Origin of the sequence: Desemzia sp. FAM 23990 (assembly GCF_045528485.1) — a bacterium.
Classification (GTDB): domain Bacteria; phylum Bacillota; class Bacilli; order Lactobacillales; family Carnobacteriaceae; genus Desemzia.
Genome location: NZ_JBGQQW010000006.1, coordinates 57,672 through 115,342, shown reverse-complemented (window position 1 = coordinate 115,342; position 57,671 = coordinate 57,672). Strand labels below are relative to the sequence as shown.

Genomic DNA, 57,671 nt, shown 5'->3' with positions numbered 1-57,671 from the left:
TCTTAAAAAGACTTGAAGTAAAGGAAAGCGGGTTAAAAAGAGCATCACTAGACCTGTTAAAAATAACACTTAACAAGATTAGCGATGCTATCCATTCAAGTTTTAAAAACTGGTATGGTTAAAAAAGGATGACCCAAGTCCTTTCTTTAGAAATTACATATGGATAGGCATACCTAAAGCTAACTCAGATGCATCCATAATAGACTCGGCAAGTGAAGGGTGAGCATGAATCGTCAACGAGATATCATCAGCATTCATGCCGTTTTTAATTGCAAAGCCTACTTCACTGATAATGTCGGGAGCCCCAACACCAACAATCTGTGCTCCCACAAGAGTATGATCGTTATCTTCATCAGTAATTAAACGAACAAAACCTTCTGTTTGGTTCAAAGATAATGCACGGCCATTTCCTGCAAGAGGAAATTTGCTGATTTTTAAGTTTCGATCAGATTTTTTAGCTTCAGTAGCTGACATCCCTACAGTGGCCATCTCAGGTTCTGTATAAACCGCGATAGGAAGAACTTCTTCTTCTAAAGCAGGATTTTGACCTGAAATTACTTCTGCAACAACTTTTCCTTCATAACTTGCTTTGTGAGCAAATGCAGGACCAGGAGCTACGTCTCCGATAGCATAAATTCCGCTAACTGAAGTTTGTAACGTTTCGCTGACTTTGATACGACCGTTTTCGTGCATTTCAACGCCGACACTTTCTAAGTTCAAACCTTTCGTATAAGGTTTTCTTCCAGCAGATACAAGCGCAACACTTGCTGTAACAGATTCTTCTTTACCATTTTTTTCATAAGTGATCGTCACATCATCAGCTGATTCGGTAGTTCTTTTGATGTTTGCGTTTGTAATGATTTCAATACCTTTACTAGCATAATTTTTTTCAACCATTTTAGACATGTCTTCATCAAAGAAATGTACAACGTGAGACTCTTTTTCTAAAATGGTTACTTTTACACCTAAGTTGCTGAAAGCTCCAGCTAATTGTGTTCCAACATAACCGCCACCAATAATCACAAGTGATTCAGGTGCTTTTCTCAGAGCCATTCCTCCAGTTGTATCTACGACTTTATCGCCAAAAGGAACTTCATCTAATGCGATGGCAGTTGTACCTGTAGAAATAACAGCGTTTGTGAATTCAATTTCTTCTGTACCGTCTGCTTTTTCAACAATCAAATGATTGCTGTCTTTAAAACTTGCAGTACCTCTGATGATTTCCACCTTGTTTTTTCTTAATAAAGCTTCTACTCCACCAGTCAAACGTTTTACAACTGTATTTTCTTTCCAGTCTTGTGTTTTTTCTAAATCAATCTGAGCACTTTCTGTTTGTACACCAAATATCTCAGAATTTGTTGCATTGTGAAATGCATGCGCAGCGGTAATGAGTGCTTTTGAAGGAATACACCCTACATTCAAACAAGTTCCACCAATGTATTGTTTTTCAATAATGGTGACTTTTTGCCCCAACTGTGCCGCTCGTATCGCGGATACGTATCCTCCTGGACCGGAGCCAATAATGACAGTTTCCTTTTTGCTCATAATAAATCACTCTTTTCTTATTGTTTTATATTTCACACAACTATTCTCCCATATAGTAATTTACTCTAAATTTGACTAAAAAACAAAGGATAGTTCTTATTTCTTAAAAATAGATGAGGGACGCTATACATGACACGCCCGGAATGTTATAATATAGTGATGGATATTAGGGGACGAAAAAGAGAAAGAGGCGAATAATATGGTTGAAAGTTTGAACATAGTGATCATCACTGGTATGAGCGGAGCGGGGAAAACCGTAGCTATGCAAAGTTTTGAAGATATGGGTTATTTTTGTGTGGACAACATGCCACCCAGTCTACTGCCAAAATTTTGGGAGTTAGTGAAGGAATCAGGCAAACTAAACAAAATTGCACTTGTTATTGATTTAAGATCGAGTGCTTTTTTCGACGAATTAGTTCCAGCTCTAGAAAGTTTAGACAATACTTCTTTTATCACCACAAAAGTGTTGTACTTAGATGCTAATGATACTCAGTTAGTGTCTAGATACAAAGAAACTCGGAGAACTCACCCATTAGCTAATGGCGGACGAGTAATGGATGGTATAAAAAGAGAAAGAGACATGCTTGAAGCTATAAAAGGAAGAGCACAGTTAGTGATTGATACATCCGAGTTGACACCACGTCAACTCAGAACTAAGATCCTAAACGAATTTCACACAGCAGAAACAACAACTTTTCGTGTAGAGATGGTTTCTTTTGGATTCAAGTACGGTTTACCAATTGATGCAGATGTCGTGATGGATGTTCGATTCTTACCGAACCCTCATTATATCAATGATTTGCGTCCACTGACCGGAAAAGATAAAGCAGTATATGATTATGTAATGCAACAACCGGAAACTGAAGTCTTTTACCGTAAATTTACAGATTTACTAGAATATGTATTGCCAGGTTATAAAAAAGAAGGTAAAAGCAGCGTGACGATCGCGATTGGCTGTACAGGCGGAAAACACCGTTCTGTGGCCTTGACAGAACGTATAGCAGCAAAAATACAGTCAGATGGGTACCCAGTTCATATTACACATCGCGATTATGAAAAGACCAAGGAGTCAGTGAATCGATCATGATGAATGAAAAAACAAACAAGAAGAAAAATAGAAAGCCGAAAATAGTCGTTATCGGTGGTGGAACTGGACTTCCGGTTGTACTGGCAGGGCTTAGGGCAAAAAATTCAGACGTAACTGCAATCGTTACAGTGGCAGATGATGGAGGGAGCAGCGGCGACTTGCGCCGACAAGTAAATGCTGTTCCTCCTGGAGACATTCGAAACGTATTAGTGTCTCTTTCAGATATCCCAGCGATGCAAAAAGAAATTTTTCAATACCGTTTTGCTGTGAATGACCAATCGCTAGCTGGACATTCTATCGGGAATCTCATCATTTCAGCTATGGCTGAAATGAAAGGCAATATTTATGAAGCCATTCAAGTATTAGGAAAAATGATGATGATTGATGGGCATGTTTATCCAGCAGCTGAAGAGCCTTTAGAATTGCATGCTGTATTTGAAGATGGAACTCAAGAGAGTGGCGAATCTTCAATTGCAAAGCACCGCAAACTCATTGATCATGTGTATGTGACAAAGCTGGACGGGTCGAGAGAAGTAAAAGCAGCTCGCAAAGTAGTTTCAGCTATCATGGACGCAGATATGGTTGTTTTAGGACCAGGAAGTTTGTACACCAGTATTTTACCGAATCTGATGATTCCTGAGATAGGAAAAGCAGTGGTCGAAACACAAGCAAATGTGGTTTACATTTGCAATATCATGACTCAGCTTGGTGAAACAGAAAATTTTTCGGATGCCAATCATATTGAAGTGTTGCATCGTCATATGAACCAAAAATTTATTGATACAGTTTTAGTCAATATTGGAGAAGTGCCTGAAAATTATATCGATACTGAAAAATATGATGAGTATTTAGTGCAGGTAGATCATAATTTTAATGGTTTGAAAAAAGAAGTACCCATGATTATTTCAAATAACTTTTTAGAACTGAGAGACAATGGAGTGTTTCACGATAAAGATAAAGTTGTGGAAGAACTCTTTAAAATATCCTTTGACATCCAATATTACGGAAAAAAATACGAAACTAATTTAGATACGTTATAAAAAGATAACAGCGAAAGGAGGGGAAGGGTTTGTCATTTGCCTCAGAGGTAAAAAAGGAACTCACGCAGTTGGAAGTTCACAGAGAGCATGCAAAAGCTGAGTTGGCAGCATTGATTCGGATGAATGGGAGCATCAGTTTAGTTGAAAAGAAGTTTATTTTAAATGTTCAATCTGAAAACGCAGCTATTGCGAGACGGATTTATGTTCTGTTGAAAGATCATTTTGAAGTCGAGAGTGAACTATTAGTGAGACGTAAAATGAAACTGAAAAAAAACAATGTTTATATTGTGCGTTTAAAACAAGGGACCAAAAAGGTTTTAGCAGATTTATCGATCATGGATGGGATGTTGTATCAAGGACATGTCAGTAAAGAGATTTCAGAGAACAATCAAAAAACGAAATCTTATTTAAGAGGAGCCTTTTTAGCAGGCGGTTCAGTGAATAATCCCGAAACTAGTCGGTATCATTTAGAGATTTATTCGAATTATGAAGAACACAATGATGATATTTGTTCGATGATGAATAAATTCGGGCTGAATGCTCGGACGATTAGTAGAAGAAACGGTTATATCACGTACTTAAAAGAAGCTGAAAAAATCGCTGATTTCTTGGCACTGATTGGTGCTACGAATGCCATGCTGAAGTTTGAAGATATTCGTATTGTTCGAGATATGCGTAATTCTGTGAATCGTTTAGTCAATTGCGAAAATGCCAATATGAATAAAACGATTGATGCTGCCAGCAAACAAATAGAAAACATTCGTTTCTTGGAAGAAGTGGTAGGCTTGGAAAGTCTTCCGGAAAAGTTAAAAGAGATTGCGATCGTGCGTGTGGAAAATCCAGATGTGACTCTAAAAGAACTGGGTGATTTAGTACCTAGTGGAAAAATCAGCAAATCGGGTATCAACCATCGTTTACGAAAGCTAAATGAAATGGCCGAAAGTTATCGAAGCAAAAGCCAGATAGGTGTAAGCAACTAAAGAAAAGAGCTAGTAGAAGAAATCAGTCCTTCTGCTAGCTTTTTAAATTTTTTCATTTTGTGTAGAGACGGCTGTTTTTTAAACGCCCTGCTCCACGCTCTATGCGTATCTTTTTCTGTTTGTGGAGGATGGTATGGAGAGGGACTCTCGATATTTGGTTACCGTTCTTCTGGAGATGGTAATTCCTTCTTCAGCTAGTGCACTGGAAATCTTTTGATCAGACAAGGGTTTTAATTTATTTTCTTCCGCAATCATGTTTTTGATTTTAGATTTTACTTCTTCAGAAGAAATAGCTTGTTCTGTCAGGTCGTTATTTAGTGAAGATGAAGATTGCTTTAATCCTGTAGTAAAGAAGGACCTCATTTCATAAACGCCGAAATCCGTCTGAAAATATTTGTCATTTATGGAGCGGCTTACTGTTGACTCATGGATATCCAACACTTGAGCGATCTCTTTCAGGGTCATTGGAGTTAAAGGATGAGACTCTTTAAAAAAGAACTCTTTTTGTTTTTCAACTATGGCTGCACCCACGCGCACAATGGTCTCTTCTCTTTGTTGCAGACTACGTTGTATCCACTCGTATTCTGCATATTTTTCATTAATAAACTTCCTAACATCGTTGTCTTCAACCAGCAACATGTCTTGGTAATATTCTTTCTGGAATTTGATGATGGGTAAGCCAGTTTTAGCAGAAACAACAGAGAGTTGGTCATCTAATTGTCTTACGATAACATCGGGACGAATAAATTGATTTTCTTGGTTGCTGTAAGAAGAACCAGGATGTGCGGTTAAGGTTTGAACATAATCGGATATTTCTTGAATAGTCAACAAAGGCACAGTATATTGTTTAGCCAATTTTCCCCATTTATGAGAACTGAATAAATCAAAAGATTCTTCCAATATAAGGTAAGCCATATTTGGAGCTTCATTATCACGTTCGGTTTGCAGCATCAAACATTCTTGTAGAGATCTAGCTCCGACACCAGCTGGCTCGAGTTGCTGCAACAATGTCAGAGCATCAATCAGTTGAATTTCTTCAGCACCAGTTTTTTCTATAGCGTCATCTAGCGAAATAGTCAGATAGCCATTTTCATCTAAGTAGCTCGCCAGCCACAATACAAGTTCTCTTAGATATGTATCTCTCATAGTCAAGTTGATTTGGTCAATGACAGAAGTAAATAAAGAGGTTTGTCTGTCTGCTGCTTGATCAATTGGATTATAGTTCGTAGGAGCTGATGAAGTATTGTAGGAAAGACTATGTTGTCTTTCAGTTGGGGAAGATTGTTTTACTTTGACTTCAATCAAAGGATTCCCCAAAGCTTTTTGCTTTAAGAACAAAACCAACTCTTCTTGATTCATGTTCAGCATTTGAATTGACTGTTGCAATTGTTGAGTCATAGCTAACTTTTGGCTTTGTTTTTGCTGTTGTGTATAAGTTTGTTCAAAACTCATGGTTATCCTCCTTGGAACGGTTTCATCTATTTATTAATGATACCATATTCTGCAAAGAGCATTAATGACTGTAAAAAATTTAATCTTTCTTTGTGACGAATATTTGAAAAGAGAGTCTTTCACAGAAACGGAAGAAGGAGAGAAAGCTGCTTGTTAGAATAAAGATTTTATAACAGACGCTGATTATAAGATATGGTAAAATAACTATGCTATTGTTTTCAGGAAGAAACATGTAAGGGAACGAAACTGCCATGTAATGGAGTTTTTGACGAAAGACATTTTACTCAGCATTGAAAAGTGTCTTTTGCCTTATCTTGTGAAACGTTACAAAATTATTTATTAAGGGGAGATACAGTGTTTGAAATATTAAAAAAATTATCGTGGTTTTTTAAACTGAGGTGGAAAAGTTATACATTTGGCATCATTGCTTTGATGATTTGTGCGCTTTTATCGGCTATCACACCATTGATTATCGGAAACATCATTGATCAAATGATCGCCAATACATTGACTTGGGAAAATCTAGCTATTCAATCTGGACTAATTCTTATTTTTGCGATTACCATGTATGTTTTGCGGTATGGATGGAGGACAGCTCTTTTTGGAAATTCAACTTTGCTGGAATCCATTATGCGTAATCGCTTGTTTTCTCATTTTACTAAGATGGACAGCCAGTTCTTCAATGAATACCGTACTGGAGATTTAATGGCTCATGCGACGAATGACTTAGCAGCTCTTCGCTTTGTTGCTGGTGGAGGAATCTTATCGATTACAGACTCCATTTCCGTAGGGAGTGTCACGTTGTTCAGTATGTTCTTTTTAGTCGACTGGCAATTGACGTTGACCACTATCTTACCGTTCCCTTTATTGATCTTTGCTGCTCGTCACCTTGGGAAAGCTATCAATAAGCGTTACCGAAAATCATTGGAATCTTTTTCTCAAATGAACAACCAAGTACAAGAGAGTGTTGGCGGTATGAAAGTCATCAAGACATTTGGTGAAGAAGAACATCATTACGCTGATTTTATAAAAGATACGGATAATGTGGTAGCGAAAAACAAAGAGGTTTATAAAGTGGATTCTGCGTATACTCCGGTAATCGAAGGTATCACTGGGTTAACCTATGTGTTGACGTTATTTTTTGGAACTTATTTTATTTCTATCGGCAGAATCACTATTGGAGAACTGATCGCTTATTTTAGTTATTTATCTATGATGGCGTGGCCTTTGCTGGCCGTTGGTCGTGTAGCCAACACTTTAGAACGTGGGGACGCTAGCTATAATCGTGTAACAACCTTGCTTTCTTACGCTTCTCATTTGGAAAAAACGAAAGATCCGATCCCATCTCCTGTAACGGGAGACATCGATTTTGATATACAAGAGTTTACCTATCCGGAAGGGAAAAGTCCCGTTTTAAAAGGAACGAAATTTCATTTGGATAGTGGAAATACATTAGGGGTTGTAGGCCATACGGGTGCAGGAAAAAGTACGTTGTTCAAATTACTGATGCGAGACTATGATCAGTATCAAGGTCAAATCACGTACAATCAGGCGGATTTAAAAAAATATCGTTTAGATGCTGTTGCAAACGGAATTGGTTATGTACCTCAAGATACGTTCTTATTTTCAACCACTATTCGAGAAAATATTCGCTTTGTAAATCCTGGTCTGTCTCAAGAAGAGGTGGAGTATTTTGCTCAACTGGCAGATATCCATGAAGATATCACTCAATTTCCAGAAGGATACGATACAAAAGTTGGAGAACGCGGAGTTTCTCTATCTGGTGGACAAAAGCAACGGATAGCTATCGCACGCGCTTTAGCTACAAAGGCTGAATTTTTGATTTTGGACGATGCTTTATCGGCAGTAGATGCACAAACCGAATCACAAATTTTAGCCAATTTACGTGCGATCCGAAAAAATGAATCGACTATTATTGCTACCCACCGAATCAGTTCTATTATGCACGCGGATGAAATCATTGTTTTGGATAAAGGACAAATCGTAGAACGCGGTAAACATGCCGAATTATTACAAAATGAGGGTTGGTACCGCAGAATGTATGAAGAACAACAACTGCAACAAAAAGTGGAAGAAGGAGGGGAATAAACTAGTGGAACAAAAGAAAAATTTTACGATACGAGAACAAATCCATATTTTAGCTGGTTTATTCTCATTTACAAAACCTTTTTGGCTGCCGTTCTTAGCTGCTATCATTGGAATGGTCATTGTTTCCAGTATAAATGCTTACTTGCCTGTAGTGATTCAACGCTACATTGATGAATACTTAGCTGTAGATCAAGTAGCTCTTGATGCGACTATTCGTATTACGCTATTTTACTTTAGTTTTGTAATAGTGAAAATGATTGTGGTATATGCAAAAGATTATTGTTTTAAGATAGCATCCGAGAAAACAGTTGCGAGTATGCGAAACCAAATTTATCATAAAGTGGTTCATTTAGGGATGCGTTATTTTGACCAAATTCCGAATGGTTCAGTAGTTTCGCGAGTCACCAATGATACAGAGACCATTAAAGAATTTTGGAATGTATTCTTGACTTTTTTAGACGGCTTTTTAAATGCCATAACCATTGGTGTAGCGATGTTTAGTCTAAATGCTCGTTTAGCATGGGTATTTATGGCCTTTGTACCGATCGTGATTGTATTGATTTATATTTACCAAAAATACAGTACATTGATCTATGGCCGAATGCGAGAAGCTTTGAGTCGATTGAACGCCAAATTGAGTGAATCCATTATGGGAATGACTATTATTCAGCATTTTAATCAAGAAGAACGAGTAAAAAATGAATTTGATGATGTAAATCAACAATATGTAGCCGCGAGAAACAATATGTTTAAAATGAATGCTTTGTTATTGATGCCGGCCATTAATTTGATTGAAGCTATTGCATTGTTTGTTGTATTGTGGATCTTTGGATTGCGTCATTTGCAAGGTATAGCAGTAGATATTGGGATTGTTTATGCATTTACGTCATATGCTAAATCGTTCTTCCATCCTATTGGAAATATGCTGGATAGTTTAAGTATTTTTCAAGATGGATTAGTTTCAGGAGCACGGGTAGTCAGTTTATTAGATCGTGATGATATGGCCCCCAGTGCAGAAGAGGACGCAACTGGCAGGGTTACCGAAGGGAAAATTGCTATTCAGGATCTATCCTTTTCTTATGACCAAGAAAAAGAAGTTCTCCAAGATATCTCAATTTCGGCAGAACCTGGTCAAACTATTGCTTTAGTCGGACAAACTGGTTCAGGAAAGAGTTCTATCATTAATGTGCTGATGCGTTTTTATGAATACGCTAAAGGTGATGTGCTGATAGATGGACAATCCATCCGGGATATTCCGATTGAAAAATTACGTGAACAAATGGGATTGGTTTTACAAGATAGTTTTATGTTTTATGGCGATATTGCTGACAATATCCGGCTGCATGGGAATTATTCTGATGAAGAGATCCGTCAAGCCGCTGAGTTTGTAAATGCAGACAGCTTTATTGAAGAACTCGATGGTGGTTACCACGCAAAAGTTATTGAAGGTGGAGCTACATTCTCAACAGGTGAAAAACAATTGATCAGTTTTGCCCGTACCATTTTGCGAAACCCTAAAATATTGATTTTAGATGAAGCTACCGCAAATATCGATACCGAAACAGAAAAGAAAATCCAAAAAGGGTTAGAAAATATGCGTCGCGGCCGTACAACCATTATTATTGCCCATCGCTTATCGACAATTCGAGATGCAGATAAAATCTATGTGTTACGACATGGAGAAATTATTGAAGAAGGAAATCATGAATCATTGATTGATCAACAAGGGGTTTATCATGATATGTACCAACTTCAAACTTTCCAAGAAAATAATTAGACTGTTTAATCTACTTTGAGTCGCTTTCTATTTATAGAGAGCGGCTTTTTCTCTATGGTACTCAGAGTTGAAATTAGAATTAAAGAAACTTGTTTGAGCGAAATATGAGCCTATTTGCAAATTTTGGCTTGTGTTTTAGGCTGATATTAGATAATATTAAGTAGTTGTCATCCTGTCTCCTTAGTGTAATGGATATCACGTAAGATTCCGGTTCTTGAGATGGGGGTTCGATTCCCTCAGGAGACATTAAAAAGAGCGTGGAGCAACGAGTCTAAAGAAGAGCGTGGAGCAACACGTCTAGAGAGTACGAATTAATCCGCTCTAATATACATTGATAAAGGGGTCAGGGTTTTATCCTGGCTCCTTTTACCTGTATAATCAAAAACAGATATAAAAAAAGTGAGAAATAAGACAAAAAGACAATAAAAAGTTTGACCTTTATTGACCAAAAGAGTAAAATAAGGGTAGAAACTCATTGAAACTGATTCTTTAGAATGAGTATGATACAATCATTAGGAAACAAATTAGAGGAGGAATACTTCATGAACTTAGTACCTACAGTTATTGAACAATCATCAAGAGGTGAACGCGCCTACGATATTTACTCACGTTTATTAAAAGACCGTATTATCATGTTAAGCGGACAAATTGATGACGATGTAGCTAATTCAGTTATTGCACAATTGCTCTTTTTAGATGCACAAGACCCAGAGAAAGATATCTATATTTACATCAACTCTCCTGGTGGTAGTGTGACAGCCGGCTTTGCTATTTATGACACGATGAACTTTATTAAATCTGATGTTCAAACGATTGCAATGGGAATGGCTGCTTCAATGGGAAGTTTCCTATTAACAGCTGGAGCAAAAGGCAAACGTTTTGCATTGCCGAATGCAGAAATTATGATTCACCAACCATTAGGCGGAGCACAAGGACAAGCAACTGAAATTGAAATTGCTGCTCGCCACATCTTAAAAACACGTGAACGTTTAAATAAAATTTTATCTGACAGAACTGGACAACCCATTGAAGTTATTGAACGTGATACAGATCGTGATAACTATATGTCTGCAGAAGATGCAAAAGCATATGGTCTGATCGATGAAGTAATGGAAAATAACGCAGAACTACCAGGTAAATAGATTAGTGAACAAAGGAGACCTTTTCCATTAAATTGGAGAGTGGTCTCCTTTTCCATTGTAAAAAGAATGTTTTTCATTTGCTCGGATTCCAAGTATACTATTAAGTATCACTAATAGGAGGTAATATGATGGATATTAGCAAGATCAAAGCAGATAAAGTCAATACAACTTATGGATTTAAAATTGGTAAAGAAAGTGCACCAGTTAAAGTGATCGAATTTATTAATTTGCGTTGCCCGTACTGCAAAAAATGGTATGTTGATTCTAAAGATGTATTGACTGACTATGTGCACGAAGGAAAAGTCCAACGCATCATTAAATTATTTGATAAAGAAAAACCCAGTTTGAAAAAAGGGAATGTCGTTCATCATTATCTGGACTACAAAAATCCGGAAGATGCATTGATTGAAATAGATTACTTTCTTGCTCATCAAGATGAATGGGGAAATCTAGCCGATTTAGATCAAGTGGCAGAATATGTGGTTGAAAAACGCGGATTGACTCACCAACCTAATGAAATTGAAATCAATGGCATCATTCAGGAAGCTGACGATGCTAATGTAGTATTTGTTCCATCCGTATTCATTGGAGACCATGTCTTCGATGAGCATATCACTCCTGTGGAATTAAAAGAGTTGATTGATTTAGAATACGCCAAAAAGAACTCTTGAAACTCAGCCGTAAATAAGTAACACATTTGTCAAAAAGGACTGAGAAACGGTTCTTTTTACACTCCTGGACATAAAGAATGAAGTGGTAAAAACCGCTTCTTTATGTCTAAGGTTTGTCAAAAGGACTACCCATATCGAATTAACTCAGTAATGAGAGATTCTTGAATTAATAGGTTGCATGTTGTCCCAAGAATTGGTAGAATACAACTGTAAGAGATAAAACAGACGGGGGAAGTTCTGTAAAATGTAGAATGAAGAGCATGATTTAAAATCAAATGTCTTTATGCATTTTAATCTCTTTGTTTTTTTTGATATAGAGGGTCGCTAAACGGCTGACGTGGACGAAAAACGACCCACTTAGAAAGAGGTGGCTCATGGAAGAGGTTTTGTCTGTTATAGAAAAAGTAGCTCCTGACGTAATAGACACTCTAAAAGAGAGACACCGAATTTTGAGGAATATCTATTTGTTAGGACCAATCGGAAGACGAGTGCTCGCTGACAAAATAAGTATATCTGAAAGAAGTTTACGTACGGAAGTGGAAGTGTTGAAAAAACAACGTCTTTTACTTTCTACAAAATCAGGAATGTTGCTTACTCCTTATGGAGAAGAAACGTATCGATCACTAGATCACTTAATGGGACAAAAATTAGGCATGCGCGATAAGGAAAAAAATCTAGCGATTTACTTCCAAATTGAGCAATGCGTTATTGTGTCAGGTGACCTTGACAGTCAGTCAAAGGTTATTGCTGATTTGAGTAGAGCGACTTTTGAAACATTGGATTTTCTATTACCAGAAGGCAAAAATATTATTGCCGTGATGGGTGGAACAACAATGGCGGCAGTAGCCAACCGCATTGATGAAAGTCTTTCTAAAAATCGAGAATTGTTTTTTGTGCCTGCGAGAGGCGGGCTGGGAGAGTCTGTAGATATACAAGCAAACTCAATCAGTGCAAGACTTGCTGAAGTCACAGGAGGCAAAAATCAAGCTCTGTATGTACCAGAACAAGTCGGCAAAGAAACGTATGAGTTTTTATTGCAAGAACCCAGCGTGAAGAAGACGTTAGATTTGATAAAACTGGCAAATTGTGTAATCTATAGTATAGGAGACGCAGGACATATGGCAAAGCGACGAGGACTTGATGATGAGACACTCGCGCTTCTTAAAGAAAAAGCAGCAGTTGCTGAATCTTTCGGAGAATTTTACAATGCTGAAGGTGAAGTGGTGTATAAAATCCCACGCATCGGTATGCAATCCAGCAAGTTAACGACCGTACCTAGTGCGATTATTGTGGCGGCTGGAGAATCGAAAGCTGAAGCGATCAAAGCTTATATGAAAAACGCACCCTCGCAAACTTGGCTAATCACTGATGAAGGTGCTGCAAACCAGATTTTAAAAGGGATTACCCTTTAAAATAAATAAATTTTCGATTTTCTAAAGGAGGAAATCTTGTTATGTCAGTAAAAGTAGGTATTAATGGTTTCGGACGTATTGGTCGTCTAGCATTCCGTCGTATTCAAGAATTAGAAGGTATTGAAGTAGTTGCGGTAAACGACTTAACAGATCCAAAAATGTTAGCTCACTTATTAAAATATGATACAACTCAAGGACGTTTCAATGGAGACGTTGAAGTTAAAGATGGCGCATTTACAGTAAATGGTAAAGACGTTAAAGTATTAAGCAACCGTAACCCAGAAGAACTTCCATGGGGCGAACTTGGAGTAGAAATCGTATTAGAATGTACTGGTTTCTTCACTACTCAAGAAAAAGCTGAATTACACATCAAAGCAGGAGCTAAAAAAGTTGTTATCTCTGCACCAGCAACTGGTGACATGAAAACAATCGTTTACAATGTAAACCACGAAACTCTTGACGGTTCTGAAACAGTTATTTCAGGTGCTTCTTGTACTACTAACTGTTTAGCTCCTATGGCTCAAGTACTAAATGACAAATTTGGTATTGAATTAGGATTAATGACAACTATCCACGCTTACACAGGTGACCAAAATACATTAGATGCTCCACATCCAAAAGGCGACTTCCGTCGTGCTCGTGCTGCAGCAGCTAACATTATCCCTAATACAACTGGTGCTGCTAAAGCAATTGGTGAAGTATTACCAGAATTAAAAGGTAAATTAGATGGAGCTGCACAACGTGTTCCAGTTGCAGCAGGTTCATTAACTGAATTACAAACTGTATTGAAAAAATCAGTTACTGCTGAAGAAGTAGACGCAGCAATGAAAGCAGCAGCTAACGAATCTTACGGATATACTGAAGATGCAATTGTTTCTTCTGATATCTTAGGAATGTCATTTGGTTCATTATACGATGCAACTCAAACGAAAGTTATCACTGTTGGTGACAAACAAATCGTTAAAACTGTTGCTTGGTATGACAATGAAATGTCATACACTTCACAATTGATTCGTACTTTAGAATACTTTGCAAAACTGTAATTTAACGAATAGCAATTTCTTGTTAGGAGTATAAATTTACAATGATAAGCGGGGAAGCGACGCGCTTCTCCGCTTTTTTAATTGTTAAAGCATTTAGTAAGGGATACTAAGGAGGATTTTAACATGGCAAAAAAAGCTGTTACAGATTTAGATTTAAAAGATAAAGTCGTTTTAGAACGTGCTGATTTTAACGTTCCTATGAAAGATGGTAAAATCACGAATGACAACCGTATCCAAGCTGCTCTTCCAACAATCAACTACATTTTGGAACAAGGCGGAAAATTGGTTCTTTTCTCTCATTTAGGAAAAATCAAAACTGAAGAAGACAAAGCAGACAAAACTTTAAAACCTGTTGCAGAACGATTGAGTGAACTTCTTGGGAAAGAAGTGAAATTCGTTCCTGAAACACGTGGAAAAGAATTAGAAGATGCCATTGCTGCACTAAAATCAGGCGAAGTTTTGATGTTTGAAAACACTCGTTTTGAAGATTTAGACGGTAAAAAAGAAAGCAAAAACGATCCTGAACTTGGAAAATATTGGGCAAGCTTAGGCGATGTATTCGTAAACGATGCATTCGGAACAGCTCACCGCGCTCATGCTTCTAACGTAGGAATCGCAACTCACTTAGAAACAGCAGCTGGTTATTTGATGGACAACGAAATCAAATTTATCGGTGGCGCTGTAGACGCACCAAAACGTCCATTCGTAGCTATCTTAGGTGGAGCGAAAGTAAGCGATAAAATCGGTGTTATCGAAAACTTATTAGATAAAGCGGATAAAGTCTTGATTGGTGGAGGTATGGCTTATACTTTCTACGCAGCACAAGGAATTGAAATTGGTAAATCATTAGTCGAAGAAGACAAAATTGAATTGGCCAAAGAATTACTTGCAAAAGCTGGCGATAAGTTAGTATTGCCTATCGACAATGTTACAGCTGCAGAATTCAGCAATGATGTAGCAACTGAAGTTCATGAAGGACCAGTTCCTGAAGGACAAATGGGATTAGACATTGGACCTAAAACAATTGAACTATTCAAAGAAGCATTAGAAGGCGCTCAAACGGTTGTATGGAATGGACCAATGGGAGTATTCGAAATGTCGAACTTTGCTAATGGGACGATTGGTGTATGTAAAGCATTAGCTGAATTAGAAGATGCTATTACAATCATCGGTGGTGGAGATTCTGCCGCAGCAGCTCAACAATTAGGCTACGCAGATGAATTTACACACATTTCAACTGGTGGCGGAGCTTCATTAGAGTATTTAGAAGGAAAAGAATTGCCAGGATTGGCAGCTATTTCGGATAAATAAGATTCGTCTTTAAGCTGATTGAGATCCAAAATTTATGAAAGAAGGTTTTAGAATGCGTAAACCAATTATTGCAGGAAACTGGAAAATGAACAAAACTGCTGCAGAAGCACGTGAATTTGTTGAAGAAGTAAAAGGAAAAATTCCTTCTGCTGATGTAGTAGATTCAGTAGTAGGAGCTCCTACATTATTCTTACACGATTTAGTAAAAGCTGCAGAAGGAACTGATTTGAAGATTGCTGCTCAAAACTGCTACTTTGAAGAAGAAGGAGCATTCACTGGTGAAGTGAGCCCTAAAGCTTTAAGTGATATCGGTGTTAGCTACGTTATTATCGGACACTCTGAACGTCGTGAGTACTTCCACGAAACAGATGAAGATATCAACAAAAAAGCACACGCTATTTTCAAAAATGGTATGACACCTATCTTCTGTTGTGGAGAAACTCTTGAGCAATATGAAGCAGGAGAAACAAACGATTTAGTTGCTAACCAAGTAAAAGCTGGACTAAAAGGCTTAACTGAAGGTCAAGTAAGTGAAATCGTGATTGCTTATGAACCAATCTGGGCAATCGGAACTGGTAAAACAGCTACATCTGAACAAGCAAATGCCACTATTTCTGTTATTCGTGAAACAGTAGCAAAAGAATTTTCTCGTGAAGCAGCTGACGCTGTACGTATTCAATATGGTGGTAGTGTTAAGCCTGCAAACATTGCAGAATTAATGGACCAACCTGATGTTGATGGAGCATTAGTCGGTGGAGCAAGTTTAGAAATAGATTCTTTCTTAGCGTTATTGGAGGCTAATAAATAATGAGTAAATCACCAGTAGCTATCATTATTCTAGATGGTTTCGGTTGTCGTACAGAGACTATGGGTAATGCAGTAGCTCAAGCAAATAAACCAAACTTTGATCGCTATATGGAAACTTATCCTCATGCCACTTTAAAAGCATCTGGTTTGGATGTTGGATTACCAGAAGGACAAATGGGAAACTCTGAAGTTGGTCATACCAACATTGGAGCTGGACGTATTGTGTATCAAAGTTTGACGCGTATCGATAAAGCTATAGAAGATGGCGATTTTCAAACGAATCCAGTATTGAACAGTACAATGAATCAAGCGATTGAAATGAACTCAAGTCTTCATTTATTTGGTTTATTATCAGATGGTGGAGTTCACAGTCACATCAATCATTTGATCGCTTTGTTGAAAACCGCTAAAGAAAAAGGCGTTCCAAATGTGTACGTACATGCTTTCTTAGATGGTCGCGATGTAGCTCCTGACTCTGGTTTAGGCTATGTGGAACAATTGGAAAAAGCAATGAAAGAGATTGGTATCGGAGAAATCGCTACTGTTTCTGGACGCTTTTATGCAATGGACCGTGACAAACGTTGGGAACGTGTAGAAAAAGCCTACAACGCTATTTTCCATGGCAAAGGAAACTTTGCTGATTCTGCTGTAGATGCAGTGAAAAACAGCTATGAATTAGGTAAAATGGATGAATTTGTAATGCCTACAGTTATCCAAAAAAATGGAAAACCTGTAGCAACAGTTGAAGATAACGATGCAATTCTATTCTTTAACTTCCGTCCAGACCGTGCGATCCAATTGTCAAATGCGGTAACAGACGAAGAATGGGATCATTTTGATCGTGGAAATCGTCCGTGCAACGTTCTTTTAGTAACGATGACTCTTTACAATGCCAGCATCAAAGCTGAAGTTGCCTTCCCGCCAATCGCATTGAAAAATGTTTTGGGAGAAGTATTATCTAGTCATGGATTACAACAATTGCGTATTGCCGAAACTGAAAAATATCCTCACGTTACTTTCTTTATGAATGGTGGACGTAATGAGGAATTTGAAGGAGAAAGCCGAATCTTGATTCCTTCTCCTAAAGTAGAAACGTACGATTTAAAACCTGAAATGAGTGCATATGAAGTAACCGATGCATTGGTTGCAGATATTGAAGCAGATAAACAAGATGCAATCATCTTGAACTTTGCTAATCCAGACATGGTTGGTCATTCTGGAATGTTAGAACCAACTATCAAGGCTATTGAAGCAGTTGATGAGAATTTGGGACGTGTCGTTGACGCTATTATTGAAAAAGGCGGTTATGCTGTTATTTTCGCTGATCACGGAAATGCAGATACAATGATCACACCAACTGGGGAACCACATACAGCACATACAACAGTGCCAGTACCAGTAATCGTCACTAAAAAGGGTGCAGAATTACGCAAGGACGGCCGTCTTGCAGATGTTGCTCCTACTATGTTAGATTTACTGAATATTGAAAAACCAGCAGAAATGACTGGAGAATCTTTAATCGTTAAAGATTAAAGAAAACCTGCGTAATCGTGGGATACTAGTTGCAAACCACATTAAAATTAACTAAACTGAACTTGAACGAGAAAGTTGTTCATGGTTCTATTTGATAACTCAAAGGAGAGAAAAAAAATGCCATTTATTACAGATATTTTAGCAAGAGAAGTTTTAGACTCACGCGGTAACCCTACAATTGAAGTTGAAGTTTACACAGAAAGCGGTGCTTTTGGTCGCGGAATGGTACCTTCAGGAGCTTCAACAGGAGAACACGAAGCACATGAATTACGTGATGGAGACAAAGACCGTTATTTAGGTAAAGGTGTTCAAAAAGCTGTAGATAACGTAAACAACATTATCTCAGAAGCAATCATCGGTTTCGATGTTCGTGATCAAATGGCTATCGATAAAGCTATGATCGACTTAGACGGAACTCCAAACAAAGCTAAATTAGGAGCTAACGCTATTTTAGGTGTTTCTATTGCTGTTGCTCGTGCAGCTGCTGACTACCTAGATGTTCCTTTATACCAATATTTAGGTGGATTCAATACTAAAGTATTGCCAACACCAATGATGAACATCATTAATGGTGGATCTCACTCTGATGCTCCAATCGCATTCCAAGAGTTCATGATCTTACCAGTTGGAGCTCCAACTTTCAAAGAAGCTTTACGTTGGGGAGCAGAAATCTTCCACGCATTGAAATCAATCTTAAGCGGACGTGGTTTAGAAACTTCAGTTGGAGATGAAGGTGGATTCGCACCTCGTTTCGAAGGAACTGAAGACGGAGTAGAAACTATCCTTGAAGCTATCAAAAAAGTAGGTCTAGAACCAGGTAAAGACGTTTACCTTGGATTTGACTGTGCTTCTTCTGAATTCTACGAAGACGGTGTTTACAACTACGCTAAATTTGAAGGCGAAAACGGTGCTAAACGTACTGCTGCTGAACAAGTTGACTACTTGGAAGAATTAGTAAATAAATACCCAATCATTTCTATTGAAGACGGTATGGATGAAAACGACTGGGAAGGTTGGAAACTATTGACTGAACGCTTAGGCGATAAAGTTCAATTAGTTGGTGATGACCTATTCGTTACAAACACTGAAATCTTAGCTAAAGGTATTTCACAAGATATCGGTAACTCAATTCTAATCAAAGTTAACCAAATCGGTTCTTTAACTGAAACATTTGATGCAATTGAAATGGCTAAAAAAGCTGGTTACACTGCTGTAATCTCTCACCGTTCTGGTGAAACTGAAGATTCAACAATTGCTGATATCTCAGTAGCTACAAACGCTGGTCAAATCAAAACTGGTTCATTAAGCCGTACTGACCGTATCGCTAAATACAACCAATTGTTACGTATTGAAGACCAATTAGGCGAATTAGCTGAATACCAAGGTTTACAAGCTTTCTACAACCTAAAAAACAAATAATTTAACCGTGTTTTCTGTTTAAGTTAGTTAGACTGTTGAGAAAATTTTATAGTCATCTCATTCTACAATTGGTAGAGTGAGATGGCTTTTTTTGTTCTTAAGAGAGGAGCAAAAGAAGGTTCTCCATCTTCTGGCGTTGGTAAAGAAATTTCTTCCGGCCTACGGGGTTGCTTATGGAAATCCATGGGAACCGCCTTGAGCCGAAACCCGCGTCTCCAGGCTTGCAAGCATCAAACTAAGCGTAACGGCTAAAGCCTAACGCTAAGTAATTTGCCATGATTGTTGTTGCTTCAGCAACTTACAAGCATGGTATGCGAAGCGCAGCGTAGAACTCATTGCATCTTCTTTCATGGCTATAAGCAACCCCATAGTCCTCCAGAAATTTCTAGCATGCGTTTCTAAAAGGTTTTGAATTAAACGAAAATTTAGTTTTTACTTATCAACGTCAAATCTTGTAGAACCCAAAAGAACGCAGACCGATTTGGCTCTGCGTTCTTTTGGGTTTTGCAATTATTGTAATTCATGACAAACTATTTTGTAAAAACGTTCATTTCCTGTCTGGTTTCTTGTACGATCTGATTCACTCTTGCAAATGAAAACATCATTGATAATGTAGAGAACAATAAATACAGCGGCAAGAGTTGAACTGTTAAAATATTAAACAGATAACCCAAAATTGGCGGCATGAAAGTACTTCCGATATTAAACTACAAACAAATCTACCAGCAGTAATGCCAAGAAAAATAGAGAAGCAAACTTTGCTCCTGTCACTGGGGAGGATACCTTTCTGCGATAATGATGGAATTTTTTGTAGATGATAAATAAGTAGTGTAAGGGAGAATAAATGACCTTTAAAGAAAAGCTTGTTAGAATAAAAGTAAGTAAATATTCAGAATAAGAGAAGGTGGTAAAATGACAAATGAAAAATGGTGGGAAGAAGCGATAATTTATCAAGTTTATCCAAGAAGTTTCCAAGACACCAATGAAGATGGATTTGGTGACATTACAGGGATTATCAAGCGATTAGATTACATTCAATCCCTCGGAGTCAATACATTATGGATTACACCTATGGTTATGTCTAATCAAGAGGACAATGGTTATGATGTCATAGACTTCAAGCAAGTTGATCCCTTATTTGGGACGGAAGAACAAGGAAAGCAATTGATTGATGAAACTCATAAACGGGGGTTAAAGCTAATATACGATTTTCCTTTGCATCATACATCCACAGAACATCCCTGGTTTAAAGAAGCTTTAAAAGGGAAAGACAACCCTTATCGTGACTATTATATTTGGGCGGATACACCTGAAGGGAAAGAGTATCCTTCGAATTGGACAGCAGAATTAGGCGAAACGGTTTGGACAAAAGAAGACAATGGCGAGCAGTTTTATCTGCATTTATTTATGCAAAGTATGGCTGATTTAAATTGGGATAATCCACAGTTGCGTAAAGAAATGTTGGGAGTCTTAGACTATTGGATTGAACAGGGCATTGATGGTTTTCGATTAGACGCGTTTATTTATTTATCTGTGGATAAAAATTTCCCCGATCACCCAGATGAAAAGGGACCGGGTACAGAAATGGTAGAATATGGAAAAAAACTGGATAGCTACCTCCATGAAATCAACTCTGCTGTAAAGCAGCACGAAAAAGAAATTCTTTTAATGGGGGAAGCGACTAGTGCAGACGCTGAAATTACACGGCAATATACCGATCCGGATAAGGATAGAGTAGATAAAATTATTACGCTGAAGCATTTTCCAGAAAAAACGGATCAATTGGACGACAGATTAAATAAAGAGATGCAATGGGCACCGTTAGATTTAAGAGCGTTCAAACAGAATCAAAAAGAATTTCAAGAAGCGGTTTCTGAAAAGGGAGGGCCGATTTTATTTTGGAACAACCATGATGAACCTCGGCATCAACACAAGTATGGGAACACTACAGTTTATAGAAACAACAGCCAAATGATGACAGCAGCCTTATTGTATTTACAAAAAGGGATTCCGATTATCTATTATGGAGAAGAAATAGGGATGAGGAATTTTATTTATGACGATGCGAAAGAAATGGACGATGAAAAGGCTAGTGAATTTTATAAAGAAGCGGAAAAGCTTGGTTGGAGTCATGACAAAATCATGCTGCATTTGAGTCTGACTTCTCGCGCTACTTCTAGAGGGATCATGCAGTGGGAAGACAGTGAAAAAATAGGGTTTACTGAAAGAAACACTCCTTGGACCCTGTACAATCGAGAAAAGCATTATAATGTCTTGCAACAAGAGGAAGACGAACAAAGTATTCTCCAATTTTATCGAAAATTGATTGCTTTAAAGAAAAAAGAATTGTTTACACATGGGAATTACAGGTTGTATGATTCGCCAGAAACGTTGTTTATTTATGAAAGGTCATTCAGAGAGAAAAAAGGATGGGTGTATTGTAATTTTTCGGATAAGGAAGAAACACTAAAGATGAGCAGTGAATGTGCAGCAGCGGAAGTCATTTTGGCGAATAAAGGCAATCGAGTAGATGACAGGAAGTTAGAGCTCGGCCCATATGGAGTAGTCGTTTTTATGAAATAAACGGATGACAGAAGTGTGGTCGTACAGCTATAAAAAACTCGAAACTCTGCTAGTAATTTTGAACGAGTTATGTTAAAGTGAATGATAGAAGAAAAGCTAGACGGGAGGGCAATGAAGTTGTACAATACACTTTTAATTGCTGAATTAATCGTATCTGTGTTACTGATTATTATTGTTGCCATGCAGCCAAGCAAAACAAACAGTGCTTCCAGTGCCTTAAGTGGAGGAGCAGAACAATTATTTGGAAAACAAAAATCACGTGGATTTGAAGCTGTGTTAAAACGGATCACAATAGTTCTAGGAACGTTGTTTATCGTGTTAGCTCTTGCTTTAGCATACTTATCCGCAAATTAAATACTTAAAAAGCTGCCTATATGTTAAGGCAGCTTTTTTTATATTCGTACTATCAACATCACCAATCAATCGCAGCAAACCTTTTTAGTGTATTGATAGGAATATGGTGCAATTTCAAGTAAAATAAAAGTATCAGAAAGAAAGCAGGAGACATTACATGAGAGATAGATCGTTTTATTTTAAAGGTGGAGAAAAGGCTGTACTGTTGTTTCATGCATACAGCAGTACGCCAAATGACGTTCGTATGTTAGGGCGCGCTTTAGAGAAAGAACATTATACGGTTTACAGTCCCACATTCAGTGGTCATGGGACGGATGATCTAGAAACGGTATTAGATCATTCACCCCAAGAGTGGGTAAAGGATGCTAAAAAAGCCTTGCAATTTTTAAGAGATGAAGGACATCAAGAAGTTGTGGCATTCGGTTTGTCGTTAGGCGGCATTATAGCCACTAAATTGATGCTGGAGGAAGATTTACTGGCTAGTGGTACATTTAGTTCACCTGCTATCCATAATGAAACCTCGAACGTTAGAAAAGAGTTTTTGAACTTAATGAAGATTTTAAAGCAAAAAAAAGGGGAATCAACAGAAGCCATCCAAGAACGACTTCCTGAATTAGAAGATAAGCTGGACAAACAATTGGCGGGTATTCGTGATATGGTAGATGAAATGGCTTCTCATTACGGAAATGTGGAGAAAAATATCTTTATCGGTCAAGCGGGAAAAGACGAATTGATCGATAGCAACATTGCGTATGAATTGAGAGATGCATTTACTAATGCTGATGTTGATTTTCACTGGTACGAAAATAGTCCGCATGCAGTAACAGTAGGGCCAGAACGTAAGGAATTAGAACAAGACGTACTTAACTTCCTAACTGCATTGCAGTGGAACGGGGGATAATCAATGACAAGTAAAGAAGTCTTAAAACAAGCAATTTTAGTTTATATGAATGAGCACAAAGCGGTGTCGTTTGAAATCAAAGATTTAAGTGAAGGTTTAAATAAAGGCAGTGCGAAAGATTTTAAAGAATTGGTCACTACAGTGGCTGAAATGGAACGAGAAGGGCAGCTTTTTCTTACTCGCAGCGGGAAATTGAAATTACCTAAACAAGATCCGGTATTGTCAGGAGTTTTTAGAGCGAGTGATAGAGGATTTGGGTTTGTATCGATCGAAGATGAAGAAGTGGATATCTATATTCCGCCTAATCGAACCAATTTTGCCTTAGATGGAGATAAAGTCAGTGTCGATATCGTTAATCCTGCAGAACCTTGGAATGACAAAGGGCCTGAAGGGAAAATCACGGCTATTTTAGAGCGCAACTTGACTCAGTTAGTAGGCGAATTCTGGGCTTATAGTGATGAAGGTATTGAAGAAACTGGATTATATGGTTACGTTGATCCTAGAGATAAAAAGCTCAACAGTTATCGAGTATTTATCAAAGCGGAAGGGGTAAAACCAGTAGATGGGTCAGTCGTCATTGTAGAAATTACCCACTATCCGGATCATGAATACACTCAAAGCATGCAGGGACTAGTTAAAAAAGTCATTGGGCATAAAAATGATCCTGGTGTGGATATTTTATCGATTGTTTACGACAATGGGATTCCAACAGAGTTTTCTCCAGCTGCACTGAAACAAGCGGATGCAGTACCGGATAAGATCTCTGATAAAGACATTGAAGGCAGGAAAGATTTACGGAATGAAGTCGTCATCACCATTGACGGCGCTGATGCCAAGGACTTGGATGACGCTGTAACGGTACGTCGCTTAGAAAATGGAAATTATCATTTAGGAGTCCATATTGCGGATGTTTCCTACTATGTAACAGAAGATTCACCATTAGATGGGGATGCTTTTGAACGTGCAACAAGTGTTTACTTAACGGATCGTGTTATCCCTATGTTGCCGCAACGTTTATCAAATGGAATCTGTTCATTGCATCCAAATGTGGATAGATTGACTATGAGCTGTGAAATGGAAATTGATTCTCATGGGGAAATCGTCAGTCACGAGATTTTCCAAAGTGTGATCCGTTCTTACCGCCGAATGACGTATTCAGACGTGAACGCTATTTTGATGGATAAAGATCCTGAAGTACGCGAAAAAAATGCTGATTTATTGGATATGTTTGAATTGATGGACGAATTACATCACATTCTTGAAAATCGACGTGTGCATAGAGGAGCTATTGATTTTGATTCTTCCGAAGCACAAATTGTAGTCGATGAATCGGGGCATCCATTAGATGTTGTGGTTCGTGAACGCGGTGTGGGCGAGCGATTGATCGAATCATTCATGCTGGCTGCAAATGAGACCGTTTCTGCACATTATTCTAAAATGGATCTTCCGCTAATTTATCGTGTACATGAACAACCAGACAGTGATCGCATGCAAATATTCATGGAGTTTGTAACAGCATTCGGAATCAGTATGAGGGGTTCAAGTTCAAACGTCACACCAATAGCGTTGCAAAACGTGCTAAAAGAAGTAAAAGACAAGCCTGAAGAAGCCGTTATTTCGACTATGATGTTACGGAGTATGAAACAAGCTAAGTATGATGTGGAGCCTTTAGGACATTATGGTTTAGCGGCTGAATATTATTCTCACTTTACATCGCCTATTCGACGTTACCCTGATTTGATTTTACACCGTCTGATTCGTGCCTATGAAGAAAATGGTACCGGAACAGCTGAAAAGAAAAAATGGGAAGGTATGCTGACGGAAATCGCTGAGCAAAGTTCGAAAATGGAACGACGAGCTGTAGATGCTGAACGTGAAACCGACTCGATGAAAAAAGCGGAATTTATGGCAGATAAAGTTGGAGAAATTTACGAAGGTGTCATTGGATCAGTGGTTAAATTTGGTCTGTTTGTAGAACTTCCTAATACGATCGAGGGCTTGGTCCACATTTCAACTATGCGTGATGACTATTTTAACTTTATCCCAGAACAATTGATGCTGATCGGAGAGCGTACAGGGGTTGTTTACCGTATTGGTCAAAAAGTTAAAATCAAAGTGACCAAAGCAGATCCTGAATTACGCGAAATCGATTTTGAATTGATCTCAGATCCTGAACTGGAAGTAAAAGCAGATCCGAGTCAAACTCAAAAAGGAAAACACAAAAAGCGTGATACGAAACGCCCTTCTAAAGAACAGCATAGAAGAGGCAAAAAAATAGCGACTGAAAAAGGGAAAAAATCTTCAAGAGACAAAACGAAAAAGAATCAACCTTTCTATAAAGATGTTGCGAAAAAGAAAGGAAAGAAAAAAGGTAAAAAATGAGTGAAGGAGGCAAAGGATTATGCCAAAAGGCAGCGGAAAAGTTCTTGCCCAAAATAGAAAAGCAAGACATGATTATGCCATTGTAGATACCATTGAGGCTGGAATTGTTCTGAAAGGGACAGAGATTAAATCGATACGAGCCGCCCGCATCAACTTAAAAGATGGGTATGCTACTATTCGAAATGGCGAGATTTATCTTCAAAATGTGCACATTAGTCCATACGAACAAGGAAATGTATTCAATCATGATCCGGTTCGTACGCGCAAATTGTTGATGCACAAAAAACAAATCGCTCGTTTGATTGGTGAAACCAAATCTAGTGGTTATACATTGATTCCGTTAAAAGTGTACATCAAGGATGGGTATGCCAAAGTATTGATCGGTCTCGCTAAAGGGAAGAAAAAATACGATAAACGTGAAGACCTGAAGCGAAAAGATCAAAAACGAGAAATAGACAGAGCTATGAAAGCTCGTTAGAAATAGCAGCATGAAAAATCTGAGAGTTAGGGGAAATATCCCGGCTTTCAGATTTTTTAATTTATCCACTGACACAATGTTGTATATTTCGTGAGATATAACGGTTTAGACTATCTTACATAATAGCTTATTTCGACCACTTATTTAGAGGAAAAATAGTAGGATATGAGATGAAACGTTTGACAGGTGAGCTGTTTTTTTATGCTTATTTTTTGTAATCGCTATCATTTTTATGTACGCTTATCATGGAGACACAAAAAAGAAAGGGCTGATTGGGTGATGGAGATAAGAGTAAAAAGAGCTCTGGCTGGGTTGTTTTTAGCAGGAGCTTTAGGGGCAGCTGGTTGTGGAAACAATGATTCTGGTGAATCTGGTCAGGAAAATGCAGGAGACTCAGGAGAAAAGGTTTTGACGGTATCGATAGAGGAAATTTATTCAGATTATTTTGAGTCCATAAAAGGCGATTTTGAAGAAGAACATGATGTGACAGTAGAATTTGTTTTCCGTGAGCAATTAGAGCAGGCAGAAGCCTTGCCTTTAGATGGTCCGGCTGGAATTGGACCAGATGTGATGATGATTCCTTATGATCGAATCGGCCAATTGGCTCAACAAGGGCACTTGGCTACTGTAACAGTACCAGATGACGGGCGTTTTAATGATACGGATATTCAACAAGTCACTGTGGATGACCAGATTTATGGCATACCATACTTATTGGAAACATTAGTCCTTTATTACAACAAAGATTTGGTAGAAACAGAGCCTACTACATTTGAAGATTTAGAAGCACTGATGCAAAATGAAGAATACAATTTTGATATAGAAGAGGGAAAAAATACCGGCTTCTTAGCCAATTGGCTTGATTTCTATTATTCATATGGATTGTTTGCAGGCTACGGGGGTTATATATTTGGCGATGAAGGCACAGATCCGACAGACGTTGGCTTGAACAATGAAGGGTCTGTTGAAGCATTGGAGTACCTTACTGAATGGTATGCACAATGGCCACAAGGAATGCAGGATGAGGGAACAGTGGGAGACTTTATAGATACTTCATTTATCGATGGAAAAACAGCTGCGGTCATTAATGGGCCTTGGGGAGCTGCTAATTATGAAGAAGGCGGAGTAAACTTCGGAGTAACGACGATCCCTACTTTACCCAATGGGGAGAACTATCAACCTTTTGCTGGAGGCAGGGGATGGGTCATCAGTAACTACTCGGAAGATATAGAATTGTCACAGGCATGGTTGGAATACATCACAACACATGACAACCAACTAGCGTTCTATGAAATGGTTCAACAAATTCCAGCAAATATAGAAACTAGACAAGTTTTGCTTGATGAAGGAACAGAAGTAGAAGCTGCTGTTGTTGAACAATACGAAAATGCTAATCCGATGCCAAATATTCCACAAACTGCAGAAGTATGGGACAATGCTAAAAATATGATTTTTGATACTGTATCTGGAAATAAATCAGCTGAAGAATCTGCTAATGATACCGTTGAAGTGATTCAACAACTGATTGAGCAGAAATACGAGTGAGCCATTTAGAATAAAATGAAGATTTAAATGATAGGTTAAACAGACCACTAGCATCTGTTGGGTACTTTCCAAGCAGGTGTTAGCGGTTTTAGATTTTTAGTGTGCTGGCTTTACTTTCAAGTGCCAAGGACAATATTGTGCTTTTTTAACGGTTATGTGATAAAGTAGGAAAAAGAAAATGTGTATGTATCAATTTAATGTAAAGACAATCGATCAAGAAACAGTTTCCCTGTTTGAATACAAAGGAAAAGCGTTGTTGATTGTGAATAGGGCTAGTGAATGTGGACTGGCTCCACAGCTGGAAGGGTTGCAAGAACTGTATCAAACTATCAAACAAGAGTTTTAACGTACTAGGTTTTTTTTCCTATCAATCCATGAACCAAGAACTGTTAGAAGGACAAGAGATTGCTGCTTTTTATTCTACTCAATATGGGGTTACTTTCCTTTGTTTGAAAGGGTATTGGTGAATGGTGCGAAAGCTCATCCGTTATATCAATATTTAGTGAATGAAACAAAAAGGAAGAAAAAAATGGAGTTACACGAAGTTTTTAATTGGGCGAGATGGAGAAATTATGGAACGATTCGCATCTCTGACGACTCCAGAAAAGATTGAAGATTCTATTGTTGAAGCTTTGGCAGTACCTGAATAAATCTATCCAAAGAGCAAACGAAAAAACTACAGCCGTAGTTTTTTTGTTTTTTTATCAACAGGTAACCAGAACAATGCTATACTAATTGGTATAGGTGAAAAAGAAAGGGGCGGTTGAAATGGAAATGAAAAATAAATATTTAACGATGTTGGCAAAAGAATACCCGACGATCGGATCAACGACTTCTGAAATCATCAATCTAGAAGCCATAATGAATTTACCCAAAGCAACAGAACACTATGTTAGTGATATCCACGGGGAATATGATGCATTTCAACATGTCCTGCGAAATGGTTCGGGAAATATCAAAGAAAAGATTGGAGAGATTTTTACTGATCGATTGACCCAAAAAGAAATGAACACGTTAGCGACAGTAATCTATTATCCAGAAGAAAAAACGGAAGATATCATGAAAACTTTTGAAACGGAAGAAGAAGCACGTGAGTGGTATCGCATCACTATCTCTAGACTAATTGAATTGTGCCGATTTGTTGGCTCCAAGTACACTCAATCAAAAGTACGGAAATCCTTGCCAGAGGAATTCTCTTATATTACAGAGGAATTGCTTTTTAAAGATGGGACCTTTTCAAATAAAGATAATTATTACAGTGAGATCATCGATAGTATCATCTCATTGGACAGAGGGAAAGAGTATATTACAGCATTGTCCTATTTGATCCAACGTTTAGTTGTTGACCACTTGCATGTGGTGGGAGATATTTACGATAGAGGTCCTTATCCGGATAAAATTATTGATGCTTTGATCCGCCATCATTCCGTTGACATTCAATGGGGAAACCACGATATTTTATGGATCGGAGCTGCTTCTGGTTCAGAAGTGTGTATGGCAAATGTGATCCGTATTTCTGCACGCTACAATAACTTAGATATTTTAGAAGACAGCTATGGAATCTCATTGCGCTATTTGTCCAACTTTGCGGAATCTACGTATACTGGAGATGCTGACAGTTGTTTTGCGCCTAAAGTGAATCCTGAGACCAATATCTTAAAAGAAGAGATTATTCAGAATACAAAGATTCATCAAGCTATTGCGGTTATTCAATTTAAATTAGAAGCAGCCATTATTGAAAGACATCCAGAGTTTCATTTGGAACACCGTCTGTTGTTAAACAAAATTGATTACGAAAATGGCACCATCACCATTAGAGGACAAGAATATCCTTTATTGAGCACCAACTTTCCCACCATCGATCCGACAGACCCGTTCAAATTAACAGATGATGAACAATGGATTGTGGATAAATTAACAGAAGGTTTTAAAAACAGTGGGAAATTACAAAAACACATTTCTTATTTGATCAATAAAGGAAGTATGTATCTGACATACAATGATAATTTATTGTTCCATGGGTGTATTCCGTTGAATGAAGATGGAAGCTTTATGGGAATGGAAATAAGAGGCAACTATGTCTATGGACATTCTTTGTTGGATAAGTTTGAAGATGCCGTAAGAAAAGGATTTTTGTATCAAAACAGAAGCAACAACCATAAGTATTTAGATTTAGTTTGGTATTTGTGGACAGGACCTGTTTCTTCTTTATTTGGGAAAGACCAAATGACGACTTTTGAACGCTATTATGTAAAAGACAAGGCTTGTCATGAAGAAAAGAAAAATGCTTATTACCGTATGCGCAATGAAGTTGAGACCTGTGAAAAGATATTAGCTGAATTTGGCTTAGATCCGACTAAAGGTCGCATCATCAATGGGCACACACCGGTAAAAGAAAAAAGAGGAGAAGATCCGATCAAAGCAGATGGCAGAATGTTGGTCATTGATGGTGGGTTTTCAAAAGCTTATCAAGGAACGACAGGTTTAGCTGGATATACGTTGCTGTATAATTCGTTTGGAATGATGCTGGTTTCTCATCAACCCTTCACGTCTCCTCAGGAAGCGATCGAGAATGAGATAGACATTGTTTCTACCCGACGAGTGGTAGATAAAGAATTGGAACGAAAGAAAGTGAAAGAAACGGATATCGGTAAAAAACTGCAAGATCAAGTAACTGATCTGAAAGCGTTGCTCGATGCTTACCGTAACGGGGATATCCCAGAGAACATAAAATAAATGATGTCCATTTATGGAGTCAGTAACCAAGATAACTGTTTCTTACTTAACTGGTAGGAAACAGTTATTTTGGTTTGTGAAGCTGGCAAAACAATAGCCAACCAGCTTTATGTGACAATTGAGGTAAAATCAAAAATAAAACAAAGAGAGTTTTTAATGTATTGTATTTATTTAACGAATAAAAAAACTCTTTTTCATTAATTTATAACGGCTTTCTGTTACAATAAAAATAGAAGATTCTGAAATCAGTGCACTGGAGGAAATGAAAATGAGTAAAGGTTGTACATTTTATTTTGTTCGTCATGGACAAACGTATTTTAATCATTACCGAAAGATACAAGGGTGGAGTAACACACCATTGACAGAAGAAGGTACGGAAGATGTGTATCGTAGCGCTAGAGGATTAGCGGATGTAGAATTTGATGCAGTGTACACAAGTGACTTAAGCCGTACGGTTCAAACAGCAAGTATTATTTTAGAAGAAAATAAACAGGCTGAAAATTTAAAAATTGAAATGATGCCGGAATTCAGAGAAGTCTTTTTTGGTTTCTTTGAAGGTGAAAATGTAGACGTCGCTTGGGAAACGATCAACCAAGAACTGAATTATCCTTCCATTCCTGAAATGTTTGCACAGGCAAGCATTCCCGAACGAATGAATGCGACTAAAAAAGCTGATCCGTATCACGATGCAGAAGATTTTTTAACCTTCTGGACCAGAATTGAAGAAGGGTTGATGAAACTGATCAGTAAACATCGTGATACTGGAGACAAAGTATTGGTAGTGGCTCATGGAAATACCATCCGCTACTTACTGAATAATTTAGTAGCAGAGCTAGAAAATCCGCAACCTCTTTTAAACGCAAGTGTCTCTATTGCTTCTTATCAAAATGGTGCTTACCATTTGGAAAAATACAATGAAGTCAGACACTTTAAAGATTTGAAAGAATAAGCTGAGCAAATCAGTTATACACATTCAGTTGAGTACAACTGGATGAACAACAAATATGGAGGTACAGCATTGACTACACCTAAAGGACTTGTATTTTTTGATTTAGATGGAACGTTATTGAATGCTAAATCAGAGTTGGATCAAGAAATCAGTGAAGCATTAGAAAGTATGAAGCGAAAAAATATTATTCCATTTGTAGCGACTGGCCGCAGTCCGATTGAGATTGAACATGTATTGGAAAATAGCCCGATAGATTCTTTTATTACACTGAATGGCCAATATATTGTTTATGAAGGAAAGGAAATATACCGAAGTGCTATTCCGAAAAAATTGATGAATGAATTGAAATCTGCTACCGATAAGTATGACTTTCCTTTATCTATGTACACACATGATAAAATCCGCACGACGAAGGATACTCAAACAATGATCACCGCTTATAAAAATATCCATACGAAACCACCTGAAGTGGATGCTGCTTTTCATTTGAAGGAAGAAGTATTGATGGCGCTGATTATTAATGATGATCCTAGTTACGATGAGGATTTTCGTTCTAAATTTCCTCAATTGTCTTTTTACCGCAATACACCGTATAGCGTAGACACTATTATTAAAAACAATTCCAAAGCAACTGGGATCAAAGAATTAGAAAAATTACTAGGCCTTGAAAATGTTCCAACGTATGCTTTTGGAGATGGTCCAAACGATAGAGAAATGATTGCCTATGCTGATTATGGTATCGCCATGCAAAATGGAGTGGATGAAGTAAAAGAAGTAGCTGATTACGTTACCTCATTTAGCAATGTAGAAGGCGGCATTATAGAAGGTTTGAAAAAATACAATTTAATTTAGCAGTTGTATTTATTTCGATAAGCAAATCCCATTCGCACTTTTGTGAATGGGATTTGTTGCATGGTGGGGGATAGTCCACTATTTTGCCTTATGGTGATTCAAACTGCAATGATCATCATTCAGTGTCTCTGGATGATGATCAAACTAAGCTTATCATCATAGCAATTTACTCCATCAGCTTTTATACACAAAATGGCTGAAACATTTAGTCCTCTGTTCATAAATAACCCTTTAAAGGAGCGTTTAGAATAGGGGAGAACCACTTGACCACAACAGCTTTTGTTTAGAAAACAAAAAAAGCAGTAAATACTGACAAATCAGTATTTGCTGCTTTTTTATTGTATGGAGACGAGGGGAGTCGAACCCCTGTCCAAACATAACGACACCTAGACGTCTACGTTTATAGTTATACTACTTAAAAGTTCGCTTAGTATTAGCCGCACAACAGGCATCGTACTTTGCTAGTCTGATAATCTCTTCTAAATCTTGCAGACGGAAAGATTTAGTGTATCCCACTGATTATAGGACCCTTACTCGAGTACATGGGCGATACCGAGAGGATCTACACTAAGCTGTTATTACGCAGCTAAAGCGTAAGAGTTATTATTGTTTTTAGCAGTTATATTTAACTGTAACGTTTTTACGTAGCCGTAACCTACGAAACGCGATCCAAGCTCGACCTATGCCTGTCGAATCCGTAACGCCCCCGAAATAAAAGGGAGTACAGACTTAGTACCTAAAGTACTATAATAGTCATCTATCTAACTCTGCAACTATCATACCACATCTACTAATCAAAAGAAAGTATGTTCGCTCCGGAAATAAAAAAAAGAAAGCTTAAGCTGCCTTTTAAGCAGACTATAAAACTTTCTTTTCTGTCATGCAAGTCCATTATAACCATTGCTTGTTGATTTTGATATAAATGTCTTTAACGTTTTGAGTTGTAACGATATAAGCTGTAACAATTAAAATCATCCATTTCCAGTAAATTACTGGCAAAGCCACAAAGTCAAAAAACGTACCTAGCGGGCTACCAGGAATCCAGATAGCTGCTGCAATAACAGCTAGTGTTGAAGGAATCACACTCATACTAGCTCTGCTTTGAATAAATGGAATTTTTTCGTTTGAATAATATGCACAACGACTGTCTGAGTAATCAATCCGATAACAAACCATCCTGAATGGAATAAAGGTGCATCTTGCACAGAGTTTACTTGGAAAACAAACCACATCAACAAGAAAGTCAAAATATCAAAAATGGAACTGATTGGTCCAATGCTGAAAGTAAATTTCAGCAAATCAGCAGTTTTCCAAGTAGCTGGTTCCATGAGATTTTCAGAATCCATTTTGTCCCAAGGAATGGCTAATTGTGCAACGTCATAAATCAGATTTTGAACGAGCAATTGGATAGAGAGCCCTTCTATTTGAGTGTGTAATTGTGCCAAAAAAGTTTTTTCTGTCAGATAACCGATTTCTTTTAGTTGGTTATTTTTTGATTTTTTTTCGGTATAAATAGAATTTTTTTGTTTACTATTATGTTTTCCTCCTTGACTTAAAGGAAAATAAGCGTGCTACATCATCAGCCGAATAAAATGGGTTATGGTAGCATGACTTATTTCTCTTTTAGTTTTCCAATCACTAGCAGAGCTTTGTTCCATACTCTTTCACCTCATTTTTATCGTTTATTTTGAAACGAATCTGTAGGACTTCTATATGATGGTTTACCTTCGTAGTACAGAATGCAAAACAACAAAAAAGCATACACCCCATCTGACGACAGAGTATATGCTTGAATATCCAATCCAAATAAAGGGTAAACATTCCATATCTAGATAATATTTTTTTGCATGTTAAAAAAACATTATGCCTTCTCCATCGTTGAGTTTTAGCACTATATGGCGTAGATTGTTCAACAGCTACGTTAAGAATGACCTTGCGTCGATCATTCCTGTTGACCCATTGGTGTCTCTCGACGTTTTTGTGCAGCAGCGTTTTTCCATATAGGAGCCTCGTCTAACAGAAGCTTTATTCATTTCGTTTGCCATGCTAGTTCAAAAAAATTTATAAGTCAAGTTTGATGGAAGAAAAATAATCATTTAAAAAAGCCTAATCAGTCAATCTTTAAGTAATACTTACGGATTCACAGTCAATGTAAAAAGTTTCATTTGCCGATATACTAGTATCATATTTATTAAATTGGTATCATATAACGATACTTGTGTTGCTTTAATATCATTAAGAATAAGAAAGGAGAAAAGACGGTTTAGTTAGAAAAAATGAAAGCGGTATCTGTTGTGACATATGAAGAATGGGAGTGAATAAAATGGAAAAAGTAATTGATGTACATCCAGATAATCTGGCTACTAGAAAGCCTGCTAAATATCGGACAGCTAAAGTTTGGCAAATTGGAGCTTTTGCACTAAATAATACAGCAACAAACGCATTTATGTTTTTAATGACTTTTGTATCCTATTATGCAACAGGAGTTGTTGGATTAGGAACTGTCTTAGTTTCAACGCTCATTACAGCTAGTCGTCTCTGGGATGGTGTTACTGATCCAATTATCGGTCTTTGGATTGATAAAACTGATGGTAAGTTAGGGAAATTCAGACCGTTTATGATTTCTGGTTATGTTGTTATGACCATTACCACGTTATTATTGTTTTTTACCAATCATTTAATTCCAGAAAACTTACGTTTGGCTTAATTTATAGTGTTGTATTTGATTTATATTGTTGGGTACACTTTCCAGACAGCTTGTACAAAATCTGGCCAGTCGGTATTAACCAATGATCCAAATCAACGGCCATTATTCTCTACATTTGATTTGTCTTATACGTCTTTATTCTTTGCTGGTGCTGCTGTTTATGTATCAAATTATCTAGAACCAAAACATGGTGGTTTTAATGAAGCTTTCTTTGCTGAATTTGTTATCACAGTAGTGTTAATGGTAGGAGTGTTAACTTTACTGGCAGTTGCTGGTATTTGGAAGCATGATAGAACAGAAAATTTTGGTACAGGTGGAAAACAAGAAAAAATTGGTTTAAAAGACATGTTTGGGATTTTAAAAGGGAACCGACCTTTACAAATGTTGATTGTTGCTGCGGCAACTGATAAGTTAGCCTTAACAGTTGCAAATAATGCTATTGTAATGGTCTTGTTATTTGGTGTCGTAATCGGGGATTATGGATTGTATGGTCAAGTATCAGCTTACACAATGATTCCTTCTTTGATTATTATCCAAATCGGTACAAGATATGCTCGTAAATTAGGTTCTAAGCAGGCTTTAGTAACTGCAACATGGGCATGTATCATTATTTACTCTGCGCTATTTGCTCTATTGTTACTAGGAGATCCTTCTCAAATCAGCTTTGATAACATGGGATTCATGACAATCGCTTTCTTAGTATTGTTTATTCTAGGTAATGGTGTGAAAACAGTATCAGGTGGGATTGTTATTCCAATGATTCCAGATATTACAGATTATGAAACCTATAAAACAAGCCGTTATGCACCTGGTGTAATGGGAACGATCTTCTCATTTGTGGATAAAATGATTTCTTCTTTTGGACAAACCATTATTGGTATTACTTTAGCCTGGGTCGGCTTTACTGAAGTATTCCCCACAACGGAAACTCCCTATACAGAAAATATTTTCTGGGTAACGATGTTGTTGTTCATTGGTTTATTGATTCTTGCTTGGATTGCTTCATTAATCGCTATGAGATTTTATGAATTAGATAGCAAACGAATGGCTGAAATTCAAGAAGTATTAGAAGAAAGAAGAATTGCTGGCAAATAAAGAAACAGAATAAAGCTTTTAATAAAGGATGGTAAGTACCAATGTGAAAATGGAACTTATCGTCTTTTTTGTTACAATGAATTCAAATAAGTTTCTGAGTCAATTTTGACAGCTTATTGTTTGTTATAAAGAAGGACAGATTGAATAGGAAATTAGAGGATGATCTAAATGATAATTCCAGAAAAAATAAATGCTTTGGTACATGTAAAAGGCCAATACTATAGTCTTAACTATCATTCCCATCAGCAATATGAACTGTATTTTTTCCATCAGGGAAAATGCAGATACCTGATCAATAATCAAATTTATGATTTGCAACGAGGAGATATCATTGCTTTAGATGGCACGGAACTTCATAAACCACATGTGCTTGAAGAGAGCGAATTATATGAACGCAGTATGATTCACTTTTCTGCCGCTTGGATAGAGAGTAGTCTGAAAGAATTAAATGCTCTTTATTTATTAGACGTGTTCAGAGATTTTCCACACCAAATTTTTCGCATTGAAGATCAAGAGTGCTACAATAACATCATCGAATTGGGTAAAAAATTAGCTGATTTATCTAAAGAAGAATTTACAGTTACGCAGGAAGCAGAGATAAAACTCGTCTTAAGCATGTTTTTGTTGAAAGTCTATCAAGCAAAGCGCAAACCAATCGTGTGGATGAAAGAAATAAAAAGCGAAAAAGATAAGTATGCTGAAAAAATCGCGACTTATTTGCAACAGCATTTTACTGAAAAAATCACTATTGAGAAACTGTCAAAAAAATTAAATATCAGCAAATCATATATTTCCCACGTCTTCAAATAATCTACTGGTTATTCTGTGATGGAATTTTTAATGGATTACCGTTTAGTTCAAGCCAAATTTCAAATAGAAGTTTCCGGAGCTAAAAAGACTTTAAAAGAAATAGCTTACGATTGCGGATTTGAAAGTGATGCGCACTTTAATCGTTTCTTTAAGAAAAAGATAGGTATGACACCCAATAGATATCGAAAAGAAGTTGAAGCTAATATGACCGCTGGTTCAAATCACGATTAAAAAAGAAAAGGAATTTTTATTTATGTTATATCCAATTGCTACTGAAAGTCGTACATTGACTGATTTAAATGATGTCTGGAAATTTTATCTAGATGATGAAACAAAAGAAATAGACGTAACGAAGCCATTAGTGACCGATGCTGTAATGGCAGTACCGGGCTCATTTAATGACCAAGGAGTTCTTTCAGAGATTCGCAGACATGTTGGAACAGTTTGGTACGAAAAAGAGTTTACGATTGCAAAGCCTTTACTGTCTGAAAGAATTGTCTTGCGTTTTGGGTCAGCAACTCATAAAGCGGCCGTTTATGTAAACGGCCAAAAAGTGGTAGAGCATACTGGAGGATTTACACCTTTTGAAGCCACTATCAATGACGCACTAGTAAATGGAAAAAACAGGGTAACCGTATCTGTCAACAACATTTTAGATTACACGACACTGCCTGTTGGAAATTACAGCGAAACCACTGACGAAAACGGAAATGTGATTCGCAAATCAAGTGAGAATTTTGATTTCTTCAACTATGCCGGTCTACATCGTCCAGTAAAAGTCTATACGACTCCACATAATTATATAGATGATATCATCATTTCTCATCAAGTAGATGGGAATGCTGCAAAAGTCTTTACTGTAGTGCGAACTGCTGGTCAATTTGATTAGGTAAAAGTTACTCTTATAGATGAGGAAGGAGAAGTCGTTGCCAGCAGCAAGGGTGTAGAGTCGGAATTGACAGTCGAAGATGCTCATTTATGGGAACCAATGAATGCATACCATTACATTGCTCGAGTGGAAGGATTTATTGCTGGAGAATTGATAGATGTCTATGAAGAGCCTTTTGGTATCTGGACTGTTGAAGTTGGGGACGATCAATTCTTGATCAATGGAAAACCGTTTTATTTCAAAGGTTTTGGAAAACATGAAGACACTTATCTCAATGGACGCGGCTTGAATGAGACGGCTAATGTACTGGATTTGAATTTGACGAAATGGATCGGAGCCAACTCATTCCGTACATCTCACTACCCTTATTCAGAAGAGATGATGCGTTTAGCAGATAAAGAAGGAATTGTAATTATTGATGAAACTACAGCTGTCGGGTTATTTTCAGCATTTGATTTTATGTTGTCTGGTGAAGGAAAAACTGCTAATACATGGGATACGATGGATACAACTCAAGCTCACGAACAAGTTATTCGTGAACTAATCGACCGCGATAAAAACTTAGCTTGTGTTGTTTTATGGTCCATTGCCAATGAACCTGCTCTTCATGAAGAAGGAGCTCGCGAATATTTTGAACCGCTAATCAATTTGACGAAAGAATTAGATCCTCAAAGTCGTCCGATAACGATTGTCAATATCATGATGTCGACTCCAGATAAAGATTTGGTAGCCGATTTATTGGATGTCATTGCATTGAATCGTTACTACGGTTGGTATGTACAAACTGGAGATTTAAAAGCCGGTGAAAAAGCTTTGCGTGCTGAATTAGACTTGTGGAAGGATATGTATCCTGGAAAACCTGTGATGTTCACTGAATATGGGGCAGATACTGTTCCTGGTTACCATGCTATTGATGACATTCCATTTACAGAAGAATATCAAGTACGTTATTACGATACGTACCACAAAGTTTTCAATGAGTATGAACAGGTGATTGGAGAACAATTGTGGAATTTCGCTGACTTTGAAACAAAAGTGGGCATCAACCGCGTTCAAGGGAATAAAAAAGGAATCTTCACACGCGCAAGAGAACCCAAAATGATTGCACATGTTTTAAAACAACGCTGGACAGCTATTCCAGATTTTAATTACAAAAATAAGAAACACCTATAAAGTACTCAGCACAGAAACTTACCTGTTTTCTGTGCTTTTTTTGTAGAGTAAACGGTGCACTTGTGTAAAAGTGACTTTGTAACTCTTTAATAGTTAAAACCATCAATTAGGGAATATAGTCTAATTATTGGCGGTTCTATTCTGTTTATCTGTGATGTATGGATGAAATAATGCAAAAAAATCAAAAAAATACGCTTTCACAAAACAAATATGTTGATTTTTTCACAAAAATTTTGTATGCTATCTATGAAGTTATTAAGAGAGCAGGTATGGATACATAAAGCTGTTTTGACAACTTTGAAAACGGATAGCAAAATATGGAGGTAAGAAGTATTATGAGTAAATCAATTAAAAAAAGAAACTTGTTTTTTGGAGTTTGTGCATCAGTGATCCTATTGGCAGCTGGATGTGGAAGTGATGATACTGCTACAGAAAGTGAATCAACAGCTTCTTCCGCTGCAGAAAGCACAGAAGTAGTAACAAGCGCATCTATCAGCAACGATCCTGCAGATGTATTAGCTGGACTTAGCGAAAACGGTACATGGATTTATGCGATTACAGAAGATGTTACTGTAGATGAAGATATTATGGTAGCTGGAACTTTCCATGATGGCGGGGAAGACAGTGGAGATGTATACCGTAAATTAGCTTTATATGCACAAGATGACGACCGCAATGTTACAGATGAATTTACTTTAACTGCTCCATCAATGACTGTTGAATCTCCAAACTTCAGAATCCAAAATGGTACATTTGCTGGAGATGTGATCGTTAAAGAAGAAGGGTTCGAACTTGCTGGATCAACTGTTGAAGGAAACGTGACATTTGATTCTCAAGAATTAATGGACTCTGCTAAATTAGATGAAGGTACAGTAACTGGAGAAATCACAGTAGCTGAATAACACCTCACAAAACATGAAAAAATTGGAACTCTCTTGTCTTTGCTCCTAGAAGACAAGAGAGTTCTTTTTTGACGTTCCAAAACAATCTGTTTGTTGTATACAATTAGTAGTGCCAAGCTATTGCTTTTGGTAAAATAAACTTAACAAAGTGCAAGACAACAGAGGGTGGGGATCTTATGACTTCAAAAGAAGTATTATTGTTATTAACAGATCAATGGGCAGACTGGGAGGCTGCTTATGCCATAGCAGAAGTAAATTCTGCAGCAAATTATTCGGTGAAGACTATTTCTTTTGATAAAGAATCCAAAACGTCTATTGGCGGGTTACGTACCGAGATTGATTATGATATTAAGGAGTATACGAATTTCAGTCGTTTGGCGTTAGTGATCCTGCCTGGTGGGTTTTCTTGGGCAGACAATCGATATGATGAAATAGCCGAATTTATCAAACAAGTTCGAGACCGACAAATTCCTATTGCTGCTATTTGCGGGGCAACCATTTTTCTAGGAAAACATGGCTTTCTGGATCATATAAAACACACTGGAGACAATTTTGAATTTTTTGAAAAACAAAGCGGGTACCGTGGGGAAACTCATTTTTTGGATGAACAAGTAGTCCGAGATGATGATGTCATCACAGCAAATGAAACAGCAGCGGTCGATTTTGCTTATGAAATCTACAAACTATTAAAAATCGATGATTTAGAAGAAATTGACGCATGGTACGATAATTTCAAGAATGGGTTTGTGAGAAAAGGGTCCAATGAAAAATAAATCAGCAAAGATTTAGGAAGGGAAACTATTTAATGGTATTCTAGATACTGTAAGTTAACATACAGTAGGGGGAAATTTCATGGAGACCATCACATTAGCAAATGGGTTAAAGATACCACTAGTTGGTACTGGGACGAACACGTATGGAAAAGAAGGCAATCAGTACAATGGAGAGTTGAATGGGGACTTCAGCGCTTTGGAACAAGCTATTCAATCAGGATATCGATTGATCGATACAGCTATTTCTTATCGAAATGAAGCTGGTGTTGGAGAAACTATTTCTGACAGCGGAGTGCTGAGGGAAGAGTTTTATATTACGACTAAAATTCCGGCAGATGAAGCTTATATCGGTACAAAAGAAGCGGTAGAACAAACAGTAATAAATAGTTTGAAGAACCTTCAAACAGATTACATTGACTTGTATCTGATTCATCATCCCATTGAAGATGAAGATAAATTAAAACACACTTGGGAAGTGCTGGAATCATTTGTAGACAACGGAAAAATCAAATCTATCGGTGTATCGAATTTTGATATTGATTTGTTGAAAAAGGTGCAGCAATTTGCACGTATCCAACCAGCTGTAAACCAGATTCAATCCAACCCGCATACTTGGAATAATGAAGTCATCGAGTATATGCAAAAAAATGACATTGTCGCAGAAGCTTGGGGACCGTTAAGTAGAGTAACAGATGAACAGATTGCTAAACTCAATAAAATTGCTGAAAACTACGGCAAAAACTGGGGACAAGTCTTGCTGCGTTACCAAATCCAAAGAGGTGTAGTCGTGATTCCTAAATCACACAATAATGAGCGACAAACTTCCAACTTGGAATTATTTGATTTTGAATTGACTGATGAACACATGATCATTATTGAATCGCTGTAAAATGAAAGAGTTGTCCGCTTAAGAGAAAACTGCTTAAGCGGGTAGCTCTTTTTTAATACCTGATTAATATTCTTCAGGTATCCATTCAGTAATTGGCTGGTGACGATAACGAGTGAGGTCGACTTTTCCCGACCGCGTCAGCATGATACCTTCAGACAACAGACGATCTTTTTGAGTAAAAGATCCCACCTCATCTTTTATAGCAATCTCTCCTTTGGCATTAATGATCCGATGCCATGGCAAATCATGTTTTTGACTCATTGAATGTAAGATGCGGACTACTTGACGCGCTCCGCGTGGATTACCAGCAAGAGCAGCAATTTGACCATAAGTCATTACTTTTCCAGTTGGAATAGAGCGGGTGATCCGAACTACACGTTCTGTAAATGTTGTCATATGTATGGGTCCTTTCTAATTTAGAGGTTATTGACTATAACAGCAAGCGCCGCTGATCATAGTTCGTTTCTCAACTGACTTTGACAACACCTCTCTTCAGCTAAAGTTATTTAGATGATGGAGTAGCCCTAAAAAAGCTGTCTTTAGTTCATTTTAGCGTTAAAATCACAAAAAAACCATCCATTCTTAAATTGGACGGCTTTTTAAAATTGAGTAAACTAGAAGAAGCTGTTGGTCAACGTTCCTAAACCACTGATGAGCACACTAATCGTATCTCCTGAAGAAATCCAATTAGATTCGGGTAAACGACTGTTCCCTTCCAGGACACCTTCAGGGGTTCCAGTAAAAATGAGGTCTCCTGGTAAAAGAGTCATATATTGAGAAAGCAAACTCACGATTTCTGCGCAACTGAACAGCATATTTCGAGTATTGTTGTGTTGATATAACTCTCCGTTCAGCGTTAAGGAAATGTCTAAGTCATCAGGATCTACCTCATCTTTTGTGACAAGATAAGGGCCAACAGGCGCAAAGTAATCCAGCATTTTTCCTACTGATTGAGATTGGGAAGATTCTTGTAAATCTCGTGCCGATAAGTCGTTTCCAATGGAATAGCCTATGATATGCTTCAGAGCTGTTTCTGAAGAAATCATTTTTGCTTTCTTTCCGATCACTATGACCAGTTCCGCTCCAAAATCGTACTTCTCAGCAAAAGTAGGCAGAGGAATATTTTGATTGTGTGCTGCTAAACTATTCTTAAATTTTCCACCAAATGAAAGTACGGTCGGGACCGATTCAATTTGCTCGGAAGCATGCAGTAAATAGTTGTAATTGACCGTAATGATTTTGCCTGGTTGGGTGAAGATAGGCAAGAAATAGATATCTTCTTCATTGATGTAAACATTGGAAAGCTGTTTTTCCGATACTTTTTGCTGTAAATGTTTTAGTTGTGCTAACCCATTTTGTGGATCATTAAAAAGTGCATCCATAGAATCAACAGAAGGCTCATTTAGGACTTTAGCAGCTCTACGAACATCTAAAATACCTTGATTCGTTTTGATGCCTATCTTTTCAATATTTTGTTTTTTAAAATGAACGATTTTCATCGGATCACCTTCCTATTAAAAGAAGTATAAAAGAATCTGAGTTGAAATTCAAAAAGACTGCTTTTCACAAATGGAAAAGCAGTCTGAATTTCCCGCTAACATATTTCTGCTCTATAATGTAAAGTACCGAGCCTAATGCGCACGAAACAAGAGTGTCTAACGGAAATAACGATTCCGGCCATTCAAAGTAAGCAGACAAAAGCCAAAAATACAACATTTGGACAATAAAGATAGCGTATGATCTTTTACCCAGAAAAATGAGACCTTGTTTGATAACATGCATTTTAAAAGTTGAGAGACACTTCAAACCTAAGTGAAAAATGAATACAGTGTAGAAAAAGGATAACGGATTTTGCCCTCTCCAAGAGGTCTCGAACGAATATAAAGGCACCGAAATGTCAAAATAATGAACTACCAAAAGATACCAAATACTAAATATAGCTCCTATTTTCATTAGTTTGTCTGCATAGGAACGATGACCATCAAAGACGTACCACACGCCCAAAGCGAGTGCAAAAAGGTATCGGAACGCTAATAATCGATACAAGAAACCAGGCATATCAAAAGAATAGGAAAAGTATTCATACCCCAAGTTTCCGATAAAACTAAATATCAGCATGGTCAGCGGGGTGGTTTTTTTTGCCAACATATAAAGCAAAGGCAATACAAGGATGGCTTGAATCATAATAGAGATGTAATAGCCTCCATAACCTCCGCGTCCGATCAAGTAAAAGAAAAAGGAGTGCTCTTCAGGGCCAAAAACAGCCTGTAAAGCGTAAATAATGAGAGCTATCGGCAAGAGCCGATACAATTTTTTCAAAAGAAAAATGGGGCGATAAAATTCTGATAAAGACGTTAGAGCATGTCGATTATAAGATTGAGTTTGATTGTAGCCTGAAATAATTAGAAACAAAGGGACTGCTTGCAGTAAATAAAAAGGGCCGCCGATTTTTTGTAACGCTTCATCGTTGAAACTGTGAATCAAGACAACAAAAATGATTGCTATACCCTTCATCACGTCAATATTCTTATTGTACTTCATTTCTAAATATGTGCCTCCTGAATGATTATTTGTTTATCATAACCAATTCCATTCTTGAAGTAAATTTTTTTTTTAATAAAAGCACAGCAAATCAACCATAAAAGCTCATCTTTGGCTTTTTTGCTTATGAGCGGTATAATAGAAGAGTAAAGAAATTATCGTGGGTAAGATTCATACAAATGCAGAAAGTAAGTAAGGCATTCAATGAGTTGCGGTGATTCAAAAAATTAGGAGGCTTTTTTTATGAATATTGGAATACCAACAGAAATCAAGAATAGTGAAAAACGAGTATCTGTTTCTCCATCTGGAGTAAAGAGTTTGATATCAGCTGGACATACTGTGATCGTGGAAAAAGGAGCAGGAGAAACTGCTGGTTTTTACGATGAACAATATGTAGAGTCGGGAGCTAAAATCGTTTCTACTGCTGAAGAAGTTTGGTCGTCTGATATGGTGATTAAAGTAAAAGAACCACTACCGGAAGAATACGGTTACTTCCGTGAGGATTTGATTATATTCACTTATTTACATTTGGCAGCAAATAAACCACTAACGGATGCTCTTAAGGAGAGCGGTGTAACGGCAATCGGTTATGAAACAATGGTCGGAGCAGACGGCTCATTGCCATTATTAACGCCTATGAGTCAAATTGCTGGTAGAATGTCTATTCAAATTGGAGCACATTTCTTAGAGAACAGTAATGGCGGAAAAGGAATATTATTAGGCGGTACGCCGGGAGTACGCTCCGGAAAAGTGGTTATTATCGGAGGCGGAGTCTCTGGAACAAACGCTGCTAAAATTGCTGTTGGAATGGGAGCAAACGTAGTCGTTTTAGACAACAATCCTAAACGTTTAAGTGAGCTGGGTGAAATATTCGGCAACGCAGTACAAACAATTATGTCGAATGAGTACAATATTGAAGAAGAACTTAAAACGGCAGACCTTGTTATCGGAGCTGTATTGATTCCAGGAGCGAAAGCCCCGCAATTAGTTTCTGAAAAAATGGTCAAACAAATGTCAGCTGGATCAGTAATTGTAGATATCAGTGTTGACCAAGGTGGTATCATCGAAACAGCGGATACTGTTACGACTTTAGATAATCCTGTTTATGTGAAACACGATGTTCTTCACTATGCAGTAGCGAATATTCCAGGAAGCGTAGCGAAAACAGCTACTCAAGCATTGACAAACGTAACGATTCCATATGCTGTAACTATCGCAAATAAAGGTTTGTTGGAAGCTGCTAAAAGCAATTCAACGATATACACGGGTATCAATGTGATGCAAAATCAAGTGACTCACAAAGAAGTTGCCCATTCATTAGAAACAGACTATGTGGAAGCTAGTAAATTATTTCATTAATCTCAATGAATAGAGATCGAAGCGAGGATTAAAAATGGCCAAAAGAAATAAAAAAAGTGAAGTTATCATTCAAGAGACTTCAAATAATACAGAGAATTTTACTGAATTAGAGCTGTTCATCCATAAAGATAAAATTGGGATGATTCAACAGCCAAAAGGTGAGTCTATCACTACTGTTAATAAAAATGGTAATGAAGCGAAAGCTAAAGATATTGATGAAGCCATCAATAATTTGATTATGGATTATAACTTGCATTATATGTAGAATAGGACGCTCGTTCTTCTGTGAGGAACGAGTGGTGTATTTAGAAAAGTATTGTAATTCAACTACAAGGATGTGAACTTGTAATGGAGACTGTTAAGCAACTTCCGTTTAAACAAAGAATGATTCGGCTTTTTAAGGTAAGTAAAGATAATTGGGCTCGAGCAGATGTTACTTCTCAAGCAGGAGAGCTGGCCTACTTCGTATTATTTTCTCTTTTTCCTATTTTATTAGTGATTGCCAATATCATTCCCTTGTTTCCAATAGACGTCAATGCAGTGTTGTCTTACATGGAAACAGCTGTTCCGCCTGATATTTATAGTGTGATTGAGCCTATATTGATTGGGTATTTAAACAGCTCGAGTGGAGGAGTTATCTCGATCGGGTTGATCACGGCCCTCTGGTCAGCCAGTAAAGCGTTTAATTCATTGCAAAATTTATTGAATGAAGTTTATGGGGTCGAATCTAGAAAGAACTTTATTTTGGTACGATTGGTCTCATTATTGATCCAATTGGCTATTGTGTCAATCGTAGGAGTCATCGTTTTTATCTTTGTTTTTGGAGAGTTTATCGTTTCCTTTATTGAAGATCTTTTAAGTATTGATTTGGGAATCATCATGCAAATACTGCAGTTGCGCTGGTTGATATTACTGATCGTATTGGTTTCCTTGTTTATGGCAATTTACTTCTTAGTGCCGAATCACCATTTAGGCATTAAATATGCTGTTCCCGGTGCCATCTTTGCGACTGTCGGCTGGTTAGTATTGTCTCAAGGTTTTTCAATCTACTTACAGTTTGCAGGTGGAGATGCTGCGGCTAATGCAACATTCGGGGTATTCATTGTTCTGATGTTGTGGCTGTACCTCGCTGCAACCATACTTTTATTAGGTGGCTTAATCAATACTATTTATTACGAATACAAAAATGGTCACACAATACAAGAAGCTATTGAAAAAGAAGACGAAGAGAAACCTGAAACCAATGAAAAGAAAAAATTGCCAAAACAACGTAAAAAATTGGTCAAAGTAAAAGAAGTCGAAAAACAATAGAGCATGGAATTAGTCATTTAGTTCTCCGGACAGTACCCAATCGGCAAATGTTAGGTGCTTTTCCTAAAAATTGCCGGGTGGTACTGAGAGTGAGAACTGACTAATGCAACGCGTTTGATAGAGCGTGGAGCCAGCTTGGTCTGCGCAACACGTTTAAAAAGATGAATCTTAGAAGCAGGAATCAGTAGACCTGGACTTCTAAGATTTATTTTTTTGGGCAATTAAGGGTCATGAAATCGACTATTTTCTTAAAATAAATTTGCTGTACTTTATTTGCTTTAGCAGTTGAAAAGCGGAATGATTGAATCTTTAGTGACCGCCTCTCGGAAGTTTATGTCATTTTTACTAAGAAATGAGAAGAGTCCTTTTTTTTACAGCCTTTTTCTTATATAATGATTGAAGCTAAATGAACTAACAAATGAATAATTTATTTGATGTGCAAGGAGATTATTGAAAAAAACATGAGTGAGAAAAAAGAATCTAGAATTGACTATGGAATAGTGCTCTCGTTGTTGTTACTTGCTATTATCAGTATCGCTACAATGTTTTCAACCATTTCGCTGATTGGCGGAGGGGGAATGAGGGCGACGATCATGCATATCGCCTGGTATATTGTCGGTGCTGTTGCTATTATTGTGATTATGCAGTTCGATTCTGAGCAGCTGTGGAAAATTACTCCCTATGCTTATGGTATAGGATTGTTCCTGTTGGTCTTGGTCCTCTTTTTATATGATGAGCCTACCTTCTTAAGGACAGGAGCTAAGAGTTGGTTTAAATTAGGACCGCTGACTTTTCAGCCTTCTGAGGTAATGAAAATTGCTTTTATCTTAATGTTGGCCAGAACAGTAACGAAACACAATGCTGCTTTTGTGAATCATAAGACAGAATCTGATTTTATGCTATTAGGAAAAATCGCTTTAGTTTCTGCACCTCCTATGTTAATGGTTTTGCTGCAAAATGACTTAGGAACGACATTAGTTTTTATTGCTATCGTTATTGGAGTCATTTTAATGTCAGGAGTATCATGGAAAATACTGATTCCTTTATTTGGATCCGTAGCCATTATAGGAGCCACACTTCTGTTACTAGTAGTGTACAATCGAGAATTTTTATACAATTTAGGCTTTAAAGATTACCAATTTTCGCGAATCGACTCATGGTTGGATCCTTACCATGATACTCAAGGAGCGGCTTATCAATTGCTGCAAAGCATCAAAGCGATTGGTTCTGGTAAAGTATTTGGAAAAGGCTTTGGTATTTCAGAAGTTTATGTGCCCGTTAGAGAATCCGATATGATTTTCTCTACGATTGGTGAAAACTTTGGATTTATTGGCGGCGCAGTATTGATTTTGATTTATTTTATGCTGGTTTATCAAATGATTCGCGTCTGCCTAGACACAAAAAATATTTTCTATACGTATATCTCAACCGGTGTTATCATGATGATCGTGTTCCATGTATTTGAGAATGTAGGGATGAGTATTGGACTATTACCTTTAACGGGTATTCCTTTGCCATTTATTTCTCAAGGGGGGTCAGCTTTACTTGGGAACATGATGGGGATTGGTTTGATTATGTCTATGCGGTACCATTACAAGAGTTATATGTTTTCTGAAGATGATGAAGAATTCAGATAAAGGGACTTTTACTTTGAAAAAATTAGCGTTATACTAAATAAAGACAAATGTATTTGGAGGAGATGGTATGTTGCAGTTTTATTGTATTCCAACTTGTTCAACGTGTAAGGCAGCCAAGAAATGGTTGCAGCAACACCAGGTTGAATTGGAGGAAATCAATTTAAAAACCAATCCTCCTGATAAAGAAACCTGGATCAAGATTCTTCAACAGTCTGACTTGCCCTTAAAGCGGTTCTTCAACACAAGCGGTACGGTGTATAAAGAGCGGGGATTGAAAGAGGTCATTCCTGACTTGACGGAACAAGAAGCGGCAGAGCTGTTGGCGAGTGAAGGGATGTTGGTCAAACGACCTTTGATTCTGGCAGACGGCAACAATCTGATCGGGTTTAAAGAAGAAGTGTATGAAGCAATTTGGCAAAAAGAAAGGGAGTCTGTGGTAAATGGCGAATGAAATGAAGTATAGTTCAAATGGACTATGGATAGCTAAAAACGGTGACCATTATCGAGTAGGATTATCTGAAAAAGGACAAGATGATATCGGAGAAATCATGTTCGCAGATGTGCCTAAAGATATCAAAGCTTTGAAAGCCGGTGATTCTTTATTAGGCGTTGAGGGAGCAAAAGCTGTTACAGAATTAGAATCTCCATTAAGCGGAGATGTTGTACAATTCAACGAACGTTTGTTAAACGCTCCAGAAGAATTAAATAAGGAAGATCAAAAAAGCAATTGGATCGTTGAGCTGACAAATATAGATACAAGTGAACTTGCAAAGTTGGAAGACAGTCTACAACAATAAGAAAACAAAAAGTCGTTGACAGACTACGCGGAGACTGATAAACTAACTTCAAGATTAATGGAATAGATTGCTATGAGAAGAAGAGTAAGTTCTAATGGACATTTTTTAGAGAGCTCCGGTTGCTGAAAAGGAGTAGTGGAAATGGAACTGAAGATGGTCTTTGAGCAGAATGAGTGAATGCTTTGCACAAGCTTGTTCCGGGAGCTCCCGATACAGAGTCACAGTATACGAGTCGCAATAGTCTCCGTACTGGTTAAGGTTCATTCAGTGATGGATGAATAAATTAAGGTGGTAACACGAAATGACAGCTTTCGTCCTTTATTTGAGTAAACAACTTGAATAGTGGACGAAAGTTTTTTATTTTATACATTATGAAAAGTTTGAGAGAATGGAGAGCAGCAAATATGATTAATTTATCCAACATAACGAAACGTTTTGACACGAAGCAAGGCCCTTTAACTGCTGTCGACAATGTCAATCTCTCCATTGATAAAGGAGAAATCTATGGCATCATCGGTTATTCCGGTGCAGGTAAGAGTACACTGGTCCGTATGTTCAATGGTCTTGAAAAGCCCACAGAAGGAGATGTTTCTTTAGGAGACAGCATCATTTCCAAATTGACCGGAAAAGATTTAAGACAAAAAAGACAGAAAATCGGGATGATCTTTCAGCATTTCAATCTGTTGTGGTCAAGAACAGTTTTGGAAAATGTGCTCTTGCCATTAGAAATAGCGAAAGTACCTAAGTATGAACAATTAGATAAAGCCAACGGATTGATTCGCCTAGTTGGATTGGAAGGACGGGAAAATGCTTATCCTGCCCAACTATCTGGTGGACAAAAACAGCGGGTCGGCATTGCCCGAGCATTAGCCAATGATCCGGAGTTGCTATTGTGTGATGAAGCAACTAGTGCATTGGACCCTCAAACCACAGATGAGGTATTGGACTTATTATTGGAAATCAATAAGCGTTTGAATTTGACGATCGTGATCATTACACATGAGATGCACGTAGTAAGAAAAATATGCAACAAAGTAGCAGTGATGGAAAATGGAAAAGTGGTTGAAGAGGGCAATGTGTTAGATGTCTTCAAGCGCCCGCAACAAGAAATCACCAAACGCTTTATTCGTCAAGATACGGATCCTGAAAGCGAAGATACTGACTTGGTTCTAAGCCAAGTATTTGCCGATTATCCTGATGGCAAATTGCTTCACTTGACCTTTAACGGTGAGAACTCCAAACAACCCGTTTTGTCTAAGTTGATTCGCAATCACTCAATCGAATTGAATGTCATTCAAGGAAGTATCCAACAAACGCATTCTGGTTCAATTGGTTCACTGTATGTTCAAGTGACTGGAGAACAAGTAGTGATCAGGGATGTTATCCACGATTTACATGACATGAATGTAGAAGTTGAGGTGATCGAACATGTTTAGATCTTTAGTGATCGGAGAAAGTCTTTTAGCGCAATACTTTGATTTTTCTGAAGTCAATTGGGAAAGAATCGGAGAAGCTACTCAAGAAACCTTATTGATGACCATTGGTTCTGTCATCGCCGTATTTATTTTAGGATTGGTTATCGGATTATTATTGTATGAAACAAATGGTAAAAAAAGTATGACCGTAACAATTCTGCATGGAGTTGTCAGTATTTTAGTAAATGTGTTCCGTTCTATTCCGTTTATTATATTAATCGTTTTATTGATTCCATTTACACAGCAAATTGTCGGAACAATGATAGGTCCAGTAGCAGCTTTGCCGGCCTTGATCATATCGTCAGCTCCTTTTTATGGACGGCTGGTTGAAACTGGATTTAGAGAAATTGATAAGGGGGTTATTGAAGCCGCAGAAGCTATGGGAGCCAATAAATGGCAAATTATTTATAAAATTTTGATTCCAGAAAGCATGCCTTCCATCATTGCTGGTATCACGACAACAGCGATTTCGCTAGTCGGCTATACAGCGATGGCTGGAGTTATTGGAGCAGGCGGTCTAGGTAACCTAGCTTATTTGGAAGGATTTCAAAGAAATCAACCGGCTGTAACCTTGGTAGCGACCGTCATTGTATTAGTAATGGTATTTGTGATTCAAGGTATTGGAGATCGCGTAGTAGATCGCGTAGACAAACGCTGAGTTTGAAAAAAGATTATTTGAATAGGGATTAAACTATAAAAAATTATTAGGGGGATTTAAGGTATGAAAAAATCAGTATTTATCAAATCATTAGCAACAGTAGGGGCGGCGTTATTGTTAGCAGCTTGCGGAAATGGTGGGAACTCTGAAGAAGGGGCAAGCGAAGATACAACCATTCGTATTGGAGCGAGCAATACACCACATGCAGAAATATTAGAGTTCGCTGCACCTATTTTGGAAGAGGAAGGCTACACACTGGATATTACGACTTATAACGACTATGTAGTGCCTAATGTAGCATTAGAAGAAGGCGACTTGGATGCCAACTATTTCCAACATGTACCATTCTTCGAAGCAGCAGTAGCTGAAAATGATTACGACTTTGTCAACGCAGGCGGGATTCATTTGGAACCAATCGGCTTATTCTCTCAAGGCTATGCTAGTTTAGAAGAGTTGCCAGACGGCGCGACAGTGCTTGTCAGCAGCAACCAACCTGACTGGGGTCGTATCATCGGAATTTTCCAAGAAGCTGGTCTAGTATCTGTAGATGAAGGAACAGATTTAACGACTGCGACATTTGACGATATTGTGGAAAATCCAAAAAATATTCAATTTGAATACGAAAACGATCCAGCTCTAATGCCTACACTTTACCAACAAGGTGAAGGCGATGTTGTAGCAATCAACTCGAACTTTGCAGTAGATCAAGGTTTAGATCCATTAGAAGACTCTATTGCATTGGAAAGCGAAAGCTCTCCATATGCTAATATCATTGCCGTGAGAAGCGAAGATGCTAAAAATCCTGGTATTTTAAAATTGATCGAAGTATTGAGATCTCAAGAAGTTCAAGATTATATTCTTGAAACATGGGATGGTGCAGTAGTTCCTGTAAGTGAATAATTTTTTCTGATAGAGCCACACCTTTTGTTGTTGAGAAGGTGTTGGTTCTATCTTTTTTGCTGATCGGAGGGTGATTGTGCGTGAGAATTTACTTGAGAGGGGCGGCTACTTATAAAATAAAGTAGATTAGGTGCTGAAATTTTAGTTATCAGGGTTCTAGCGAATAAAACAAAGCAAATTACTCAATGAAATGTGAGATAGAAGGGCTCTATCTCACAAAAGCCGCTGAAATCTGGAGCGAATTGTGATTTATAAGGGTTCTAGCGGATAAAGCAAAGCAAATTACTCAGTGAAATGTGAGATAGAATCCCACTATCTCATAACGTCAGAAAACACCCCCAAAACTGACAAACAGTTTGGGGGTGTTTAATAGTTAAAACTATCTTATTCAGAAATTGTTGCAGAAAATTGGCTGTTGTACAAGTTTGCGTAAAAGCCGCCTTGTTCTAATAATGAATCATGTGTACCTTGTTCAATAATCGAACCTTGGTCCATGACTAGAATCAAATCAGCATTACGAATAGTAGACAAGCGGTGAGCGATAACAAAGCTCGTGCGTCCTTCCATAACTTTATCCATGGCTTCTTGGATCAGTTTCTCTAAACGAGTATCTACAGAACTGGTCGCTTCATCTAAAATCAAAATATCGGGATCAGCTAAAACTGTACGAGCAATCGTCATCAATTGTTTTTGGCCCAATGAAATATTGCTGGCTTCTTGATTGATTTCCATACCGTAACCATTTGGCAAAGTTTGGATGAAGTGATTGACGTTTGCGATGTCAGCTGCATGAATCACTTCATCATCGGTTGCTTCCAATTTTCCAAAACGAAGATTCTCCATGACAGTATCTTGGTATAACCAAGCGTCTTGGAGTACCATACCGAAATGTTTTCGCAGGTCGGAACGAGTCAATTTCTTGATATCCACGCCATCAACTTTGATACTACCGCCGTCAACGTCATAGAAGCGCATCAACAAGTTGACTAAAGTAGTCTTACCAGCGCCTGTTGGACCAACGATAGCGACCATTTCACCAGGATTGACATGAACACTGATGTCTGTCATCAAAGGATTTTTTTCATTGTAGCTGAATGAAATATGATCAAACTCAACGGTACCTTGTACTTTTTCTGGTAAAGTAGTCATCACCATACCTTGAACTTCTTCCGGTTCATCTAAGAGTTCAAAAATACGGCCAGCTGCTGCTCCAGCACTTTGCATGATACCTGACAATTGCGAGATTGTCGTAATCGGCTGATTAACTTGCCATACATATTGAACGAAAGCTTGTAAGTTCCCGATAGTCAAAGTACCGTTAAAAGCAAAGAAACTACCGATCATAGCCACTAATATATAAGCCAGATTAGAAACCAGTCCTACTATTGGAGCCATTAGAGAAGAAATAAAACTGGCTTTGAAACCATGCTCACGCAAGTTTAAGTTGCGTCTCTTGAACTCTTTGATAGAATCTTCTTCTTTTCCGTATAATTTGATTTCTGTAAAACCATTTAAGTTTTCTTGCGTAAAACCAAATAGATCTCCCAGAGCGTCTGCTTGACCACGGAATGAACTTTGTGATTTAGCAATTACCACACGAGCGACTAAAATAGCGATAGGAATGGTCATAATGACAATCAATGCTAGAGAGAAATTAAGAGTCAACATCATTACAATGGCAAAAGCAATTCCCAACACACCGTTCAATACTTGTATCAATGATTGCTGCAATGCATTGGTGATAGCATCTATATCACTGGTAACACGACTTAAAATATCTCCAATTTGATGTTTGTCAAAATAAGAAACCGGCATACGATTTATCTTAGAAGAAATATCGTTCCGTAAATCACGCATCCCTTTTTGAACTACATTTGTTAAGGTATATTGCGAAATGTATTGTGAACCGTGATAGAACATACCACGGATAAAATAGGCAATCAAAACTTTTGTTAAGTAAGGGTAATTCATCCCTGCACCTTCGACACCACGAACAATATCAGCAAGGTTAGCCGTAATTTCTGTAATGGCTAAACCGATAATGAAAGGTTCAAGGGCGCTTGAAATCGATAGTAAGACAGTTCCAAAGATAGAAATAAAGAACTGACCACGGTAATTTCTAAGATAAACCCATAACCGAGTAATTTGTTTTAGTCCTTTCATTGGTTTAATTCCTCCTCACTTAATTGAGATGATGCAATTTCACGATAAAGCGGGCTGTTTTGAAGCAGCTCTTTATGCGTTCCTTTTGCAGCGATTTCTCCTTCATCGAGTAAGATGATTTGGTCAGCATTCATAATGGAACTTACTCGTTGACCAACAATAATGGTAGTAGCGTTTTGCGTAACTTGGCTTAAACGATTTCTTAAAACAGCATCCGTTTTAAAATCTAGTGCTGAGAAACTATCATCAAATACATATATACTCGGTTTACGAATAATTGCCCGTGCAATAGACAGACGTTGTTTTTGGCCGCCAGATAAGTTGCTTCCACCTTCAGCTAAAACTGTTTCGTAATGATTTTTTAAGCGCTCGATGAACTCTTTGGATTGAGAGACATCTGAAGCTTCTTCAATTTCATTGTGAGTAGCATCCCAGTTACCATATTTCAAGTTCTCAGTGATGCTTCCTGTAAAGAGTAAAGCCTTTTGCGGTGTGAAACCAATTTTGCGTCGCAAAGCTTTCAGATTGTACTCACGAATATCAATGCCATCGACTAAAATACGTCCTTCAGTCACATCGTAAAAACGAGGAATCAACTGAACAATAGAAGATTTCCCACTTCCTGTTGACCCGATAAAAGCAACCGTTTCTCCAGGTTTAGATTCAAAACTAATATTTTTTAATACGGGTTTATCTGCATCAGGATAAGCAAAACCTACATTATCAAATGTAATGTAACCTTCTGTTTCCGTTACTTGAATACCGTTTTCGTTTGGATCGATAGAGCTTTGTTTTTCCAGGACTTCTCGTAAACGATTTGCGCTGACAGAAGCTCTTGGGTACATAATGAAAATATTTGCGAACATTAATAATGAAAATAATGCATGGAAAGCATATTCGATAAAAGCGACTAAAACCCCAACTTGAATATTTCCCGCAGCGATTTGACTGGCACCTAACCAGACAATCGCAATAATTACGATATTGATAATGAGAGAAAATCCAGGTTGAGTAATAGCCACTATCTTAAACAGTCGAGAAGAGACTTTACGGTAATCATTGTTGGTATCATTGAATCGTTTTTCTTGAAACTCTTCGCGGTTGAAGGCCCGTATGACTCGTAAACCGGTTAAGTTTTCTCTCAGTATACGGTTGATATTATCTAAGAGTGACTGTTGTTTTTTAGACAACGGTTGTGTAGCACGCGCAATGAATAGAATCAATAAAATAATAATCGGCATTGCTGGAAGTACCGCAATAGCTAAATCTGGGCTGGTCTGTACAATCATCATACCGCTCACGATGATCATCAAAGGGGTAACTACACCAAGACGTAAGATCATTTCAGTAAATTGCAGCAATACAAAGGCATCGGTTGTAATACGAGTCCCAAGAGAAGAAACCCCGATTTCATTGTATTCAGCGTGAGAATATTTCATCATACTGGTATAGGCATCATTTCGCATGTCCATAGTCATGGTATTAACAATTTTACTCGATGCATAAGAATTGACGATTCTTCCGATAAAACCGAAGATAGTCAGCAATAACATAAAAATAGCATATCGCCAAATTAAAGAGCGATCGCCTGGAATGATTGCATTATCAATCATTTGTGCCAACAAAGTAGGAAGGCCTAAATTGATTAAAATAAATCCTAAGGCTCCAATAATATTGATAACGAGTAATTTAGGGTATTTCCGAAGATACTGCCAAATAAATTTCATATATATAAACGCTCCTTATCTTAAAATTTTTAATAACAACCTTAACGTAACTAAACAAAAGAAACGGCCTAATGCAGGTGCACTAGGCTCAATGAGTTTATTTTATGTTTTTATCCTACTAAAAGCAATTGCTTTCTTGCTAAAAGTGAATTTTTTTTATCTGAAGAGACTAAAACGTTAGTGAACTGGTGTGTAAAGTGGGGGATAATAAGGTGTTTTTAAACACTCCACTTCTCATAATCTTCGTCAGCCATTGATTCTACCATTCCAACCAAATACCCATTTCCAACTTGAGAGAAGAAGTCATGATTTGAAGTTCCAGTTGAGATCCCATTCATAATAACCGGATCTACATCGTCCGCGGTATCTGGGAATAAAGGATCAAAACCTAAATTTTGCAATGCTTTATTGGCATTGTACCGCAAGAAAACTTTGACGCGCTCAGTCCAACCCATCTCGTCATACAAGTATTGAGTATAATTTACTTCATTCTGGTAAAGAGTAAACAACAATTCATACGTCCAATTCTTGATTTGTTCTTGTTCGTTTTCAGGAAGCTGATTGTACGCAATTTGGAATTTGTATCCAATATAAGTTCCGTGGACCGATTCGTCACGTAAAATCAATTTGATGATTTCAGCTACGTTTGGCAATTTGTTATTGCCTAAATAATGAAGCGGAGCAAAGAAACCTGAATAAAATAAGAAAGATTCCAGCAATACACTAGCTACTTTACGTTCTAAATCCGTTCCGTTTTGATAAACGTGGTTGATAATTTCAGCTTTCTTTTGAAGCATTTCATTTGTGTTGGTCCATTGGAAAATTTCATCAATTTCTGATTTAGTATTCAGCGTACTGAAGATAGCACTGTAACTTTTCGCGTGCATAGATTCCATGAATTGAATATTGTTGTATACAGCTTCTTCGTGCTGCGTACGAATCGAGTCCTTTAGAGAAGCTACTCCATCTTGAGATTGAAGAGTGTCCAGTAAAGTAAGACCGCCAAACACCTTTCCCATCATATCTTGTTCATCTTTTGGAAGATTGTACCAGTCGTTCAAATCGTTTGACACTGGGATACGTGTATCGGTCCAAAACTGTTCAACCAACTTTTCCCAAGTTAATTTATCAATCATATCCTCAATTTTGTTCCAGTTTATAGCATGATATTGTTCAGTCATTGCATCAACTTCTCCTTACTTTCGAGTTTATTCGTAGTGTTAAAAGTGCTTTGCTGTAGGTGTGGAGGAGAAATAAGTAAAGAATTTAAAAGGTTTGATTTATCCTGTTTCACTAATAAAGTGGACAAATCGCAAGGAACTCCCTGCTGATTTGTCCATTTTAATCTACTCCCACGTTATCCACAGATTTTTGAGGTGAAAAGAACCCCATTCAAACTTTCCTATTTTCTTGTCGTGTCTACCAAGCGACCTCCGCATCCTTTAGTAGAGCTGCAATCGCTTGACTCTCGGTAAAATCATTCTCTTTTTTGAGGACAAAAAGCGTCCTCTAAAAAGAGAATAGATTTTCCATTCGAGTCAGACCAGCGATTTCCGCATCCTGTTCTAGTAGAGCTGCGGTCGCTAGACACTCGAGAAAAAGATAAATTCAATTGAGGATAAAAGGCATCCTCAGTTGAATTTCCTATTTTCTTGTCGTGTCTCCCAAGCGACCTCCGCATCGTATAGTAGAGCTGCGAGGCCTAGCAATTTTGCAAAAAAGATAAATTATGTTTGGGACTGAGAAACGCCCCAATC

Annotated in this window: 48 protein-coding genes, 1 tRNA gene, 1 other RNA gene, 2 pseudogenes, 1 riboswitch and 1 other annotated feature; of the genes and pseudogenes, 41 read left to right on the top strand and 11 right to left on the bottom strand. The window is 37.6% G+C overall.

Going from position 1 to position 57,671, the window contains the following annotated elements; translation table 11 throughout:
- Nucleotides 1-153: 153 nt before the first annotated feature.
- Nucleotides 154-1,545 (bottom strand): dihydrolipoyl dehydrogenase, encoded by a 1,392-nt coding sequence (gene lpdA / locus ACEN4I_RS03940; protein ID WP_407102202.1) that lies wholly within the window; start codon nucleotides 1,543-1,545, stop codon nucleotides 154-156.
- Nucleotides 1,546-1,744: 199 nt separating this feature from the next.
- Here lpdA and rapZ point away from each other — a divergent pair, with 199 nt between their 5' ends.
- The 3 genes from rapZ to whiA are packed head-to-tail and all read left to right on the top strand — an operon-like array spanning nucleotide 1,745 to nucleotide 4,652.
- Nucleotides 1,745-2,632, top strand: a complete 888-nt coding sequence (gene rapZ / locus ACEN4I_RS03935; protein ID WP_407095892.1) for an RNase adapter RapZ — start codon at nucleotides 1,745-1,747, stop codon at nucleotides 2,630-2,632.
- Entirely contained in the window at nucleotides 2,632-3,672 is a 1,041-nt protein-coding gene (gene yvcK, locus ACEN4I_RS03930) for a uridine diphosphate-N-acetylglucosamine-binding protein YvcK (RefSeq protein ID WP_407102200.1), read from the top strand. The genes rapZ and yvcK overlap by 1 nt, the downstream gene beginning before the upstream one ends.
- 29 nt (nucleotides 3,673-3,701) lie before the next feature.
- Entirely contained in the window at nucleotides 3,702-4,652 is a 951-nt protein-coding gene (gene whiA / locus ACEN4I_RS03925) for a DNA-binding protein WhiA (RefSeq protein WP_407095893.1), read from the top strand.
- Nucleotides 4,653-4,751: 99 nt separating this feature from the next.
- Here whiA and rpoN read toward each other — a convergent pair whose 3' ends face one another.
- Nucleotides 4,752-6,104 carry an RNA polymerase factor sigma-54 gene (gene rpoN / locus ACEN4I_RS03920; RefSeq protein ID WP_407095894.1) on the bottom strand — a complete coding sequence of 451 codons (1,353 nt, stop codon included), beginning with the start codon at nucleotides 6,102-6,104 and terminating at the stop codon, nucleotides 4,752-4,754.
- A 354-nt stretch (nucleotides 6,105-6,458) separates the two neighbouring features.
- Between rpoN and ACEN4I_RS03915 the strand changes: the two genes are divergently transcribed.
- The 22 genes from ACEN4I_RS03915 (at nucleotide 6,459) to ACEN4I_RS03810 (ending at nucleotide 32,108) form a co-directional block, all read left to right on the top strand.
- Nucleotides 6,459-8,213, top strand: a complete 1,755-nt coding sequence (locus ACEN4I_RS03915; protein WP_407095895.1) for an ABC transporter ATP-binding protein — start codon at nucleotides 6,459-6,461, stop codon at nucleotides 8,211-8,213.
- 4 nt (nucleotides 8,214-8,217) lie between these two features.
- On the top strand, nucleotides 8,218-9,990 hold the full coding sequence (locus tag ACEN4I_RS03910) for an ABC transporter ATP-binding protein (RefSeq protein ID WP_407102198.1): 1,773 nt from the start codon (nucleotides 8,218-8,220) through the stop codon (nucleotides 9,988-9,990).
- A 174-nt stretch (nucleotides 9,991-10,164) separates the two neighbouring features.
- Nucleotides 10,165-10,236: transfer RNA gene (locus ACEN4I_RS03905), tRNA-Arg, on the top strand.
- Nucleotides 10,237-10,532: 296 nt separating this feature from the next.
- Nucleotides 10,533-11,132: an ATP-dependent Clp endopeptidase proteolytic subunit ClpP gene (gene clpP / locus ACEN4I_RS03900; RefSeq protein ID WP_407095897.1), complete on the top strand. Its 600-nt coding sequence runs from the start codon at nucleotides 10,533-10,535 to the stop codon at nucleotides 11,130-11,132.
- A gap of 128 nt (nucleotides 11,133-11,260) precedes the next feature.
- Nucleotides 11,261-11,803 (top strand): DsbA family protein, encoded by a 543-nt coding sequence (locus tag ACEN4I_RS03895; protein WP_407095898.1) that lies wholly within the window; start codon nucleotides 11,261-11,263, stop codon nucleotides 11,801-11,803.
- A gap of 374 nt (nucleotides 11,804-12,177) precedes the next feature.
- Complete coding sequence (locus tag ACEN4I_RS03890; RefSeq protein WP_407095899.1) at nucleotides 12,178-13,215, top strand: sugar-binding transcriptional regulator; 1,038 nt, start codon at nucleotides 12,178-12,180, stop codon at nucleotides 13,213-13,215.
- 41 nt (nucleotides 13,216-13,256) lie between these two features.
- Nucleotides 13,257-14,258: a type I glyceraldehyde-3-phosphate dehydrogenase gene (gap, locus tag ACEN4I_RS03885; RefSeq protein ID WP_407095900.1), complete on the top strand. Its 1,002-nt coding sequence runs from the start codon at nucleotides 13,257-13,259 to the stop codon at nucleotides 14,256-14,258.
- 123 nt (nucleotides 14,259-14,381) lie between these two features.
- Nucleotides 14,382-15,569 (top strand): phosphoglycerate kinase, encoded by a 1,188-nt coding sequence (locus tag ACEN4I_RS03880; RefSeq protein WP_407095901.1) that lies wholly within the window; start codon nucleotides 14,382-14,384, stop codon nucleotides 15,567-15,569.
- 52 nt (nucleotides 15,570-15,621) lie between these two features.
- Nucleotides 15,622-16,377, top strand: coding sequence for a triose-phosphate isomerase (gene tpiA / locus ACEN4I_RS03875; RefSeq protein WP_407102197.1), 756 nt, complete (start codon nucleotides 15,622-15,624; stop codon nucleotides 16,375-16,377).
- Complete coding sequence (gene gpmI, locus ACEN4I_RS03870) at nucleotides 16,377-17,909, top strand: 2,3-bisphosphoglycerate-independent phosphoglycerate mutase (RefSeq protein WP_407102196.1); 1,533 nt, start codon at nucleotides 16,377-16,379, stop codon at nucleotides 17,907-17,909. The genes tpiA and gpmI overlap by 1 nt, the downstream gene beginning before the upstream one ends.
- 117 nt (nucleotides 17,910-18,026) lie before the next feature.
- The gene (gene eno, locus ACEN4I_RS03865; RefSeq protein WP_407095904.1) at nucleotides 18,027-19,328 is read left to right on the top strand and encodes a phosphopyruvate hydratase; all 1,302 of its coding nucleotides are present in this window, start codon (nucleotides 18,027-18,029) and stop codon (nucleotides 19,326-19,328) included.
- A gap of 912 nt (nucleotides 19,329-20,240) precedes the next feature.
- Nucleotides 20,241-21,911: an alpha-amylase family glycosyl hydrolase gene (locus tag ACEN4I_RS03860; RefSeq protein WP_407102193.1), complete on the top strand. Its 1,671-nt coding sequence runs from the start codon at nucleotides 20,241-20,243 to the stop codon at nucleotides 21,909-21,911.
- A 117-nt stretch (nucleotides 21,912-22,028) separates the two neighbouring features.
- The gene (secG, locus tag ACEN4I_RS03855) at nucleotides 22,029-22,265 is read left to right on the top strand and encodes a preprotein translocase subunit SecG (RefSeq protein WP_407095905.1); all 237 of its coding nucleotides are present in this window, start codon (nucleotides 22,029-22,031) and stop codon (nucleotides 22,263-22,265) included.
- Between the two features lie 157 nt (nucleotides 22,266-22,422).
- Complete coding sequence (locus tag ACEN4I_RS03850) at nucleotides 22,423-23,166, top strand: alpha/beta hydrolase (RefSeq protein WP_407102192.1); 744 nt, start codon at nucleotides 22,423-22,425, stop codon at nucleotides 23,164-23,166.
- Nucleotides 23,167-23,169: 3 nt separating this feature from the next.
- Complete coding sequence (rnr, locus tag ACEN4I_RS03845; RefSeq protein WP_407102191.1) at nucleotides 23,170-25,548, top strand: ribonuclease R; 2,379 nt, start codon at nucleotides 23,170-23,172, stop codon at nucleotides 25,546-25,548.
- Between the two features lie 19 nt (nucleotides 25,549-25,567).
- Nucleotides 25,568-26,026: an SsrA-binding protein SmpB gene (gene smpB, locus ACEN4I_RS03840; protein ID WP_407095908.1), complete on the top strand. Its 459-nt coding sequence runs from the start codon at nucleotides 25,568-25,570 to the stop codon at nucleotides 26,024-26,026.
- A 279-nt stretch (nucleotides 26,027-26,305) separates the two neighbouring features.
- Entirely contained in the window at nucleotides 26,306-27,571 is a 1,266-nt protein-coding gene (locus tag ACEN4I_RS03835; RefSeq protein ID WP_407102190.1) for an extracellular solute-binding protein, read from the top strand.
- Between the two features lie 178 nt (nucleotides 27,572-27,749).
- Nucleotides 27,750-27,917 (top strand): hypothetical protein, encoded by a 168-nt coding sequence (locus ACEN4I_RS03830; protein ID WP_407127524.1) that lies wholly within the window; start codon nucleotides 27,750-27,752, stop codon nucleotides 27,915-27,917.
- Nucleotides 27,918-28,077: 160 nt separating this feature from the next.
- On the top strand, nucleotides 28,078-28,221 hold the full coding sequence (locus ACEN4I_RS03825; RefSeq protein ID WP_407102187.1) for a hypothetical protein: 144 nt from the start codon (nucleotides 28,078-28,080) through the stop codon (nucleotides 28,219-28,221).
- A gap of 118 nt (nucleotides 28,222-28,339) precedes the next feature.
- The gene (locus ACEN4I_RS03820; protein ID WP_407102186.1) at nucleotides 28,340-30,307 is read left to right on the top strand and encodes a fructose-1,6-bisphosphatase; all 1,968 of its coding nucleotides are present in this window, start codon (nucleotides 28,340-28,342) and stop codon (nucleotides 30,305-30,307) included.
- 268 nt (nucleotides 30,308-30,575) lie between these two features.
- Nucleotides 30,576-31,256: a histidine phosphatase family protein gene (locus tag ACEN4I_RS03815; RefSeq protein WP_407095919.1), complete on the top strand. Its 681-nt coding sequence runs from the start codon at nucleotides 30,576-30,578 to the stop codon at nucleotides 31,254-31,256.
- Between the two features lie 69 nt (nucleotides 31,257-31,325).
- Nucleotides 31,326-32,108, top strand: coding sequence for a Cof-type HAD-IIB family hydrolase (locus ACEN4I_RS03810; RefSeq protein ID WP_407102185.1), 783 nt, complete (start codon nucleotides 31,326-31,328; stop codon nucleotides 32,106-32,108).
- A 340-nt stretch (nucleotides 32,109-32,448) separates the two neighbouring features.
- Here ACEN4I_RS03810 and ssrA read toward each other — a convergent pair.
- The 3 genes from ssrA to ACEN4I_RS03795 form a co-directional block, all read right to left on the bottom strand.
- Nucleotides 32,449-32,816: a transfer-messenger RNA gene (gene ssrA / locus ACEN4I_RS03805) on the bottom strand.
- A gap of 183 nt (nucleotides 32,817-32,999) precedes the next feature.
- Nucleotides 33,000-33,197 carry a hypothetical protein gene (locus ACEN4I_RS03800; protein WP_407095929.1) on the bottom strand — a complete coding sequence of 66 codons (198 nt, stop codon included), beginning with the start codon at nucleotides 33,195-33,197 and terminating at the stop codon, nucleotides 33,000-33,002.
- Nucleotides 33,194-33,553 carry a cation transporting ATPase C-terminal domain-containing protein gene (locus ACEN4I_RS03795; protein WP_407095930.1) on the bottom strand — a complete coding sequence of 120 codons (360 nt, stop codon included), beginning with the start codon at nucleotides 33,551-33,553 and terminating at the stop codon, nucleotides 33,194-33,196. The genes ACEN4I_RS03800 and ACEN4I_RS03795 overlap by 4 nt, the downstream gene beginning before the upstream one ends.
- Before the next feature lie 417 nt (nucleotides 33,554-33,970).
- Nucleotides 33,971-34,136, bottom strand: a riboswitch (M-box (ykoK) riboswitch).
- A gap of 280 nt (nucleotides 34,137-34,416) precedes the next feature.
- On the opposite strand from ACEN4I_RS03795, the pseudogene ACEN4I_RS03790 reads away from it, so the two are divergent.
- The 7 genes and pseudogenes from ACEN4I_RS03790 to ACEN4I_RS03760 all read left to right on the top strand — a co-directional run bounded on the left by ACEN4I_RS03790 (nucleotide 34,417) and on the right by ACEN4I_RS03760 (nucleotide 41,346).
- Nucleotides 34,417-35,910: pseudogene (locus ACEN4I_RS03790) on the top strand (MFS transporter).
- 168 nt (nucleotides 35,911-36,078) lie between these two features.
- Complete coding sequence (locus ACEN4I_RS03785; RefSeq protein ID WP_407095931.1) at nucleotides 36,079-36,720, top strand: AraC family ligand binding domain-containing protein; 642 nt, start codon at nucleotides 36,079-36,081, stop codon at nucleotides 36,718-36,720.
- A gap of 15 nt (nucleotides 36,721-36,735) precedes the next feature.
- Complete coding sequence (locus ACEN4I_RS03780; protein ID WP_407095932.1) at nucleotides 36,736-36,951, top strand: helix-turn-helix domain-containing protein; 216 nt, start codon at nucleotides 36,736-36,738, stop codon at nucleotides 36,949-36,951.
- A 22-nt stretch (nucleotides 36,952-36,973) separates the two neighbouring features.
- A pseudogene (uidA, locus tag ACEN4I_RS03775) lies at nucleotides 36,974-38,782 on the top strand (beta-glucuronidase).
- Between the two features lie 335 nt (nucleotides 38,783-39,117).
- Nucleotides 39,118-39,684 (top strand): polymer-forming cytoskeletal protein, encoded by a 567-nt coding sequence (locus tag ACEN4I_RS03770; RefSeq protein WP_407102183.1) that lies wholly within the window; start codon nucleotides 39,118-39,120, stop codon nucleotides 39,682-39,684.
- A gap of 176 nt (nucleotides 39,685-39,860) precedes the next feature.
- Nucleotides 39,861-40,457, top strand: coding sequence for a type 1 glutamine amidotransferase family protein (locus tag ACEN4I_RS03765; protein WP_407102182.1), 597 nt, complete (start codon nucleotides 39,861-39,863; stop codon nucleotides 40,455-40,457).
- A gap of 79 nt (nucleotides 40,458-40,536) precedes the next feature.
- Nucleotides 40,537-41,346, top strand: coding sequence for an aldo/keto reductase family protein (locus ACEN4I_RS03760; RefSeq protein ID WP_407102181.1), 810 nt, complete (start codon nucleotides 40,537-40,539; stop codon nucleotides 41,344-41,346).
- Nucleotides 41,347-41,409: 63 nt separating this feature from the next.
- On the opposite strand, the gene ACEN4I_RS03755 is transcribed toward ACEN4I_RS03760, so the two are convergent.
- From ACEN4I_RS03755 to ACEN4I_RS03745, 3 genes are all read right to left on the bottom strand, one after another.
- Nucleotides 41,410-41,742, bottom strand: coding sequence for an MGMT family protein (locus tag ACEN4I_RS03755; protein ID WP_407102180.1), 333 nt, complete (start codon nucleotides 41,740-41,742; stop codon nucleotides 41,410-41,412).
- 218 nt (nucleotides 41,743-41,960) lie between these two features.
- A complete protein-coding gene (locus ACEN4I_RS03750; protein WP_407102179.1) occupies nucleotides 41,961-42,845 on the bottom strand; it encodes a fumarylacetoacetate hydrolase family protein in 885 nt (294 codons plus the stop codon).
- Nucleotides 42,846-42,909: 64 nt separating this feature from the next.
- A complete protein-coding gene (locus tag ACEN4I_RS03745) occupies nucleotides 42,910-43,887 on the bottom strand; it encodes an acyltransferase family protein (protein ID WP_407102178.1) in 978 nt (325 codons plus the stop codon).
- 243 nt (nucleotides 43,888-44,130) lie between these two features.
- On the opposite strand from ACEN4I_RS03745, the gene ald reads away from it, so the two are divergent.
- The 9 genes from ald (at nucleotide 44,131) to ACEN4I_RS03700 (ending at nucleotide 52,024) form a co-directional block, all read left to right on the top strand.
- A complete protein-coding gene (gene ald / locus ACEN4I_RS03740; protein WP_407096899.1) occupies nucleotides 44,131-45,246 on the top strand; it encodes an alanine dehydrogenase in 1,116 nt (371 codons plus the stop codon).
- 34 nt (nucleotides 45,247-45,280) lie between these two features.
- Nucleotides 45,281-45,511, top strand: coding sequence for a DUF2969 family protein (locus tag ACEN4I_RS03735; RefSeq protein ID WP_407096898.1), 231 nt, complete (start codon nucleotides 45,281-45,283; stop codon nucleotides 45,509-45,511).
- 83 nt (nucleotides 45,512-45,594) lie between these two features.
- Nucleotides 45,595-46,557, top strand: a complete 963-nt coding sequence (locus ACEN4I_RS03730; protein WP_407096897.1) for a YihY/virulence factor BrkB family protein — start codon at nucleotides 45,595-45,597, stop codon at nucleotides 46,555-46,557.
- Between the two features lie 461 nt (nucleotides 46,558-47,018).
- The gene (locus ACEN4I_RS03725) at nucleotides 47,019-48,194 is read left to right on the top strand and encodes an FtsW/RodA/SpoVE family cell cycle protein (RefSeq protein WP_407102177.1); all 1,176 of its coding nucleotides are present in this window, start codon (nucleotides 47,019-47,021) and stop codon (nucleotides 48,192-48,194) included.
- 67 nt (nucleotides 48,195-48,261) lie between these two features.
- Nucleotides 48,262-48,645, top strand: coding sequence for an arsenate reductase family protein (locus ACEN4I_RS03720; RefSeq protein WP_407102176.1), 384 nt, complete (start codon nucleotides 48,262-48,264; stop codon nucleotides 48,643-48,645).
- The gene (locus ACEN4I_RS03715; RefSeq protein ID WP_407102175.1) at nucleotides 48,635-48,991 is read left to right on the top strand and encodes a glycine cleavage system protein H; all 357 of its coding nucleotides are present in this window, start codon (nucleotides 48,635-48,637) and stop codon (nucleotides 48,989-48,991) included. The genes ACEN4I_RS03720 and ACEN4I_RS03715 overlap by 11 nt, the downstream gene beginning before the upstream one ends.
- Nucleotides 48,992-49,054: 63 nt before the next feature.
- Nucleotides 49,055-49,313, top strand: a binding site (T-box leader).
- Between the two features lie 82 nt (nucleotides 49,314-49,395).
- The gene (locus ACEN4I_RS03710) at nucleotides 49,396-50,427 is read left to right on the top strand and encodes a methionine ABC transporter ATP-binding protein (RefSeq protein WP_407102174.1); all 1,032 of its coding nucleotides are present in this window, start codon (nucleotides 49,396-49,398) and stop codon (nucleotides 50,425-50,427) included.
- The gene (locus tag ACEN4I_RS03705; RefSeq protein ID WP_407096892.1) at nucleotides 50,420-51,124 is read left to right on the top strand and encodes a methionine ABC transporter permease; all 705 of its coding nucleotides are present in this window, start codon (nucleotides 50,420-50,422) and stop codon (nucleotides 51,122-51,124) included. The genes ACEN4I_RS03710 and ACEN4I_RS03705 overlap by 8 nt, the downstream gene beginning before the upstream one ends.
- Before the next feature lie 63 nt (nucleotides 51,125-51,187).
- The gene (locus ACEN4I_RS03700; RefSeq protein WP_407102172.1) at nucleotides 51,188-52,024 is read left to right on the top strand and encodes a MetQ/NlpA family ABC transporter substrate-binding protein; all 837 of its coding nucleotides are present in this window, start codon (nucleotides 51,188-51,190) and stop codon (nucleotides 52,022-52,024) included.
- 384 nt (nucleotides 52,025-52,408) lie between these two features.
- On the opposite strand, the gene ACEN4I_RS03695 is transcribed toward ACEN4I_RS03700, so the two are convergent.
- The 3 genes from ACEN4I_RS03695 to nrdF all read right to left on the bottom strand — a co-directional run bounded on the left by ACEN4I_RS03695 (nucleotide 52,409) and on the right by nrdF (nucleotide 57,095).
- Complete coding sequence (locus tag ACEN4I_RS03695) at nucleotides 52,409-54,187, bottom strand: ABC transporter ATP-binding protein (protein ID WP_407102171.1); 1,779 nt, start codon at nucleotides 54,185-54,187, stop codon at nucleotides 52,409-52,411.
- Nucleotides 54,184-55,914 carry an ABC transporter ATP-binding protein gene (locus tag ACEN4I_RS03690; protein WP_407102169.1) on the bottom strand — a complete coding sequence of 577 codons (1,731 nt, stop codon included), beginning with the start codon at nucleotides 55,912-55,914 and terminating at the stop codon, nucleotides 54,184-54,186. The genes ACEN4I_RS03695 and ACEN4I_RS03690 overlap by 4 nt, the downstream gene beginning before the upstream one ends.
- A 218-nt stretch (nucleotides 55,915-56,132) precedes the next feature.
- On the bottom strand, nucleotides 56,133-57,095 hold the full coding sequence (gene nrdF / locus ACEN4I_RS03685; protein ID WP_407102168.1) for a class 1b ribonucleoside-diphosphate reductase subunit beta: 963 nt from the start codon (nucleotides 57,093-57,095) through the stop codon (nucleotides 56,133-56,135).
- Between the last annotated feature and the right edge of the window lie 576 nt (nucleotides 57,096-57,671).

Bases quoted from the DNA above. Each gene is read 5' to 3' on its own strand.
- ACEN4I_RS03860 (WP_407102193.1), top strand. From the start codon at position 20,241: ATGACAAATGAAAAATGGTGGGAAGAAGCGATAATTTATCAAGTTTAT.
- ACEN4I_RS03785 (WP_407095931.1), top strand. From the start codon at position 36,079: ATGATAATTCCAGAAAAAATAAATGCTTTGGTACATGTAAAAGGCCAA.
- ACEN4I_RS03765 (WP_407102182.1), top strand. From the start codon at position 39,861: ATGACTTCAAAAGAAGTATTATTGTTATTAACAGATCAATGGGCAGAC.
- ACEN4I_RS03800 (WP_407095929.1), bottom strand. From the start codon at position 33,197: ATGAGTGTGATTCCTTCAACACTAGCTGTTATTGCAGCAGCTATCTGG.
- ACEN4I_RS03880 (WP_407095901.1), top strand. From the start codon at position 14,382: ATGGCAAAAAAAGCTGTTACAGATTTAGATTTAAAAGATAAAGTCGTT.
- ACEN4I_RS03890 (WP_407095899.1), top strand. From the start codon at position 12,178: ATGGAAGAGGTTTTGTCTGTTATAGAAAAAGTAGCTCCTGACGTAATA.
- ACEN4I_RS03895 (WP_407095898.1), top strand. From the start codon at position 11,261: ATGGATATTAGCAAGATCAAAGCAGATAAAGTCAATACAACTTATGGA.
- ACEN4I_RS03820 (WP_407102186.1), top strand. From the start codon at position 28,340: ATGGAAATGAAAAATAAATATTTAACGATGTTGGCAAAAGAATACCCG.
- ACEN4I_RS03760 (WP_407102181.1), top strand. From the start codon at position 40,537: ATGGAGACCATCACATTAGCAAATGGGTTAAAGATACCACTAGTTGGT.
- ACEN4I_RS03705 (WP_407096892.1), top strand. From the start codon at position 50,420: ATGTTTAGATCTTTAGTGATCGGAGAAAGTCTTTTAGCGCAATACTTT.
- eno (WP_407095904.1), top strand. From the start codon at position 18,027: ATGCCATTTATTACAGATATTTTAGCAAGAGAAGTTTTAGACTCACGC.
- ACEN4I_RS03770 (WP_407102183.1), top strand. From the start codon at position 39,118: ATGAGTAAATCAATTAAAAAAAGAAACTTGTTTTTTGGAGTTTGTGCA.
- ACEN4I_RS03710 (WP_407102174.1), top strand. From the start codon at position 49,396: ATGATTAATTTATCCAACATAACGAAACGTTTTGACACGAAGCAAGGC.
- lpdA (WP_407102202.1), bottom strand. From the start codon at position 1,545: ATGAGCAAAAAGGAAACTGTCATTATTGGCTCCGGTCCAGGAGGATAC.
- yvcK (WP_407102200.1), top strand. From the start codon at position 2,632: ATGAATGAAAAAACAAACAAGAAGAAAAATAGAAAGCCGAAAATAGTC.
- ACEN4I_RS03690 (WP_407102169.1), bottom strand. From the start codon at position 55,914: ATGAAATTTATTTGGCAGTATCTTCGGAAATACCCTAAATTACTCGTT.
- nrdF (WP_407102168.1), bottom strand. From the start codon at position 57,095: ATGACTGAACAATATCATGCTATAAACTGGAACAAAATTGAGGATATG.
- ACEN4I_RS03720 (WP_407102176.1), top strand. From the start codon at position 48,262: ATGTTGCAGTTTTATTGTATTCCAACTTGTTCAACGTGTAAGGCAGCC.
- ACEN4I_RS03695 (WP_407102171.1), bottom strand. From the start codon at position 54,187: ATGAAAGGACTAAAACAAATTACTCGGTTATGGGTTTATCTTAGAAAT.
- ACEN4I_RS03735 (WP_407096898.1), top strand. From the start codon at position 45,281: ATGGCCAAAAGAAATAAAAAAAGTGAAGTTATCATTCAAGAGACTTCA.
- ACEN4I_RS03755 (WP_407102180.1), bottom strand. From the start codon at position 41,742: ATGACAACATTTACAGAACGTGTAGTTCGGATCACCCGCTCTATTCCA.
- ACEN4I_RS03815 (WP_407095919.1), top strand. From the start codon at position 30,576: ATGAGTAAAGGTTGTACATTTTATTTTGTTCGTCATGGACAAACGTAT.
- ACEN4I_RS03725 (WP_407102177.1), top strand. From the start codon at position 47,019: ATGAGTGAGAAAAAAGAATCTAGAATTGACTATGGAATAGTGCTCTCG.
- ACEN4I_RS03700 (WP_407102172.1), top strand. From the start codon at position 51,188: ATGAAAAAATCAGTATTTATCAAATCATTAGCAACAGTAGGGGCGGCG.
- rpoN (WP_407095894.1), bottom strand. From the start codon at position 6,104: ATGAGTTTTGAACAAACTTATACACAACAGCAAAAACAAAGCCAAAAG.
- rapZ (WP_407095892.1), top strand. From the start codon at position 1,745: ATGGTTGAAAGTTTGAACATAGTGATCATCACTGGTATGAGCGGAGCG.
- ACEN4I_RS03835 (WP_407102190.1), top strand. From the start codon at position 26,306: ATGGAGATAAGAGTAAAAAGAGCTCTGGCTGGGTTGTTTTTAGCAGGA.
- ACEN4I_RS03830 (WP_407127524.1), top strand. From the start codon at position 27,750: ATGTGTATGTATCAATTTAATGTAAAGACAATCGATCAAGAAACAGTT.
- gpmI (WP_407102196.1), top strand. From the start codon at position 16,377: ATGAGTAAATCACCAGTAGCTATCATTATTCTAGATGGTTTCGGTTGT.
- ACEN4I_RS03825 (WP_407102187.1), top strand. From the start codon at position 28,078: ATGAAACAAAAAGGAAGAAAAAAATGGAGTTACACGAAGTTTTTAATT.
- ACEN4I_RS03730 (WP_407096897.1), top strand. From the start codon at position 45,595: ATGGAGACTGTTAAGCAACTTCCGTTTAAACAAAGAATGATTCGGCTT.
- ACEN4I_RS03715 (WP_407102175.1), top strand. From the start codon at position 48,635: ATGGCGAATGAAATGAAGTATAGTTCAAATGGACTATGGATAGCTAAA.
- ACEN4I_RS03745 (WP_407102178.1), bottom strand. From the start codon at position 43,887: ATGAAGTACAATAAGAATATTGACGTGATGAAGGGTATAGCAATCATT.
- ACEN4I_RS03750 (WP_407102179.1), bottom strand. From the start codon at position 42,845: ATGAAAATCGTTCATTTTAAAAAACAAAATATTGAAAAGATAGGCATC.
- ACEN4I_RS03850 (WP_407102192.1), top strand. From the start codon at position 22,423: ATGAGAGATAGATCGTTTTATTTTAAAGGTGGAGAAAAGGCTGTACTG.
- rnr (WP_407102191.1), top strand. From the start codon at position 23,170: ATGACAAGTAAAGAAGTCTTAAAACAAGCAATTTTAGTTTATATGAAT.
- clpP (WP_407095897.1), top strand. From the start codon at position 10,533: ATGAACTTAGTACCTACAGTTATTGAACAATCATCAAGAGGTGAACGC.
- tpiA (WP_407102197.1), top strand. From the start codon at position 15,622: ATGCGTAAACCAATTATTGCAGGAAACTGGAAAATGAACAAAACTGCT.
- ald (WP_407096899.1), top strand. From the start codon at position 44,131: ATGAATATTGGAATACCAACAGAAATCAAGAATAGTGAAAAACGAGTA.
- gap (WP_407095900.1), top strand. From the start codon at position 13,257: ATGTCAGTAAAAGTAGGTATTAATGGTTTCGGACGTATTGGTCGTCTA.
- smpB (WP_407095908.1), top strand. From the start codon at position 25,568: ATGCCAAAAGGCAGCGGAAAAGTTCTTGCCCAAAATAGAAAAGCAAGA.